Annotated in this window: 52 protein-coding genes and 1 tRNA gene (1 of these 53 running past the window's edge); 20 read left to right on the forward strand and 33 right to left on the reverse strand. The window is 61.1% G+C overall.

Annotated elements, in window-relative coordinates; translation table 11 throughout:
* The first annotated feature begins 1 nt into the window (after window position 1).
* A tRNA-Arg gene (locus HK22_RS15090) sits at window positions 2-70 on the forward strand.
* 33 nt (window positions 71-103) lie between these two features.
* On the opposite strand, the gene HK22_RS07195 is transcribed toward HK22_RS15090, so the two are convergent.
* The 3 genes from HK22_RS07195 to HK22_RS07205 all read right to left on the reverse strand — a co-directional run bounded on the left by HK22_RS07195 (window position 104) and on the right by HK22_RS07205 (window position 1764).
* Entirely contained in the window at window positions 104-538 is a 435-nt protein-coding gene (locus HK22_RS07195; RefSeq protein WP_062030866.1) for a response regulator, read from the reverse strand.
* A 144-nt stretch (window positions 539-682) separates the two neighbouring features.
* Window positions 683-1378 (reverse strand): serine protease, encoded by a 696-nt coding sequence (locus HK22_RS07200; protein WP_086648809.1) that lies wholly within the window; start codon window positions 1376-1378, stop codon window positions 683-685.
* Window positions 1375-1764, reverse strand: coding sequence for a cytidine deaminase (locus tag HK22_RS07205; protein WP_086648810.1), 390 nt, complete (start codon window positions 1762-1764; stop codon window positions 1375-1377). The genes HK22_RS07200 and HK22_RS07205 overlap by 4 nt, the downstream gene beginning before the upstream one ends.
* 68 nt (window positions 1765-1832) lie before the next feature.
* On the opposite strand from HK22_RS07205, the gene lysA reads away from it, so the two are divergent.
* Entirely contained in the window at window positions 1833-3191 is a 1359-nt protein-coding gene (lysA, locus tag HK22_RS07210) for a diaminopimelate decarboxylase (RefSeq protein WP_086648811.1), read from the forward strand.
* Window positions 3184-5859: a DUF4175 domain-containing protein gene (locus HK22_RS07215; protein WP_086648812.1), complete on the forward strand. Its 2676-nt coding sequence runs from the start codon at window positions 3184-3186 to the stop codon at window positions 5857-5859. The genes lysA and HK22_RS07215 overlap by 8 nt, the downstream gene beginning before the upstream one ends.
* 52 nt (window positions 5860-5911) lie before the next feature.
* On the opposite strand, the gene HK22_RS07220 is transcribed toward HK22_RS07215, so the two are convergent.
* From HK22_RS07220 to HK22_RS07250, 7 genes are all read right to left on the reverse strand, one after another.
* Window positions 5912-6829, reverse strand: coding sequence for a hypothetical protein (locus HK22_RS07220; protein ID WP_086648813.1), 918 nt, complete (start codon window positions 6827-6829; stop codon window positions 5912-5914).
* Between the two features lie 30 nt (window positions 6830-6859).
* The gene (locus HK22_RS07225; RefSeq protein ID WP_086648814.1) at window positions 6860-7534 is read right to left on the reverse strand and encodes an HAD family acid phosphatase; all 675 of its coding nucleotides are present in this window, start codon (window positions 7532-7534) and stop codon (window positions 6860-6862) included.
* Window positions 7531-8697 (reverse strand): MFS transporter, encoded by a 1167-nt coding sequence (locus tag HK22_RS07230; RefSeq protein WP_198945505.1) that lies wholly within the window; start codon window positions 8695-8697, stop codon window positions 7531-7533. The genes HK22_RS07225 and HK22_RS07230 overlap by 4 nt, the downstream gene beginning before the upstream one ends.
* 81 nt (window positions 8698-8778) lie before the next feature.
* Window positions 8779-9543: a CDP-diacylglycerol diphosphatase gene (locus HK22_RS07235; RefSeq protein WP_077802492.1), complete on the reverse strand. Its 765-nt coding sequence runs from the start codon at window positions 9541-9543 to the stop codon at window positions 8779-8781.
* Complete coding sequence (locus tag HK22_RS07240) at window positions 9540-11018, reverse strand: Ppx/GppA family phosphatase (protein WP_077802491.1); 1479 nt, start codon at window positions 11016-11018, stop codon at window positions 9540-9542. The genes HK22_RS07235 and HK22_RS07240 overlap by 4 nt, the downstream gene beginning before the upstream one ends.
* A gap of 5 nt (window positions 11019-11023) precedes the next feature.
* Window positions 11024-13315 (reverse strand): RNA degradosome polyphosphate kinase, encoded by a 2292-nt coding sequence (locus tag HK22_RS07245; RefSeq protein ID WP_086648815.1) that lies wholly within the window; start codon window positions 13313-13315, stop codon window positions 11024-11026.
* Between the two features lie 99 nt (window positions 13316-13414).
* Window positions 13415-14128 (reverse strand): DnaA ATPase domain-containing protein, encoded by a 714-nt coding sequence (locus HK22_RS07250; protein ID WP_077803825.1) that lies wholly within the window; start codon window positions 14126-14128, stop codon window positions 13415-13417.
* 102 nt (window positions 14129-14230) lie between these two features.
* Here HK22_RS07250 and purM point away from each other — a divergent pair, with 102 nt between their 5' ends.
* Both purM and purN read left to right on the forward strand, forming a co-directional pair.
* Window positions 14231-15328, forward strand: coding sequence for a phosphoribosylformylglycinamidine cyclo-ligase (purM, locus tag HK22_RS07255; RefSeq protein WP_086648816.1), 1098 nt, complete (start codon window positions 14231-14233; stop codon window positions 15326-15328).
* A complete protein-coding gene (purN, locus tag HK22_RS07260) occupies window positions 15325-15969 on the forward strand; it encodes a phosphoribosylglycinamide formyltransferase (protein ID WP_086648817.1) in 645 nt (214 codons plus the stop codon). The genes purM and purN overlap by 4 nt, the downstream gene beginning before the upstream one ends.
* Window positions 15970-16054: 85 nt before the next feature.
* Here the strand turns inward: purN and ndk are convergent, their stop codons facing one another.
* Window positions 16055-16477 carry a nucleoside-diphosphate kinase gene (gene ndk / locus HK22_RS07265; protein ID WP_062030848.1) on the reverse strand — a complete coding sequence of 141 codons (423 nt, stop codon included), beginning with the start codon at window positions 16475-16477 and terminating at the stop codon, window positions 16055-16057.
* 143 nt (window positions 16478-16620) lie between these two features.
* Between ndk and HK22_RS07270 the strand changes: the two genes are divergently transcribed.
* From HK22_RS07270 to HK22_RS07285, 4 genes are all read left to right on the forward strand, one after another.
* Complete coding sequence (locus tag HK22_RS07270) at window positions 16621-18528, forward strand: ABC-F family ATP-binding cassette domain-containing protein (RefSeq protein ID WP_086648818.1); 1908 nt, start codon at window positions 16621-16623, stop codon at window positions 18526-18528.
* 106 nt (window positions 18529-18634) lie between these two features.
* Window positions 18635-19780, forward strand: a complete 1146-nt coding sequence (locus HK22_RS07275) for an AI-2E family transporter (RefSeq protein ID WP_062030844.1) — start codon at window positions 18635-18637, stop codon at window positions 19778-19780.
* Between the two features lie 121 nt (window positions 19781-19901).
* Window positions 19902-20120 carry a MerR family transcriptional regulator gene (locus HK22_RS07280; protein WP_086648819.1) on the forward strand — a complete coding sequence of 73 codons (219 nt, stop codon included), beginning with the start codon at window positions 19902-19904 and terminating at the stop codon, window positions 20118-20120.
* A 108-nt stretch (window positions 20121-20228) separates the two neighbouring features.
* On the forward strand, window positions 20229-20615 hold the full coding sequence (locus tag HK22_RS07285) for a TipAS antibiotic-recognition domain-containing protein (RefSeq protein WP_158093546.1): 387 nt from the start codon (window positions 20229-20231) through the stop codon (window positions 20613-20615).
* Here HK22_RS07285 and HK22_RS07290 read toward each other — a convergent pair.
* The 3 genes from HK22_RS07290 to HK22_RS07300 are packed head-to-tail and all read right to left on the reverse strand — an operon-like array spanning window position 20578 to window position 24061.
* Window positions 20578-21000: a hypothetical protein gene (locus tag HK22_RS07290; RefSeq protein WP_086648821.1), complete on the reverse strand. Its 423-nt coding sequence runs from the start codon at window positions 20998-21000 to the stop codon at window positions 20578-20580. The two genes, HK22_RS07285 and HK22_RS07290, sit on opposite strands and share 38 nt — an antisense overlap.
* Window positions 20997-22139 carry a DegT/DnrJ/EryC1/StrS aminotransferase family protein gene (locus HK22_RS07295; RefSeq protein ID WP_086648822.1) on the reverse strand — a complete coding sequence of 381 codons (1143 nt, stop codon included), beginning with the start codon at window positions 22137-22139 and terminating at the stop codon, window positions 20997-20999. The genes HK22_RS07290 and HK22_RS07295 overlap by 4 nt, the downstream gene beginning before the upstream one ends.
* Complete coding sequence (locus HK22_RS07300) at window positions 22136-24061, reverse strand: nucleoside-diphosphate sugar epimerase/dehydratase (protein ID WP_233142472.1); 1926 nt, start codon at window positions 24059-24061, stop codon at window positions 22136-22138. Before HK22_RS07300 ends, HK22_RS07295 begins: the two co-directional genes overlap by 4 nt.
* A gap of 144 nt (window positions 24062-24205) precedes the next feature.
* Here HK22_RS07300 and HK22_RS07305 point away from each other — a divergent pair, with 144 nt between their 5' ends.
* Window positions 24206-25189, forward strand: a complete 984-nt coding sequence (locus HK22_RS07305) for a glycosyltransferase family 4 protein (protein ID WP_086648824.1) — start codon at window positions 24206-24208, stop codon at window positions 25187-25189.
* A gap of 13 nt (window positions 25190-25202) precedes the next feature.
* On the opposite strand, the gene HK22_RS07310 is transcribed toward HK22_RS07305, so the two are convergent.
* Together HK22_RS07310 and HK22_RS07315 are read right to left on the reverse strand one after the other, a co-directional pair.
* Entirely contained in the window at window positions 25203-25604 is a 402-nt protein-coding gene (locus HK22_RS07310; protein ID WP_062030832.1) for a MarR family transcriptional regulator, read from the reverse strand.
* 298 nt (window positions 25605-25902) lie between these two features.
* Complete coding sequence (locus tag HK22_RS07315) at window positions 25903-27294, reverse strand: leucyl aminopeptidase family protein (RefSeq protein WP_086649093.1); 1392 nt, start codon at window positions 27292-27294, stop codon at window positions 25903-25905.
* 59 nt (window positions 27295-27353) lie between these two features.
* Between HK22_RS07315 and HK22_RS07320 the strand changes: the two genes are divergently transcribed.
* From HK22_RS07320 to fdxA, 3 genes are all read left to right on the forward strand, one after another.
* A complete protein-coding gene (locus HK22_RS07320) occupies window positions 27354-29951 on the forward strand; it encodes a helicase-related protein (protein WP_086648825.1) in 2598 nt (865 codons plus the stop codon).
* Window positions 29948-30226: an RNA-binding S4 domain-containing protein gene (locus tag HK22_RS07325; RefSeq protein WP_062030830.1), complete on the forward strand. Its 279-nt coding sequence runs from the start codon at window positions 29948-29950 to the stop codon at window positions 30224-30226. The genes HK22_RS07320 and HK22_RS07325 overlap by 4 nt, the downstream gene beginning before the upstream one ends.
* Before the next feature lie 92 nt (window positions 30227-30318).
* Entirely contained in the window at window positions 30319-30651 is a 333-nt protein-coding gene (gene fdxA / locus HK22_RS07330) for a ferredoxin FdxA (RefSeq protein ID WP_062030828.1), read from the forward strand.
* A 166-nt stretch (window positions 30652-30817) separates the two neighbouring features.
* Here the strand turns inward: fdxA and cyoD are convergent, their stop codons facing one another.
* From cyoD to HK22_RS07355, 5 genes are all read right to left on the reverse strand, one after another.
* On the reverse strand, window positions 30818-31147 hold the full coding sequence (cyoD, locus tag HK22_RS07335; protein WP_062030826.1) for a cytochrome o ubiquinol oxidase subunit IV: 330 nt from the start codon (window positions 31145-31147) through the stop codon (window positions 30818-30820).
* Window positions 31147-31767: a cytochrome o ubiquinol oxidase subunit III gene (cyoC, locus tag HK22_RS07340; RefSeq protein ID WP_062030824.1), complete on the reverse strand. Its 621-nt coding sequence runs from the start codon at window positions 31765-31767 to the stop codon at window positions 31147-31149. The genes cyoD and cyoC overlap by 1 nt, the downstream gene beginning before the upstream one ends.
* An 18-nt stretch (window positions 31768-31785) precedes the next feature.
* Window positions 31786-33774, reverse strand: a complete 1989-nt coding sequence (cyoB, locus tag HK22_RS07345) for a cytochrome o ubiquinol oxidase subunit I (RefSeq protein WP_086648826.1) — start codon at window positions 33772-33774, stop codon at window positions 31786-31788.
* A 7-nt stretch (window positions 33775-33781) separates the two neighbouring features.
* Entirely contained in the window at window positions 33782-34720 is a 939-nt protein-coding gene (gene cyoA, locus HK22_RS07350) for a ubiquinol oxidase subunit II (protein ID WP_062030820.1), read from the reverse strand.
* A gap of 447 nt (window positions 34721-35167) precedes the next feature.
* On the reverse strand, window positions 35168-35938 hold the full coding sequence (locus HK22_RS07355) for a Bax inhibitor-1/YccA family protein (protein ID WP_062030818.1): 771 nt from the start codon (window positions 35936-35938) through the stop codon (window positions 35168-35170).
* Between the two features lie 151 nt (window positions 35939-36089).
* Here HK22_RS07355 and thpR point away from each other — a divergent pair, with 151 nt between their 5' ends.
* Window positions 36090-36653, forward strand: coding sequence for an RNA 2',3'-cyclic phosphodiesterase (thpR, locus tag HK22_RS07360; RefSeq protein WP_062030816.1), 564 nt, complete (start codon window positions 36090-36092; stop codon window positions 36651-36653).
* Window positions 36650-37255 (forward strand): uracil-DNA glycosylase family protein, encoded by a 606-nt coding sequence (locus tag HK22_RS07365; RefSeq protein ID WP_086648827.1) that lies wholly within the window; start codon window positions 36650-36652, stop codon window positions 37253-37255. The genes thpR and HK22_RS07365 overlap by 4 nt, the downstream gene beginning before the upstream one ends.
* A gap of 3 nt (window positions 37256-37258) precedes the next feature.
* Here HK22_RS07365 and HK22_RS07370 read toward each other — a convergent pair whose 3' ends face one another.
* The 3 genes from HK22_RS07370 to HK22_RS07380 all read right to left on the reverse strand — a co-directional run bounded on the left by HK22_RS07370 (window position 37259) and on the right by HK22_RS07380 (window position 41763).
* Window positions 37259-37960 (reverse strand): MarC family protein, encoded by a 702-nt coding sequence (locus HK22_RS07370; RefSeq protein WP_062030812.1) that lies wholly within the window; start codon window positions 37958-37960, stop codon window positions 37259-37261.
* Window positions 37957-39975 carry a lysylphosphatidylglycerol synthase domain-containing protein gene (locus HK22_RS07375; protein ID WP_369827238.1) on the reverse strand — a complete coding sequence of 673 codons (2019 nt, stop codon included), beginning with the start codon at window positions 39973-39975 and terminating at the stop codon, window positions 37957-37959. Before HK22_RS07375 ends, HK22_RS07370 begins: the two co-directional genes overlap by 4 nt.
* A gap of 144 nt (window positions 39976-40119) precedes the next feature.
* Complete coding sequence (locus HK22_RS07380) at window positions 40120-41763, reverse strand: lysine--tRNA ligase (RefSeq protein ID WP_086648828.1); 1644 nt, start codon at window positions 41761-41763, stop codon at window positions 40120-40122.
* Between the two features lie 210 nt (window positions 41764-41973).
* Here HK22_RS07380 and HK22_RS07385 point away from each other — a divergent pair, with 210 nt between their 5' ends.
* On the forward strand, window positions 41974-44907 hold the full coding sequence (locus HK22_RS07385; RefSeq protein WP_086648829.1) for an ATP-dependent DNA helicase: 2934 nt from the start codon (window positions 41974-41976) through the stop codon (window positions 44905-44907).
* On the opposite strand, the gene HK22_RS07390 is transcribed toward HK22_RS07385, so the two are convergent.
* From HK22_RS07390 to HK22_RS07425, 8 genes are all read right to left on the reverse strand, one after another.
* On the reverse strand, window positions 44898-46148 hold the full coding sequence (locus tag HK22_RS07390) for a toxic anion resistance protein (RefSeq protein ID WP_158093547.1): 1251 nt from the start codon (window positions 46146-46148) through the stop codon (window positions 44898-44900). The genes HK22_RS07385 and HK22_RS07390 overlap by 10 nt on opposite strands.
* Window position 46149: 1 nt before the next feature.
* Window positions 46150-47007, reverse strand: a complete 858-nt coding sequence (locus HK22_RS07395; RefSeq protein ID WP_086648831.1) for a heavy metal-binding domain-containing protein — start codon at window positions 47005-47007, stop codon at window positions 46150-46152.
* Window positions 47008-47058: 51 nt separating this feature from the next.
* On the reverse strand, window positions 47059-48015 hold the full coding sequence (locus tag HK22_RS07400; protein ID WP_086648832.1) for a hypothetical protein: 957 nt from the start codon (window positions 48013-48015) through the stop codon (window positions 47059-47061).
* Entirely contained in the window at window positions 48012-48398 is a 387-nt protein-coding gene (locus HK22_RS07405) for a hypothetical protein (RefSeq protein ID WP_086648833.1), read from the reverse strand. Before HK22_RS07405 ends, HK22_RS07400 begins: the two co-directional genes overlap by 4 nt.
* Before the next feature lie 158 nt (window positions 48399-48556).
* Window positions 48557-51538: a TonB-dependent receptor domain-containing protein gene (locus HK22_RS07410; RefSeq protein WP_198945506.1), complete on the reverse strand. Its 2982-nt coding sequence runs from the start codon at window positions 51536-51538 to the stop codon at window positions 48557-48559.
* Between the two features lie 279 nt (window positions 51539-51817).
* Complete coding sequence (groL, locus tag HK22_RS07415; RefSeq protein WP_086648835.1) at window positions 51818-53458, reverse strand: chaperonin GroEL; 1641 nt, start codon at window positions 53456-53458, stop codon at window positions 51818-51820.
* Window positions 53459-53508: 50 nt separating this feature from the next.
* A complete protein-coding gene (groES, locus tag HK22_RS07420) occupies window positions 53509-53799 on the reverse strand; it encodes a co-chaperone GroES (protein WP_062027127.1) in 291 nt (96 codons plus the stop codon).
* A gap of 129 nt (window positions 53800-53928) precedes the next feature.
* Window positions 53929-54135 carry a DUF4169 family protein gene (locus HK22_RS07425; RefSeq protein ID WP_086648836.1) on the reverse strand — a complete coding sequence of 69 codons (207 nt, stop codon included), beginning with the start codon at window positions 54133-54135 and terminating at the stop codon, window positions 53929-53931.
* Window positions 54136-54177: 42 nt separating this feature from the next.
* Between HK22_RS07425 and HK22_RS07430 the strand changes: the two genes are divergently transcribed.
* Together HK22_RS07430 and HK22_RS07435 are read left to right on the forward strand one after the other, a co-directional pair.
* On the forward strand, window positions 54178-54888 hold the full coding sequence (locus tag HK22_RS07430; RefSeq protein WP_233142476.1) for a dienelactone hydrolase family protein: 711 nt from the start codon (window positions 54178-54180) through the stop codon (window positions 54886-54888).
* A gap of 106 nt (window positions 54889-54994) precedes the next feature.
* The gene (locus HK22_RS07435; protein ID WP_233142478.1) at window positions 54995-55258 is read left to right on the forward strand and encodes a hypothetical protein; all 264 of its coding nucleotides are present in this window, start codon (window positions 54995-54997) and stop codon (window positions 55256-55258) included.
* Between the two features lie 52 nt (window positions 55259-55310).
* On the opposite strand, the gene HK22_RS07440 is transcribed toward HK22_RS07435, so the two are convergent.
* A complete protein-coding gene (locus tag HK22_RS07440) occupies window positions 55311-56201 on the reverse strand; it encodes an S-methyl-5'-thioadenosine phosphorylase (protein WP_062110497.1) in 891 nt (296 codons plus the stop codon).
* A 287-nt stretch (window positions 56202-56488) separates the two neighbouring features.
* Between HK22_RS07440 and hemF the strand changes: the two genes are divergently transcribed.
* Window positions 56489-57406 carry an oxygen-dependent coproporphyrinogen oxidase gene (gene hemF, locus HK22_RS07445; RefSeq protein ID WP_062033310.1) on the forward strand — a complete coding sequence of 306 codons (918 nt, stop codon included), beginning with the start codon at window positions 56489-56491 and terminating at the stop codon, window positions 57404-57406.
* Window positions 57403-57671, forward strand: the 5' end (the start) of a protein-coding gene (locus tag HK22_RS07450) for a hypothetical protein (protein ID WP_062033313.1). The gene runs 814 nt beyond the window's last position; the window shows 269 of its 1083 coding nt (coding positions 1-269); the start codon lies at window positions 57403-57405; its stop codon lies off the right edge, out of view. Before hemF ends, HK22_RS07450 begins: the two co-directional genes overlap by 4 nt.

Consider the following 57671-nt stretch of genomic DNA (forward strand, 5'->3'; position numbering starts at 1 on the left):
TAGCTCAACTGGATAGAGCACCAGACTACGAATCTGGGGGTTAGAGGTTCAAGTCCTTTCGGGTGCACCACATTGCTTTTCTCCACAACAATTCATTGATGCTTCAGTGGCGCACACGCTCAAGGCAGCGATAGACCTCGTCCCATTCATAGGGCTTGGCCAGAAACATCGTGCCGCCCGGCAGCTCTCCGAGTTCCTGAATCCGGGTTCCTGATGTCAGAACAAGGCCAATATCGGGGTGCTGCTCGCGAATCACGCGCGCAAGATCCACGCCATCCATGTCACCGGGCATATTAACGTCGGAAAAAATCGTGCAGATGTCCGGGCGCCGCTCGAGAACAGCCAGTGCTTCGTCAGCATCCGCCGCTAGCGATGTCTCGTAACCTGCCTCTTCCAGCATGTCCGCAGCGAGAAATCGCAGCAGCGCCTGATCTTCGACAACAAGAACATGCTTCCTGCCGTTTTTTTTACTTTCCCCCTGCGCGTTTCCCTGCGGAACGACACTGGATGATGCTCCCTTCATGGACATGACATACATGGCAATCACTTTCCGGGATTAAAAAACCTTTAACACCTTTATGGTGTCGTCTTCTGGTCAACGCGGCAATGGGGCCCATGTTTGCATCAGTGAATTTTTTCTGACATGCGCCCACGTCTCGCAACCCTTGAACTGCGCCAGACATCAATGCGGTAAAGGCGCAGCAAATCCACCCCGTTCCGGCGTCGCCAGAACATCAATTCCCACAATCCCCCACTCCCCGTCCGGCTGACGCGCCAGCAGGGGGCCGCCGCTGTCTCCGCGCGTTGCCGCACAGTCGTGATGAATCAGTCCATTCACTGCCAACCCGTTGATCTGACAGGCTATATCCCCGTACGGAACTTCCGGCCGATCCTGAGGATATCCGACCAGCATCGCAGCCGCCCCCGTCTGTGCTACGCCGTAAGGAACAAGGTCGGCAGGCGCGATCACCTTCCGGTCCAGCACCAGCGTGGCACGATCGTCGGACGCCGTACCGCCCTCATTTTCTGGGTCATAACCGGGCGCAATAACAAAATGTGTCACATGGGCATGAAGCCGGTATTGCCCAAGCAGATACCCCATCAGCACGTGAACATCTGCAGGCTGGATATAATGCCGCGTTGCAGACAGCCACAAACAATGCGCCGCTGTGACCATCACGGTCGGCGCCACGGCGAATCCCGTGCATCGCCCCCCCAGTGACGTCTGGACGCGCCCCAGAATCTTCCAGGGCGCCGTATTCACATCCACCACGCTGCGATGGCTGTCCGATCCGAGTCCCGGCAGGGCCACGGCCGGAGCCGCCAGTGCGCCTGTGCCGTACAGCCAGAACATCAGCAGCGCAGCGGCGCCTTTCATCCCAGATGATCCGGGCCAAACGCATCAGGCAGCAGCTCGGACAGCGTCCGGGTCAGAAGCACGTCTCCTTTCGGAGATATCATATGCACCCGCAGATCCGGCAGACCGAACTCCCGCAGTTTCTGACGGCACCCGCCACACGGCGTACACGGCGCATCGCCGCCCACGACCACGATTTCCTCAATACGCCGGCCCCCAGCCCTGACCATTGAGGCAATCGCACCGGCTTCCGCACATGTTCCCAGCGGATAGGCGGCGTTCTCGACATTACAACCGGAATGCACAACACCCTCACAGCGTAAGGCCGCGCCGACCTGAAAGCGCGAATAGGGTGCATAGGCACGCGAACGGGCCTCAAGGGCCTCGCGGATCAGTTCCTGTATCATGCCGGTGATACTATCCCCTGCGGGTTCAGCTTGGAACATGCTTCCAAGAGCGATACGGTATCACCATCATGAGTGCACCGCTTCCCTCCGATCCCGCTACTGACCCGTCCTTCCGCGACATGCTGGACACCCGCCCTTCCCTGACGATGGACGCACGGGACGGCCTCCTGTTCGAAGGCGTGCCCCTGCACGTCATTGCGGCGGCCGTCGGCACGCCGTGCTGGATCACGGGGGCAGAAACGCTCCGACGTCGCGCAAAGGCGCTCCGGGCTGCGTTTGAGGCCCGGAACCTTCCGGTCAACCTGCATTTCGCCATGAAGTCGCAGGACCATCAGGCGACTCTGACCATCCTGCGGCAGTGCGGCTATGGCGTGGATATCGTCAGCGGCGGAGAAATGCAGCGTGCGCTTCATGCCGGAATCCAGCCGCCCTCCGGGATCGTGTTCTCCGGCGTTGGAAAATCCGATGCTGAATTGCGGGCTGCCATCGAGCACGACATCGCACAGGTCAACGTCGAGAGCGTCGAGGAACTGTATCGCCTCGACGAGATCGCCCGGGCCTGCGGTCGCGTCGCCCGCGCGGCCCTCCGGGTCAATCCGGACGTGGACGCCGATACCCATGACAAGATTTCCACGGGCCGCGCCGGAGACAAGTTCGGCATCGAACACCGCCGCGCCGTGGCGTTGTATGGTGAAGCGGCCCGCCTGAAGAATGTCCGGCTCGTTGGCCTCGCTGTTCATCTGGGCAGCCAGATGCTCACCGCTGGACCTTTCCGGGAAGGCTATATGCGGCTTGCCGACATGGTCCGCGAAATCCGCGCTGCCGGTCACACCGTCGAAGCCGTGGACTGTGGCGGTGGCCTTGGTATCCGCTATCGTGACGAAATCGCTCCCTCGCCCGACATGCTCGCGGGCATTATTGCCGAGACGCTGGGGGATCTTGACGTCCGCCTCAGTATTGAACCTGGCCGCTGGCTTTCTGCACCGACAGGTCTCCTACTAACCCGCGTCATTGAAACCAAGGCTGGCAACCCCGACTTCGTCGTGCTCGATGCCGCCATGAACGATCTCGCACGGCCGTCCCTGTACGAATCCTGGCACGGCATCATGCCCGTCGCCCCGAATGGGCTGACCAGCCCAACAAAGCTCTGGGACATCGTCGGGCCGGTCTGCGAAAGCAGCGACATCTTCGCCCGCGACCGTGCGCTCCCGGCGGACACGAAGCGCGGCGATCTGATCGCCCTGCTCGATACCGGAGCTTACGGCGCAGTCATGAGTTCCACCTATAATTCCCGCCCCTTCGCGGCGCAGGTCCTGATCGACAATGGGAAATGGGCCATCATCCGCCAGCGCCAGAGTGTTGCGGAGCTGATCGCTGCTGAAACCGTCCCCGAATGGCTGACAGCAGCCAGGAATGACCATGGCTGAGCCAAACCCGGCCCTCCATCTCAAAACCCTGCGTCGCAGGGCCCAGCGTGTCCTGTGGTGGGAACGTGCCTGGGAGCCCCTGCGCTGGCCGCTGCTTCTGGTCGCATTCTACGGTCTGGCCTGCCTCGCACGCATCCCACAGTCCCTGCCTGACTGGTTGCATGCGCTGCTCGAAATCGGTGTGCTCGGCGCGGCTCTCTGGCTGACCGTCACCGGCCTGCGCCGTGTTGCCCCCGTGGGCATCCCGGCAGCAGACCGCAGGATCGAGCACGATTCCCGTCTCGCCCGCCAGCCACTGCTCAGCCTGACCGACCGCCCGGCTTTTGCCGGAAACGGCGAACAGTCCGCCATCTGGGCGCGCCATGTCGAGCGCGTTACAGCCTCGCTCGGAACACTCCGCGTCGGTCTTCCGCATCCCGAGACCAGCCTGCAGGACCGCATCGGCCTTATCGCCGTCCCTCTGGCCCTGATCGGTGCCGCGCTGCTGGCGAGTACACACACGCCGTCGCGTCTGTACGCCGGACTGGTCCCCGGCGTGGACGATGACAGCGTTCCGCTGCCGACCCTTCAGGCCTGGATCGACCGACCGTCTTATGCGCCTGGCGCGCCTATTTTCCTCTCTTCAACAGGCCGCACCACGCTTGATGTGCCGCAGGGTTCGATCCTGAACGCCACCATCACCGGCGCTCACGGCAAACCCGCGCTGTCCGGCATCGCCTCTCCCGCACAGAGCCGGCTGGATGCGGGAAGCTGGAACAGCCACGGCACGCTTCAACAATCTGGAACTGTCCGCATCGTCGTTCGCGGCCGTACTCTCGGCGCATGGCGTGTGACCGTGGAACCCGACCTGCCCCCGACCGTCACATGGGACGGCAAACCCGGCCCCCAGAAAGACGACTGGCGCACTGGCCTGCCCTGGCACATCCATCAGACCTACGGTGTCGAATCTCTGGAAGCCGAAATCCATCTGCCCGGTCTCTCCCGCGGCCGGATCCTGCGCGTTCCGATCCCCCTCGACGGTCATCCGAAAGACGCAAAAGGGATCGCCACGCCGGATCTCTCCTCCGATCCTTTTGCGGGAATGGACGTCGAAGGCCGTCTACATGCCAAAAGCGTTTCGGGTCGCGAAAGCCGCAGCGATCCCGTCAAATTCCAGATCGGAGCCCGCAAATTCACAGACCCGCTGGCCCGCGCGCTCGTGGCTTTGCGCCGCCGCCTCATGCTTGGGCAGGAACGCGCCTCAAAAGCCTCGGACGAACTCGCGCTCCTGACACAGACAACCGACGAACGCGCGATCCTCGCAGCGCTGGGGCTGGAAATCGCCTCTCTTCGCAAAGATGCCCCGCAAGGCTCTGCTGATCGCGTCCCGGGCGACCTCTGGGCACTTGCGCTCTATCTGGACGATCTGCGCCGTGACGGCCCCGAAATCGCAGATGCCGCAGCCGAAGTCCGCGCCGCACAACAGGGTGTACAGCAGCAGCTCGACCACATGCGCGATCTGGGAGAAAAGGGTCATACCCTTCCTGAACAGGAAGAACTCCAGCGCCGCACACAGGCCCTCAAAGATGCCCTGAACCGCCGGATGCAACTCCTGTTCTCGCGAGCCGCCCAGAGCGGGATCATGATGCCACAATCCGGCACCAGTTCGGCCGATCCGTTCTCAGACGAAATGCGTCGTCTCCAGTCCGAAGCCAATCAGGGACATGGCGACGAAGCCCTCCGGCGTCTCCAGCAGATGGAAGACATGGCCGAGCGCATGCGTCAGGCGCGCCCCGAGGACCTCAAGGCCCTTGCCGCCCAGATGAAGGCGCAGGCCGAGGCGCAGGCGCAGCGCGCCGCCCTGCATGATCTCGTCCATCGCGAGACCATGCTGCTCGACCACACGCAGTCCCGCCTTTCCGCCGCCCGTAAGGCCGCAGCACCGCCCGATGACGGCAATCCCCCCGATGTCAGCCAGATGTCAACGGCAGACCTGCTCCGCCAGCTTGGCATGCAGCCACCTGCCGGCATGGACCAGCCTGCCGACAAACCGCCCGCTCCGGTCGATCCGGCCACGGTCGCGGCCCAGTCCGACGGACGCCGTTCGGATCACGCCCTGCAACGTGCGCTACAGCGCGTGAACGATATCCTGAGCCATCGTGTCAAGGATCTGACCGGCAAGCCCGCCACAGCCTTCGACAAGGCGAAAACGGATATGCAAAGCGCGCGCGAAGCCCTCGCAGACCGCAAAGACGCCGACGCCCAGACAGCCGAACAGAAAGTTCTGGCCGACCTGTCCGAAGCCGGAAAGCAGATGCGCCAGAACCAGAAATCCGGCGGTTCCGGCAAGGGTGGACAGGGCGGCGGCAGCCTGAGCTTCATTCCCTCCGGTGGCGCAGGCGGTTCCGGAAAACCCCAGCACGGCGCAAAGGGCCAGCAGGGCGATGACGGCGACCAGCCGCAGGCGGGCGATGAAGACGGCGACGACGAGGACCAGAAGGATCAGGATCCTCTGGGCCGCAAACTCGGCGAAGGCGACAAGGGCAAGGATTCGGACGCTCATATCCCGGACAAAAGCGCCCGGGACCGCGCCCGCGACATCGAGCGCGAACTCCGCCGCCGCGCCTCCGACCGCACGCGACCACAAAGTGAACTGGACTATCTGGAACGGCTTCTCAAATCGTTCTGAGACAAAAAAAGCCCGGTGCCGTCATGGCACCGGGCTTTTTCAGATCCCGCTTTTACAGGTCGTGAACATAGGCCGATGTATCACGCAGCTTTTTTCCTGTCTGCGCCGCCGCCTCCACCTGTGCAGCACCGGGCAAAACCCCGTGCATTAAAATCTTCCAGTTGGGATCTGCCACCAGAATTGCGCACAGATCACTCCAGTAGAGGGATGCATCGAAATGCGGATTGGTACTGTTATGCACTAGTTCCTGCGCCTGGTCGGCATGCCCTTTGAAGATCAGATCCAGCATGATCTGTGTCGTGGTGGGCAGACCCTGCCCGGGAAAATGATGCCGGACCTCCCACAGGAATGCTCCGGTTTCATTCCCGATGGATGCCCCCTGGAACGCTTGGGAAACCATGGACAAGGCGTCCTGCTTCAGCCTTGCTTCATCCAGCGCGAATGTTCCATTGTGCCAGATCACGGGAGCCGGCGTGGATACGCTCTCGGAATTCGAAGCTCCAAACGGCATCATCACAGGAATCGACAGCCAGAAACCGAACGGCCCGGTCGCAGGCGCACCCTGTGGTGGATATTCAGGTTGCCGGCAGTCACTGAGCTTCTGGAAATGCGGAAGTTGCGCAAACCGCAACGCGACATATTCGCCGCACAGTCCCGATCCGTCCCAGTTCACATAAAACAGCAGATCCGGGATGGATTCCGGCTCCGGTGCCAGCGCCGTCCGCCGCCAGAGAGTCGCGATGGATCCGGGAGCCCCTTCAATGTTTTCAGAAACAGGAGCGGCCTTGCTGGTCCAGACGATACAGAACGACTGCGGTTTTCCCGCCGGGACCTGACAGGCCCGCGCGTCGATACGCCCTTCCGGACCCGACCACAACAGACGCGCTTTTTCAACAGGCGTGGGAGCCGCATAAGCCGCCCCGCTCCAGATTCCGGCAAGAAGGAGTGCAAGAACTGAATGAGGGCGCATACCGTCTTCCGTTTCCGAAATTACATAGTGTTACGGAATACGATAGAACGGATTCGGCAGCAGGAAAGTCTTTTTCGCAAAACCACCGCTCAGATCGGACGGCTGATCCCCGAGGCTTGCAATGATCGTATAGCCCTTGCGCTCGATTCTCTCACGGGTCGGCGCCTTGTACAGCGCAGCATATCCGTGGGACGTCATCGGCCGCAGATACAGACCATCCCAGTGCCGGATTCCCGCCAGATGCAGGTTCTGTTCGGTTGCATCCCGCTCATCTTCATGACGCCCCGTCACGAAAAACACCGCAACATGATGCGCCTGTGCATCTTCAATCAGCGCCCGCATGGACGCAAAGGCCGGCGCGCGGCCACTCTTTTCCCAGGCGATGGCCCCACACGGCCCTTTGGGCAGAGCGTCGCACGGGCCAGCCGAAATATATCCGAAATCATCGGCGCGGATCTCGTCCCAGTTGGACAACGTGGTCTCGTCGATATCCAGAACAATCGCGGGGTGGCGCGTCTTGGGCGCCGTCTCGTTGATCCACTGGCGCGCCTGGGAAACCACGGCGTCGAAGTCGCGCTGGTAATCGCCGCTGTCGTGATAGGCGCTGGCGGCCATAATGGCATCGCCAACATTCGCAGGCTGTGCGGCCAGCGCCGAGAGGGGCGCAACAAACAGGCTGGTGGCGAGCAGGAGGGAACGGATCATGGAGGAGCCACCTTTCGTGACAGAAGAACAAGCCCGACCCCGACCAGCGCCAGGGCCGTACCGATGACAGACACACCGCCATAGCCCAACCCCATAGACAGCGCGATCCCTCCCAGAGCCGCACCGATCGCATTGCCAAGGTTGAACGCCCCGATATTCATGGACGACGCCAGCGCAGGCGCATCATGCGCGGCCTGCATGACCCGCATCTGAAGCGCAGGCATGAGCGCGAAGGTCGCGGCGCCCCAGAGCAGTGACGCGAACAGCGCGCCTGGCACGCTCTGCGCCATCCACGGAAAGATCAGCATGATCACGCCGAGGATGGGGAAAAAGATCAGCAGACTCCCATCCAGAGAACGGTCTGCACTCCGACCGCCTATGGCGTTGCCGATGGAGAACCCCACCCCGGTCAGCATCAGCGCCAGAGTAATGATGGTCGGGCTGGCATGGGTGATGTGTTCAAGAATCGGCGCGATATAGGTGTAGAGCACGAACATTGCCCCGGCGCCGATCGCCGTCGTCAGAAGGGCCAGAAGCACATTGCCCTTTACGAGAACCCGCAGTTCACGCCCGACCTCCGGCGCCGGACCAATCTCACGCTGCGGCAGGGCGAACTGCACGGCCAGCATGGTCACCAGTCCCAGCATGGCCGTCACCCCAAACGCACTGTGCCAGCCGAAATTCAACCCGAGCCATGTCATCGCCGGAACGCCGATGATGTTCGCGATCGTGAGCCCCATGAACATGGACGCCACCGCACTCGCCCGGCGGGACGGCGCGACAGACAGAGACGCCTCCACGGCCCCAAGGCCGAAAAACGCCCCATGGGCCAGACTGGTCAGAACACGTGAGGCAAAAAGCAGTTCATAACTGCCGGAGACCGCGGAGAGCAGATTCCCGGCCACATACAGGCCCATCAGCAGGATCAGGGCCAGTTTACGCCGGAAACGCGCCATCAGGAGCGTAATGACCGGCGCCCCGAGCATCACACCCACCGCATAGGCCGTCACCAGCCCACCGGCCTTGGGCACACTGACCTGGAGACCATGCGCGATGACGGGCAGCAGGCCCATCGGTGTAAATTCTGTTGTGCCGATGGCGAAGGCGCCAACAGCGAGCGAAAGCAGTGGCCAGTTCGGGGGCGATTTCGCTGCCAGTTTCAAGACCGGTCTCCGGGAATGTCAATTGTTCGAGATTGGTCGAACCCTGCCACACCCGGAATCCCGGAACAACCCAAAGCTGTTTTACATCATGCCGTTGGGGTGCTGGCCCATGTCCATGCCATCCATGATCATGGCCTTGTGGTGCGGATCATCGAGATGACATTCATGATCCTGAAGCTCTTCGCCCGATCCATGATCAAGGACATGCGCCATGTCATCGAGCAGGATGAACCCGCCATGCTTTGCCGGCGTGATGACGAGCGTGTGGATGGACATGTCATCAGCGGCAATCACCCGGAACGGTGACGGATCCAGCGATGTTACGATCCGCGCACGGTAGGGATGCCCGTATAGCGAAACCGGAGACCAGGCCTCGGTAATCATGTTCTTGTCGAGCTCGGCACGGGCATAGGATGTCAGACAGTCCAGATGGATGTGCAACTGGTCCTGCGTGCGCCCCGGACGCGAATTGATGGCCATCGACAGATGCGAGTCAGGGATCTCGAACCCGTAGGACTGCGCCACATGGGCACGCTGCCCCCAGGCCTCCGCGAAATAATTCGGCGTTTCCGGCTTCAGCAGAACGGGATCTTCAACGCCGGGAACCTTCTGCGTCGGGATCACCAGATACTGGCCGCGCCCTGTCTGATCCTTGAGAAGGGCGTAGCCGTCCTTCTCGTCATAAACCGTGCAGGGTTTGTGATCCGCATCCACGGCACAGCGCCCGTGGACGACTTTCCAAAGCGCGCCCCGGTCATGGGATTTTCCGCAGCCCGACAGTCCGAAAACCACTGCCGCCGCAACAAGACCAAACCTGGCCGCCGTTCCGTAATCCCGCAAAATCATTCTTCCCTAACCTGACATTCAAGCTGCATTGCAGCCGCCAGCCTCTCGAAGCGACGACGGACCGCACTGCCCGCCGCCCGGACGCTGCGTGCGCCCAGAACCAGCACGAGTGTTCCGTCTTCCACGAGAAGCCTGCACTCATCCAGGAGGACTTTCGTCCCCGCGCAGAGTGTATAGGCCAGCCGAAGCGCAAGGCCCAGCCTCACCGCCCGTTCGATCTCCGAACGCGACAGAAGCTGCCGGGAGGGTTCAATAAGGGGTGAGTCCATCGAGACTTCATACCGCACGGCGAGCGTCAGCCCGATAAAGGCCCGCGCACTGTGGTCGAAACCCACGCCATGCCCATACATCACCCGTCGATAGGTCTGTTCGACCCGATATTCCGGGTGATCGTAAGAGCCGATGTCGGAGAGCATGCACGCCAGTTCGCGCAGACGCTTCTGGGTCCGCGTCTCGTCGCGGAACAGCGGCGCCGTCCAGCTCACCAGCGCTTCCGCGAGCGAGGCGCTGCGGGCCAGACGATTGGCCATCTCCGTCGCCAGATCCGTCATTGGATCGAGATCCGCAACCGACGACGCCACATGGCGCATGTACCAGCCTTCACGCAGCCCATCGACGCTGAAGACAACCTTGGACGGACGGACACGCTCCATCAGGCAGCGCAGCACGACCGCCGCAAACGGCGCATCCGCCAGACGCTTGCGGGGCGCACCCGGCATTTTCTCAAGGGTCCGGCGCGGGGACGTGATGACCCAGTCCGCCATTTCCCGCGCTTCCCCTTCCGAGAGGGTAAACAGATGCACGAGATTCAGCGGATACTGCGTCCGCGCGATCTGAAGCCGCGCCAGCGCACGGAACGCGCCCCCGACCAGATAAAGCGGCCGCCCCGTCATGCCTGGCAGCCAGTTCACCTCCGCCAGAAGTTCATTCGCGATTTCTGCTGCCCGCTCAATGCTGCCTTTGGCACGGTCATGCAGACGGATCACACCCAGCTTGGTCGTCACGGCCTCGAAATACTGGCCGTCCGCGACATGGATCAGTTCCAGCGACCCCCCGCCAATATCCGCAACCAGCCCGTTTGCTTCCGGCAGACCGCATAAAACGCCACGAGCCGCGTAATCGGCTTCTTCCGTTCCTTCCAGAACCCGGATCGGCACGCCCGGCATCCGCGCGCGGATGGCGTCAACGAAATCGGGCCCGTTGGTCGCATCCCGGACGGCAGCAGTTGCGAGAACCTGAAACGGCTCCGCCCCCATCGCGCGGGCGACGGTATGGAACCGTCCCAGCACGTCCATCGCCAGCGTCACACCTTCTTCGTTGAGGCGCCCCGTCGTATCCAGTCCACGCCCCAGCTTGAGCGTGACCTTCTCGTTGAAGATCGGAAGGGGGTTGCGCGTCACCCCCTCGAAAACGACCAGCCGGACCGAGTTGGACCCAAGATCGACAATGGCGGAACGCTGTGCAGATGAGGACATGAAGGTCAGTCTTCCAGAATCCTGTCGGGCCGCTCACGGGGGCGGTGTGCCTCCGGAAGGACCTTCTCCCGCGCGGCCGAGCCTCGGCCGGACAGGGACGGATTGTTCATGAAGTATTCGTGGGCGGAGAACGGATGTGCGCCCGGCGAAACCCGATGCCAGTAGCCGTCCCTCGTGAGCGTCCAGCTCTGAAGGTTGTCCTTGATGTTCATCGTCATGATCTGACCAAGAATCTGCGCATGGACCGTCGGGTTCGTGATGGGCACCATGGCTTCTACCCTCCAGTCCATGTTCCGCACCATCCAGTCTGCCGAAGAAATGAAAACTTTTGCCTTGGCGGATGGCATCCGGTGGCCGTTTCCGAATGCGAAAACCCGCGCATGCTCCAGAAAACGCCCGACAATCGACTTGATTTCGATATTGTCCGAAAGCCCCGGCACACCCGGCCGCAGACAGCAGATCCCGCGGATGATCCCGATGATCTTCACCCCGGCCTGCGAGGCTTCATAAAGCTTGTCGATCAGTTCGGCATCCACCAGGCTGTTCATCTTCAGCCAGATCCGCCCCGGACGCCCTTCCTTGACGTGGTCGATCTCGTCCTGGATGAGCTTTTCCAGCGTGGAGCGGATGGTGATGGGCGAGAAGGCCAGCGCATCCATTTTCGCCGGGATTGCATAGCCCGTCATATAGTTGAACAGACGCGCCGAATCCGAGGCCAGCTTCGGGTCACAGGTGAAGAACGATAGATCCGTATAAATCCGCGCCGTAATCGGATGGTAATTGCCCGTCCCGAAATGCGCATAGGACCGGAGCGAGCCGTTCTCGCGACGGACCACAAGGCTCAGCTTGGCATGCGTTTTGAGATGCGCGAAGCCGAACACGACCTGCACGCCCGCCGCTTCAAGCGCGCGAGACAGGCGGATATTGGCTTCCTCGTCAAACCGCGCCCGCAGTTCGACCATGGCCGTGACTGATTTTCCAGCCTCCGCCGCTTCGATCAGCGCATGCACGATCGGGCTGTCACGGGACGTCCGATAAAGTGTCTGCTTGATCGCCAACACGTTCGGGTCCAGCGCCGCCTGACGCAGGAACTGCACCACCACGTCGAAGCTCTCGAACGGATGGTGGACCAGCATGTCCTTCGCCCGGATCGCCGCGAAACAGTCGCCGTCATAGTCCAGAACCCGTTCGGGAAAGCGCGGCGTATAAGGCGGGAATACCAGATCCGGACGGTCATCCACGATCAGCTGCTTGAGGTCCGTCACGCCGACGAAACACGGCAGAACGACCACGTCCTCTTCGCCCACGCCAAGCTCTTCGCCCATCTCGCGGCCCAGCGTGTCCGGCAGCTTGCGATCGAGTGCGAGATGGATGCATACGCCGCGCCGACGCTGCTTCAGCGCCGTTTCATAAGACCGGACCAGATCCTCGGCCTCGTCTTCAAACTCCACATCCGTATCGCGGATCACACGCAGCACACCCGCCGCCCCGATCACCAGCCCCGGAAACAGACGCCCGGCGAACAGCGTGATGAGGTCTTCAAGCAGCACGAAGCGGATCTGGTCCGGCGTCTCCTGCCCTTCCTTCAGACGGGCCGGAAGGCGCAGGAAGCGCGGAACCTGCGCGGGAAGCAGGATCAGCCCGTCCATCACATGCGCCGAAGAGGCCGCATCCTTCAGACGCAGATGCAGCGCGAGGCCCATATTCGGAATGAAGGGCAGCGGATGGGACGGGTCGACCGCCATCGGCGTCAGCACCGGGAAGACCCGCTCGTCGAACAGCGTGGACAACTGCGCCAGATCCGTCTCATCCAGCGAGTCGGTTGGCAGGATGACGATCCCCGCGTCCTTCAGTTCCCCTTCCAGCACATGCCAGACGCGCTGCTGCTCTGCCAGGAGATGCCGCGCCTTCTGCCGCACCTGCGCAAGCTGCTGGATAGGCGTCAACCCGTCCGGGCTGCGCACGACCATGCCTTCACGCACCTGTCCCACAAGCCCGGCCACACGGACGGAATAGAACTCGTCCAGATTGCTGGAGCTGATCGACAGGAACCGCACCCGCTCCAGAAGCGGATTGCGGACGTTCTCAGCTTCGTCAATGACGCGCTCGTTGAAATCCAGCCACGACAGTTCCCGGTTCAGGAAGCGTTCAGGCGATGTCGACATGTGCGCGTAATCTTCCGCCCGGACAGCGGGGGTCTGTCGGCGACGGCTGCGGTTCTGGGCCGGGGTCACTGCACTGCGGGGCTTGCGGGGAGAGCGGCGGCGCGGCACGGGCCGGGAATCTTCAGTCGTCACAATGGGGCCTTCCGGAACACACGGATTTACAAATCGCCTCAAGGGTCATGCCACGGGATAGGCATGTCAAACGGAGTTTTTGTGTCACGTTCGTGACACCTATTCCTCAGGCGTCAGCAGATCCGGCAGCATCTCGAGCGCCAGCGCCCGCGTAATGGGCTGCTTGCGCACCAGCGCCGCCTCGTCCAGCCGCTCCACAGCCGAAACCAGCGCGTTTCCCGTCCGCGGGAGATGGCGCCACAGCCACTCCGTCACCGATTGCGACACGACAAGCTGCCGGTCCGCCAGCAGCGACAGCAGCAGCGTCGCCCGCAGATCGTCCTCGGGCTCACCCGTCGCAGTCGTAGCGGTCGCCCGCAGACGGCTGGCCAGATCGGGCAGCATGAAATGACTGCGAGACGGCGGCAGCCGCCCCGCCATCAGAACCCGGTCTCCCTGGGACAACGCATCATTGAGCAGGTGAAGCATGGTCGCCTCGTCTCCCGGCGAATCGGCATTGTCGATCGCAAGATTTCCCTGCACCCGGATCCGTCCTCCCGCAGAGGACCTGGAGAACAGCCGGGCATCCAGTACCGTAGCGTCATGTTCATGCGCCCAGGCCGTCAGGAGATGCGTCTTTCCCGTTCCTGAAGGCCCCCAGAGCCATAAACGCCCATCCGGCCACTGACTGCGCGCAAGCCATGCCCGTGCCGCCACATTCGAAGGACCATTGATGAAACGATCTGACGTCATCGCCGTCACCCGGCGCAACGGAAATGCCATCTGGGTGGCCGCGGGCCTTCCGGAAGCCCCGCCCACATCCCGTTTCGTCATCGCAGCCCCCTTTTTCATGCCGTATCGCCGTCAAACAGGCGTTCCGCCAGCGCGCAGGATGCTCTAGAACGGCGTCACGTCAACCAGCGGGAACCTTCGACCATGACCGATCAGCCTGACATCGCCCCCGGATCGAGCCAGGGCACGAGCCACAGCACAACTGGCGGCGCAAGCTACGCACAGGCCGGCGTGGACATTGCCGCAGGCGATGCGCTGGTCGATGCGATCAAGCCAGCAGCCAAGGCTACGAACCGTCCCGGCACCATGGGCGGTCTCGGCGGTTTCGGCGCCCTGTTCGATCTGAAGGCCGCAGGCTTCACCGATCCCGTCCTCGTCAGCTGCACCGATGGCGTCGGCACGAAGCTGATGGTCGCCATCGAGGCGGGCAAGCATGATGATGTGGGGATCGACCTCGTCGCCATGTGCGTCAACGACCTTGTCGTACAAGGCGCTACCCCGCTGTTCTTTCTGGACTATCTCGCCACCGGAAAGCTCTCTGTCGAGGCCGCTGCTACGGTCGTGAAGGGCATCGCCAAGGGCTGCGCCGAGTCCGGCTGCGCCCTGGTCGGCGGCGAAACGGCTGAAATGCCCGGCATGTACGCCCCCGGCCATTACGATCTCGCAGGCTTCAGCGTGGGGGCCGCAGAACGCAACAGCCTGCTCCCCGCCAACATCGCCGAAGGGGACACGCTGATCGGCCTGCCCTCTTCCGGCGTTCATTCCAACGGCTTCTCGCTGGTCCGCGAAGTCGTGCGTCGCTCCGGCCTCGGTTGGAACGACCCGGCCCCCTTCGCCGAAGGTCACACGCTGGCTGAAGCCCTGCTGACGCCCACGAAACTCTATGTCCGCACGGTTCTCGACCTGCACGCAAAGGGCCTGCTGAACGGCTGCGCCCACATCACCGGGGGTGGTCTACCCGGCAACCTTCCCCGCGTCCTGCCTGAAAACCTTGGCGTGCGCATCGACGGCTCCGCATGGATCGTTCCGCCCGTGTTCCGCTGGCTGGCCGAAACCGGCAACGTGGCCGCCGACGAGATGCTCCGCGTCTTCAACTGCGGTATCGGCATGGTGCTCGTCACCTCTGAGCCCGAGAAGGTCATGGCCGAACTGGATGCACGCGGCGAAACCGGCTTCCTCATGGGCCAGATCGTCCGCTCCGACGACGCCTACACCCTGACTACGCCGGTCTCCTTCGCATGAAGAAGCCGCACTCCCGCAACAAGTCTCGAGCTCCTGTCAAAACCCCGGCAAAGAAGGCCGAAAAAGTCCCCGTCGCGGTCCTCATCAGCGGTCGTGGCAGCAACATGCGCGCCCTGATCGAGGCTTGCGCCCGGCCGGACTACCCCGCCGAAATCGTGCTGGTTCTCAGCAACCGCCCCGATGCGCCCGGCCTTGAAGTCGCCGAAGAGGCGGGACTGAAAACCCTCGTCATCGATCACAAGCCTTTCGGCAAGGACCGCGAAGCCCACGAACGCGAAGTCGACGCAGCACTTCAAGCCTCCGGCGCCATGCTGGTCGTCCTCGCAGGTTATATGCGCGTCCTGACACCCTGGCTGGTCAATGCGTGGGAAGACAGGATGCTCAACATCCATCCGAGCCTCCTGCCCGCATTCCCCGGCCTGCACACCCATGAAGCCGCCATCAAGGCTGGCGCAAAAGAACATGGCTGCACCGTCCATCTGGTAACATCCGGCGTGGACGAAGGCCCCATTCTTGGTCAGGCCAGCGTACCCGTCCTCGAAACCGATACCCCCGAAACGCTCGCCGCGCGTGTGCTGGAACAGGAACACCTTCTTTATCCGGACGTGCTGGAAATGATCTGCGACGTTTTTGCAAAGTAAAAGACGTTCAGCTTCCCGGGACAAAAAAAGGCGCGGACCGAAGTCCGCGCCTTTTTCATGAAACAGGATGAGCCTGCCGTGACAATTACGGCAGGATTTCCGTCTCGGCGAAGAAGAAGGAGATCTCGTTCTTCGCGTTCTCGAGGCTGTCGGAGCCGTGCACGGAGTTAGCTTCGATGCTCTCGGCGAACAGCTTGCGAACGGTGCCTTCAGCAGCGTCGGCCGGGTTGGTGGCGCCCATGACTTCGCGGTTCTTGGCGACAGCGCCTTCACCCTGAAGAACCTGCACGACAACCGGCTCGGCAATCATGGAGGACACGAGGCTGCCGTAGAACGGACGCTCCTTGTGGACCGCATAGAAAGCACCAGCCTGCTTCTCGGTCAGGTGGATGCGCTTCTGGGCAACGATACGCAGGCCAGCGTCTTCGAACACGGCATTGATCTTGCCGGTCAGGTTACGCTTGGTGGCGTCGGGCTTGATGATGGAAAGCGTGCGCTCGAGAGCCATCTTTCTTCTCCTGTTAGGACCGGTCCTCGCTGGACCAGCGGGTCAATACCGCCGTTCCACTAGAGCAAATTCATCGTTCCTGATAGGTCTGTCGCAGTATTTTAACCGACCTGTTTCTTTTCTTCCGACTGATCGAGGCGCCCGTGAGCCTGCTCACCATCACCGACCTGACCCTCCGCATCGCGGGCCGCTCCCTGCTGGACAATGCGTCCCTGAGCGTGGACCCGGGACGCAAGATCGGTCTGATCGGCAGAAACGGCGCCGGAAAATCCACCCTTCTGGCGGCGATCGCCGGTGATTTCGCGCCTGATGGCGGCACAATCACTCTCGCCGCACGCGCCACGATGGGCCGCGTCAAACAGGAAACACCCTCCGGCAGCACGTCCATTCTCGATACAGTCCTCGAAGGCGACCTCGAACGCACACGCCTGCTCGCGGAAGCCGAAACCGCGACTGATCCAGTTCGCATCGCGGATGTCCACGAACGCCTCATTGCCATCAATGCCTACACCGCGCCCGCCCGCGCCGGTGCCATCCTGTCCGGCCTCGGCTTCGATCAGGACGCGCAGAATCGGGCAGTTTCGGACTTTTCGGGCGGCTGGCGGATGCGCGTTTCGCTGGCTACGGCGCTCTTCCTGAACCCCGACCTCCTGCTGCTCGACGAACCGACCAACCATCTCGATATTGAAGCCACGCTCTGGCTGGAATCCTGGCTCGCGAAGTTCTCCGGTGCGGCGGTCATCGTCAGCCATGACCGCTCCCTGCTCGACAACACCGTGGATGCCATCGCCCATCTCGATCATCAGAAAATCAGCGTCACCCCCGGTGGCTACGACAATTTCGTCCGCATCCGCACGGAACAGGCGCTTCAGCAGAACCGCGCGGCCGAACGCATCGCCGCCCAGCGCGCGCATATGCAATCCTTCGTGGACCGTTTCCGCGCCAAGGCTACCAAAGCCAAACAGGCACAAGCCCGTCTGAAGGCCCTCGAGCGTCTGCCGCAGATCGACAGCGTCGTGGAAGACACCCCCACTCGCTTTTCCTTCCCTGAGCCGCAGCCTTTACCGCCGCCGATGCTGAGCCTGAACAATGTCAGCCTCGGATATGACGGGCGCGTCGTGCTCAAGGGGTTAAACCAGCGTCTGGACATGGAAGACCGAATTGCCCTGCTCGGCCAGAACGGCCGCGGCAAATCCACATTCGCCAAACTTCTGGCTGGTCGGCTGGAGCCCATGTCGGGCACCTACAATCATTCGCCCAAACTGAAAATCGGCTATTTCGCCCAGCACCAGAGCGACGAACTCGTCCTGACTGACACGCCCATCGACCATATGAGCCGCGCCATGCCCGACTCGCTGCCCGCCGCCGTCCGCGCGCAACTCGCCCGGTTCGGCCTCGATGAAAACCGTGCCGAAACAAAGGTCGGGGAGCTGTCGGGCGGCGAAAAGGCGCGTCTGCTTCTCGCCCTTTCCACCCGCGAGGCCCCGCATCTGCTGATCCTCGATGAGCCGACCAACCATCTCGATCTCGACGCCCGCGACGCCCTGATCCGCGCGCTCTCTGCTTTCGAAGGCGCTGTCGTCCTTATCAGCCATGACAGCCATCTCGTGGAATCCGTCGCCGACCGTTTCTGGCTGGTCGAAGATGGTACGATCTCTCCTTTTGACGGCGACATGGCCGAATACCGTGCCTGGCTTCTCGAACGCGCCCGCAAGGCCCGCGCCGAGATGGCCGAACGCAGTAAAACCACCACAGCCTCTGCGGATGGCAACACACCCTCTGCCCAGAAACGCATCGACCGCAAGGAACAGACCCGCGCCCTCGCCCCACTGCGGCGGAAAATCCGCGATGCCGAAGCGAAAATGACCCAGCTCTCCGGCGAAAAGAAAAAGATCGAGGCCCGACTGGCTGATCCAGCTCTCTACCAGTCCGGCGACGCTGCGGAACTGACGTCCCTGAATGTACATCTGGCCGCGCTCAACGCCACACTCGAAACCGTTGAGGAAAGCTGGCTTGAAGCGCAGGCCGAACTGGAAGACGCAACCGCCTGAGCGTTTACGGGTCTCCCACACAGTACATGATCGGAAGGAGCCATTGACCCTCCTTCCCTCTCCCCATAAGCCAGTTGCCAACGACTGACCCCAGGACTGACACCCCATGCGCATCTCTTTTTCCGATCCGGCAGAACGCAGCGAAACGGAACCCCGCGCGCGGGAGCTGTCCAAAATTGCCGGGCTGATGCGGATCACACTGGCTCTGACCCTGATGCTGCTCGCCATCTGGCTGATCGGCGACGTTCTGGCTGTGATTTTTGCCTCCGCTCTCGTAGCCGTAGTTCTTCACGGGCTGGCTCGCATGCTCCGGCGGCACGTTCCCATCATTCCCTATCAGGGCGCGGTCGCTCTCGTGACCGTCGTAATCCTCATTGCGATGATCGGCCTTGGCTGGAGCAGCGGGCCGTCCATCAGCGACCAGTTCATCCGCCTCAAACAGGCGCTGATTACCCAGTCTGGTGAACTGCGCGCCCATCTTTCCGGCTCCACAATCGGACAGATGGTTCTTGATCACCTGCCAGCATCCCTCGGCGGAAACGCCCCCGGAACGGGAGGCCTCGGCTCTCTGGGATCAGGACTTGCGGGCTCGGTCACAGGTCTTCTCAGCAGTGTCTTCGGCATCATCGGAACGCTGCTGGTTATTTTGATCGCTGGCCTGTATTTCGCCCTCAGCCCGGCTGTCTATATCGACGGGATGATCCGCCTCGTCCCAACGCAGCACCGTCCTGCCGCGCGCGAACTGATGCTGACCGCCGGGGCCACCCTCTGGGCCTGGACTGCCGGACAGGCTCTGGACATGCTTGTAGTCGGCATGCTCTCGGGCATTGGCCTGTCACTGATCGGCGTGCCCCTCGCACTGGCGCTCGGCGTCGTGGCGGGTCTTTGCAATTTCATACCCTATATCGGCGCCATTCTTGGCGCTGTGCCCGCCATCCTGCTGGGCCTGTCGCTCGGCACGCATGAGGGCCTGTTCGTCGCCATTCTGTATTGTGTGATCCAGTTTTTCGAGGGCAACGTCCTTGCCCCGCTGATCCAGCGCCGCGCCGTGCATATGCCGCCTGCAATGGCCATCCTTTCGCAGACGGTTTTCGGCTCCATCCTTGGTGCTCCCGGCCTGATCCTCGCCTCCCCCATCACCGCGGCCCTTCTGGCGATGGGCGACAAGGCCACGGCCCCGCTGGAGGACGAAAACCAGACCCGTCGTGACGTCGGCGAAGTCACGGAAGAAGAAGAAAAACAGCAGAAGTAAATTTCTGCTTGCTCCTGACGTAACGTCATCATCCTTGATGTGACGTCAGGAGCATGATGATGAACGTACGAACCCTGACAATTGGTGAACTCGCGGCGGCGACTGGCGTCACCCCCGCGCTTTGCGGCACTTCGAGGCAGCCGGACTGCTTCGCCCGCAGCGCGCGGAAAATGGTCGCCGCGCCTATGAAGCAACCGATATCGGGACCCTGACGCACATCCTGCTCCTGAAACGGGCCGGTTACACGCTGAGGGAAATTGCGTCCCTTTCGCGTGGACCGCTCGATGCAGAGAGACTGCTACAGGCACAGCTCCGTGTTCTCGAAGCCCGGCGTACCTAACTCGACGCCGTTATCGGCCAGATGAAGGCCGCCTGCGCTACGATTTCAGGAGAGACTGTCCTGGATCTGAAGTCTTTCTGCGCCCTCATCAGCAAAGGACAGGATCATATGACACCCACCTCCATGAAAGACGTGTTGAACCAGTATTTCACGTCTGATGAACAGCAGCGCTGGCAGAGCATGGCCAACAGCCATTTCCCGCTGGAAAATCGTACGGAATACGCTGAACAGTGGGAGACGCTCATCGGTCAATGCGAAGACGCCCTGCGCCGGAATGTCTCTCCAGCGAGCGACGAAGCGGCGGCCCTGCTGGCAAACTGGAAGATTCTCCAGAAACCACTTCAGGATGCGACGGGCCCGGAACTCTGGGGCAAGGCAAACCGGATGTATCTGGAGCGGGGCAACTGGGAAACGTCCGAGCGAAAGCTGCCTTTCAGCCCGGACGTTCAGGCATTCATTATTGCGGCCGCGCGCCATCAGGCTGTAACGCCATAAGCTGCGCATCAGGGAAGGCATTCATCCGGTACGGACCGTTTTTCTCGAGCTGGACGCCGACGATATCGTCCTGCTTCTTCTGCTTCCAGATGGAAACAATCACGGGCTGCCCCTGTGCCGTAGCCATTTCAAGAATGACCTGTCCCGGCGCTGGCGGACGCTCGCCCGACGGGCCCCATGCCGTCTCATGGGACTGAAGCCACAGATTGACCTTCTGAACCTCATCGGCCGTCAGATTACGGCTGATGGGCGTAGTCATCTGGCCCGCAGTTACCTGTGGAAACTTCCAGGCATGCAGCAGCGGCCATGTCACGAACCAGACAATGCCCACAGGAATGAGGACCAGCGCCCCGAAAACCAGAAGAAGTTTCTGCTCGCGTCTCACGCCTGTTCTCCTGCCCAGTGATTGAGGGCTGCAATGATGTGGCGGACGTCATCGTCCGTCAGTTCGGGATGGATGGGAAGCGCCAGAACGCGTGCGCCAAGCCCTTCGGCCACTGGCAGCACGGCTCCGTCATGATGCGGTGCATAGGCCGGCTGATGATGTAGCGGCTTCGGATAATAAATGGCGGTCGGAACGCCTGCGTTCTTCAGAAACGCCTGGAGCGAATCCCGCTTTGCCGCATCCGGCAGCAGAATCGTATAGATCGCCCAGGCACTCTCGCTATCCGGCACCCGCACGGGCGATACAATCCCTGCAGGCATTCCGGCATCGTAGGCCGTGGCAATCGCGTCCCGGCGTTTCAGCTCCCCGTCAAACACATCAAGCTTTGCCAGAAGCACAGCCGCCTGAAGCGTATCCAGCCGCCCGTTGATCCCGATCCGCTCGACTTCATAACGCGTTCGGCCTTCGCCATGCGTGCGAAGGGAATGATACAGCGCCGCCAGATCGTCGTCGTCCGTCAGGATCGCACCACCGTCTCCATAACCGCCCAGCGGCTTGGACGGGAAGAAAGACAACGTGGTCGCCTTTGCCTCATGTCCCAGACGGCGACCATGATATGTCGCCCCAAAAGACTGCGCACAATCGGCCACCAGCGTCAGGCCCTCCTGCGCCGTCCAGGCTTTCAGGTCGTCCCACGGCGCAGGTTGCCCGAACAGGTCCACCCCGATCACAACACGCGGCTCCAGATCTTCTGCCTGACGGACCGCCTCAAGCCGGGCTTTCAGCGATTCAAGACTGATCTGGAAGGTCTGCGGATCGACATCCACGAAAACCGGCGTTCCCCCCAACAGCAGAACGACTTCCGCCGTCGCCGTATAGGTGAAGGCTGGCAGGAAAACCGCATCGCCCGGCCCGATTTCCTCGGCCATCAGCACCATCAGCAGCGCATCGGTCCCGGATGAGACACCGATCGCATGTTTCGCCCCGCCGAATTCCGCCAGACGCTGCTCCAGTTCCTGAACCTCCGGACCAAGCACAAAGCGGCAATGCGCCATGACGGCATCCATACGCTTCTGGATGCTGCCGCCGAGGCGCGCCTGCTGGGCGGGGAGGTCGAGAAAAGCAATCTGCCGTGTCATGGCGCTATCATCTCCGGATCGGGATGGGAGACCGCAACCGGCAATCCGCCGTCACGGTTATGAAGGAATTCGGGGACCAGCCTGTACAGGATCGTCATGATCGCGCCCAGATCGTTTGCGCGGCAGGCCATTTCCAACTCGTCCATCGCAAGTCTCGCCACCCTGAAATCGACCGTCCGCGGGGAGGCCATCCGCAGACCGGGCGCATCGGTCGGAACCGGGGCCTCGCGCCCGTGGAACAGTTCCTCGAACAATTTTTCACCCGGACGCAGCCCGGTGAAGCGGATCTCGATATCGGTTTCAGGGCGCAGGCCCGCCAGCCGGATCATCTGGAATGCCAGATCCATGATCCGTACCGGATCGCCCATATCGAGCACGAAAATCCCGCCCTGCTTGAGGCGCCGGTCCGTCGCGTCATGTTCCGCACGCTCATGCGTTCCACGCACGGCCGCCTGCAACACAAGCCCCACAGCCTCCGGCACCGTCATGAAATAGCGCGTCATGTCCGGATGCGTGACCGTCAGCGGCCCACCATGTTCAAGCTGCCGCCTGAACAGCGGGACAACCGATCCCGTGGACCCCAGCACATTGCCAAACCGCACGGTCACGCATCGCATGCCGCCCTGCCCGGCCCGCGCCCGCATATCGAGCGCCTGTCCGTAGACCTCCGCACAGCGTTTACTGGCTCCCATCAGACTGGACGGGTTGACCGCCTTGTCTGTGGAAATCATGACCATCGCCTGCGCGCCCGCCCGTTTGGCCTCGTCTGCAACAATCCGCGTGCCAATCACATTCGTCAGGATTCCCTCGACCGGATTGTCCTCGACGATAGGCACATGCTTGAGGGCCGCCGCATGAAACACGATCTGCGGTCGGTATTTTCCAAAAATCTCTGCCATGCGCCGCCGGTCGCGCACATCCGCCACGATCTGATGGCGTGTCACGTCACCAAAGCGCTCGGAAATATCCAGATTGATCTGCCACAGCGCATATTCGCTGCTCTCGATCAGCAAAAGCACAGCAGGCTGGAACGATGCAATCTGCCGTGCCAGTTCGGAGCCAATGCTGCCGCCAGCCCCGGTCACGGCAATGACGCGCCCGCAGATCAACCGCGCCATACCCTGCGAATCGAGCGCAACGGGCGGACGGTTCAGCAGATCCTCGATTGCGATGGGCCGAAGCTCTACCCGGTCCGCCGGCTGCAAGGCTGTCAGAGACGGCGTGCGCTGAACGTCGATGTCATAGACCCGCGCCGCTTCAAGAATGCGTGCCAGTTCACGCCCCTTGATTTCGCTCGCGGTCAGAACCAGTGCATCCGGCAGCTTTCCCGCAGCAAACAGCCGCTCCAGAATGGCGGGCGTTTCGCTGATTGTTCCAAGAATGGGGCAGTCATGGATACGCCGCCCGGCCTGTTGGGAACCGCCGGTCAGGATCCCCACCACACTGCGACTGTTCTCGCTGTCGCGCTCCATCGCCCTGATGAACAGATCGGCTTCATGATCCGCGCCCAGCAGCAGGATGCGCTGACTGGCCAGCGCCGTGCTTTTACGACGCGCCGCCAGACGCCACATCATGCGGACGGAGCCGAGAAACACCAGCAGGACCAGCGCATGGATGATCGGGAAAGTCGGCGTCGGCAGCGGATAGCCCGCCACGTGTAACAGCCCCGCAAACAGCAGCGCACTCAGAACCGAGGCACAGGCAATGTTGAACAGGTCCGCCACACCCGAGAAACGCCAGTACTGCTGCGGAACACGGAACGGCAACCCGCCCACCAGAAGGGTGATCCCACCACCGGCAATAAACCACAGCGGATGCAGCCATCCCCCGGCCGGATCCGCCAGCCAGCGCGCAACAGGCGCCGCCGCCGCAGAGACGACTCCGTCCAGCGCCACATTGAGCGCAATGCGCCGCGCCCGCATCGACGTATGCGAGGTCGATGCGGCAGGCGGCCTGAAAGAAGGCGCCGAGGGGGGCATTGAGGCCGGAGAGGCGGGGCCTGTAGGATCAGCAGATATCACCTGCTCCTTATAGCGCCAAAAGCCGCTCTCCCATAAAGTCGTTCGATGCCCTTTTCTTTCCACAACATTAACACCGGCCTTACGCTCCCCTGCGTCGCCGCGGTCGTCCTGTGCAATATCCTGATCCTGCTCATGATCCGCGCAGGCGTTCTGGACCATCCCGTAGAGCGGAGTTCCCATACGCGCCCGACGCCCAAAGGCGGCGGGATCGGCATTGTCGGAGCTTTCGTCCTTTGCCTGATCCCGGCCCTGCGCGCAGCCCATACGCCCGCATCCATCATTCCTGCCGTAACGGGACTGCTGATCGGCATGATCGTGCTCGGCGCCGTGTCATGGCTCGACGACATGCGGCCCTTCCCCGCCCGCTACAAACTCGCAGCACAGTTTCTGGCCGCAATCGCCGCAGCCTTCGGAGCAATTTACGGCACGCATACTCCGTTATGGACGCTGGTGCCCTTCGTGCTCGCCACCGTCTTCATTACGAATGCCCTGAATTTCATTGACGGAATCAACGGTCTCGCTTCCGGCGTCATGGCCATCTCGGCCCTGTTCCTGGCCGGTGCCGGCATTATGCCCGCCGCGTTCATGTTGCTCGCCATCTGCCTGCTGGGTTTTCTGCCCTATAATTTTCCAAAGGCCCGGATCTTCATGGGCGATGTCGGCAGCCAGCCTATCGGTCTCGCCATTGCCTGGGGGGGCATGACAGGCTTTCGCGCAGGTGGGGGTGTCCTCGTGATCGCTCTGCTTTCGGGCGTGCTGTGGGACGTGACATTCACGCTGCTGCGCCGCGCGCGCGACGGAGACAGACTGGCACAGGCCCATCGCGGCCATCTCTATCAGTTGGCCATTCGCTCGGGACTGCCCGTGCCGCTCGTTACTCTTTTATACTGGGGGTTTGCCCTTTGGGGCGCTGCGGCATTCGCCACAGGTCAGATCATCATAACCATCGTGATGATCGCCCTGCCACAGATCCTGTGGACAGGATATATCTGCACGCGGGCCAGAACCCGCGTGCAGGATCGCTGGTAATCAGCCAGATCGTTCAGCCGGCGCGGCGGCTGCTCAGGCGCTCGACGGAAGCCGAAGCGCGTTCCGTACGCGTCGAACGGGTGCCGGAGGCTTCCGTCATGACGGCACGCATTTCGCGCAGGAAGGTGGAGCCCTTCAGCGTGCGCTGCACGAGAACCGAACGACGGTCCAGCGGATCGACCTTGCGGCGGGCCAGATCCAGTTCGCCCAGACGGTCAAGGGCGCGGGTGATGGCGGGTTTGGAAACCTTGAGCTCAAGGGCCAGACCACGAACCGTGTGGGCGCCGTCCCGCAGATAGCAGGTCAGGAACACGGCAAGCTGGCGTGCCGACAGGTCGGGACCGTCGCGGCGGACCATGGAAACGATGGTGTCGCACAGAAGATTGAGCATCTGATCATTGGTAGCCTGGGGCATGATCTCTCTCCTAAACAGTTCGACCCCTGTTGTCCGATCCCATAACAGGGAGGGGCGGCACGGGGGCCAACATGAAATTGTCTATGTCTCTCCTTCCAGGGAGAGACGTCAGTTGCACTCAGATGGTGATTCGAAACGCATACGCAAGCATACGGGTTCCAAAACATTCCAGTAGACGATGACTCTGCATCGAAACGATAAGGGGCATATGCCTCATTGAAACGCATTTGACACCCTAATCTTTCAGCCGCGCTCCGCATCGCCACACTGTTCCCAGAGTGAAACGCTTCATGAAAGCTCAGGAATTATTATGAATTCGTGACAATGTTTCCAGAATCGCCCGAAGACCGAGCACTTCTCCCCCTTCAGGACGGCCCGGGCGCCCTCCGTCATTCCACGCATAAGTGTCGATATGCGCCCATTTCTGGCCCTCCGGCACGAATTTCTGAAGATAAAGTGCCGCTGTGATCGCCCCGGCCATGGGTTTTGACGTCACGTTTCCAAAGTCAGCAATTTTACTATCGAGCCATGCATCATAACCATGCCAGAGCGGCATTCTCCACATTACATCGGCCGTCGTTTTTCCCGATTCGAGAATGAGTGAGGCCAGTTCATCGTCATTACTGAACAATGCCGGCACATCCGGACCGAGTGCTACGCGCGCAGCACCCGTCAGGGTTGCAGCATCCAGAATGACATCCGGACGGTTTTCGGACGCTTCCGTTATGAGATCACACAACACCAGCCGCCCCTCCGCATCCGTGTTGCCAATTTCGACCGTTTTGCCGCTGCGCGTCTTTAGAACATCTCCCGGCCGCATGGCATGACCGGACACGCTGTTCTCCACACACCCCAGACGCAGCTCCAGATCCACATCCAGCCCCACGTCGATCGCCGCGCACATCACGGCCAGCATCAGCGCCGCGCCGCCCATGTCCTTCTTCATCCGAAGCATGCCCGCCGCTCCCTTGAGATCGTATCCCCCGGTGTCGAAACAGACGCCTTTGCCGATAAGGGAAATCCGTGGCGCGCCCTCACGCGCTTTCCACCGTGCCACGGCCACAACAGGCTTGCGCTCGGACCCCTCGCCCACCTCTGCCAGACACGGATATGCACGGCGCAGATCGTCTCCTTCGAGCAGGCTGACACTTGCCCCCCGATGCACCAGCGCCTTGCCCGCCATCTCGGCAAGCTCGCGCGGCCCCAGAAGATTCGCTGGCATGTTGATCAGATCGCGCCCGAACCACACGGCTTTCGACAACGCCACAAGCCGCGTTGCATCGTCCGGAACAACCATCCGCGTCGCGCGTGGCTTTGCCTCACCAAGACCGAACCGATAAGCCCCCATGCAGAACCCGAGCAGCGCGCTCTCCAGCGCTCCGTCCTGCAGCCCGTGCAGCACGACCGTCCAGTCTCCTTCCGGCAGTGCTGTTCCCAGCACACCGAAAGCATCCGGATCGTTCGACCGCACGGACGCCACACACAGAAGCGCAGCACCGACACCGCCCTCACCCGGGAGCAGCGTGAAAGCACCGTCTTTCGCCGAAAATCCCTGCCCCTGCAGAAACGCAGCATGCTCTCCGAGAAGAGTCATGACCGCTGCATGGTCTTCACAGGCCACCAGATGAACCAGACGCGCCGAAGGTGCTTCGGCAGAGGTCACGAAGGGAAGCTGGGAATGCGGATTCATGAGATTTTCTTCCTCAAAGACCTGCCCCACCCGAGAAAGATCCGTCGGGAGGGCTTCAGATGCTTGCTTTTGCCCCGCAGGCACCCGACCATTCAGACATGAAGGGTGCATTCCACGGAACCTCGTCCAGCGACCATACCATGCCAGCCAGCATCCGTGCTGCCCTCGGCCCCACCAATACCGGCAAGACCCATTATGCCTTAACGCGCATGATGGCCCATGCGTCCGGCATCATTGGCTTTCCCCTGCGCCTTCTGGCCCGGGAAAACTATGAACGCCTCGTCAAAATCAAGGGCGAGCGTCACGTCGCCCTCATCACGGGCGAGGAAAAAATCGTGCCTCCCGGCGCGCGCTGGTTTTCCTGCACCGTCGAGGCCATGCCGCTGGATCGCAAGGCCGAGTTCATCGCCATTGACGAAATCCAGCTCGCCTCCGACCCCGATCGCGGACACGTCTTCACGGACCGCCTGCTCCACGCGCGTGGCACGGTCGAGACGCTGTTCCTCGGCGCTGAGACCATCCGTCCGCTGCTTCAGAGGCTCGTGCCCGGCATTGAAATCGACATCCGCGCCCGCCTCTCGAGTCTGGCCAGCACCGGACACACGAAACTCTCCCGCCTGCCCCCACGTTCGGCCATCGTCGCCTTCTCCATGAGCGAAGTCTATGCGCTGGCTGAAGTGATCCGCAGACGCCGTGGCGGCTGTGCGGTTATCATGGGCCAACTTAGCCCCCGCACCCGCAACGCTCAGGTCGAACTCTATCAGAACCGCGATGTGGACTATCTCGTCGCAACCGATGCCATCGGCATGGGTCTGAACATGGACGTCGATCACGTCGCCCTGGCGCAACTCAGCAAATTCGACGGCACTGTGCCGCGCCCGCTGTTCCCGCAGGAAATTGCCCAGATCGCCGGGCGCGCCGGACGCGGCATGAAAGACGGCACCTTCGGTACCACAGCCGACTGTCCGCCGATGTCCAGCGCCCTCGTCGAAGCTGTCGAACAGCACCGCTTCGATCCGATCCAGCGCCTCTACTGGCGCAACCACGAACTCGACTTCACTAACCCGGCCAACCTGCTCAAAAGCCTGACCCGGCCGCCACCGCTGCGCGGCCTGACCGCAGGCCGCGTGGCCTCGGACGTCACCACACTCGAATCTCTGATGCTTGACCCGGATGTCCGCGAGATCGCCCGAGGCAAGCGCGCCACAACCCTGCTCTGGGACGTCTGTCAGATCCCCGACTTCCGCAAGCTCGGCGATGACAGCCACACCCGGCTCTGCGCGCGCCTCTATATCCATCTGGTCAAGGAAGGGTCCATTCCCGCCAACTGGATGGAAGGCCATATCCGTGGGCTGGCCAAAACCGAAGGCGATATCGACACCCTCATGCACCGCCTGACCGGTGTGCGGGTCTGCTCCTATGTCGCCGCCCGTACAGAATGGAGCCGCCATTCCGCGATGTGGCAGGAACGCGCCCGTGAAGTCGAAGACCAGCTTTCCGACGCTCTGCACGAACGCCTTACCGCCCGCTTTGTAGACCGTCGCGCCACCACGCTTCTGCGCCGCCTCGACAGCGACGGCGACCGCACGCTGCTGTCTGCCGTGAAACCCGATGGCGAAGTTCTCGTCGAAGGTCACAGTATCGGACATATCAGGGGCTTCATGCTGGACACGGATGTGGCCTCGGGCCCGGACCGTCAGATGATCCTGCGAGCCGGTCGCAAAGCCCTCATCCACGAAATCCCCCGCCGCATCCGCCTTCTGCAGGACGCACCGGACACCGCTCTCAGACTGGACGCCACGACGGGACATATTTTCTGGGACGAAACCCCTCTGGGCCGACTCAGCGCAGGTTCCTCCCTGCTCCGTCCCGCCATCCAGCTTTTCCCCGCCGAGTTCACTGATACTGTCCAGAAAGGTCACGTCGAAACCCGCCTGCTGGCTTTCGTGATGCATCTCATCCAGACAGACCTTAAAGCTCTTTATCGCGCCCATGCCCTCGCTGAACGCGAACCCGGACTGCGCGCCATCCTCCACCGCCTCATGGATGATGGCGGCATCACCGAGACCCTGCCTGAAGACCATGCGCTTTCCCCCGCCCTGCGCGGGAAACTGCGTAAAGGCGGGGTCGAGATCGGACGCTTCTCGATCTTCTGCCCCGCCCTGTTCCGGACGCGCCCTCTGGACCTTCTTGGACTGCTACATGCGCTGCACCAGCAGACTCCACACCGCCCGGCAGCCCCCGGTCGCGTTTCTCTTCCCTGGGCTGACATCAGGGGTCAATTCGGCTGGATCCGCGCCGGGGATACAGGCCTGCGTCTCGACATCGCAGAACGCTGCATCGCGGAACTGCACCAGCTTGCACTCCGCCGAGACCATACGGCGCCATCCGATCTGGCCTCGCGGCTTGGCGTAAAGACCGACACCCTGCCGGCCGTCCTGAAAGGTCTGGGAATCGCACATCAACCGGCAGAAACCCCGTCTCCAAGCCATTCCGGTCCGCCGCGCCCTCTCATGATCCTCCACGACCGCAAGACCCGCGCCTCACGCCGCCCCAGATCCGCACAACATGGCTTTGCTCCCAGACGCCCCTCCCCACCGAGGACTGACAGCCCCTTCGCAGCCCTTGCCATCCTCAGGGAAAAAGTCCGTCCATGAGCGAGCCTTATCAGCGGCTGGACCAGTGGCTCTATTATGCCCGCATCGCCAAGACACGGCCGCTTTGCGCGGCCATCGTCGGAAAAGGCCGCATCCGCATCAACCGGCAGCCTACCAGCAAGCCCCATGCCAGGCTTCACATCGGGGACATATTGACTTTTCCCGCAGTTTCTGGCGGAGAAGTGCGCGTGTGGCGCGTCTTGGATCTTGGTGAACGCCGCGGTCCGGCAAAAGAAGCCGCACTTCTTTATGAAGTCATCACAGAAGACGGCTGAGGATGCTTGCGTCTGACGCCAAACCTTCGCATATCATCCCGCTCGGATGAAACCGGCCGGATGCCGGACCAGCAAGACGATCGGAGACGTCAATGACCTATGTGGTCACAGAAAACTGCATTCGCTGCAAGTTCACGGATTGCGTGGAAGTCTGCCCCGTAGACTGCTTCTACGCAGGTGAGAACTTCCTTGTCATCAATCCGGACGAATGCATCGACTGCGGCGTATGTGAGCCGGAATGCCCGGCCGAAGCCATCTTCCCCGACAGCGACAACCGCGCCGCACCGTGGATCGAAGTCAATGCGAAATATTCGACGCAATGGCCGAACATGACCCGCAAGATCGACGCCATGCCAGACGCGGAAGACTGGAAAGACAAGCCGGGCAAAGCTGCGATGCTGTCCGAGGCACCGCATCAGAGCTGATTTTCCTCCGACACAACCGACGTACCCCACCCGGTCTTTCACGAGACCGGGTTTTTTTATGCCTGCTGCCCGGATGGAAGCCACGCCCCCGGAGCGACACAAAGCACAAAAAAGGGCTGGCAGGATTTCTCCCGCCAGCCCTTCCCACAAGATTTCGAAAGAAACCTTAGCGGGACATCATGTTGATCGCAGTATCATGCATGATGAAGATCGTGCCGCCGATGATGACGATCACCGATGCCGCAGCAAAGATGAAGCACATCAGGTTCCAGCTCTGCTCGCTGCTGGTGTTCAGGTGAAGGAAGAACACCAGGTGGACGACGATCTGCACGACGGCAAGAACCGTCAGTGCGGCCAGCGCCATCCCCGGAGACAGGGCGTGGGTCATGACGGCGGCAAAAGATGCCACCGTCAGGATCACGGCCAGAACGAAGCCGATCAGATAAGCCGAATAGGAGCCGTGGCTACCATCGTGGGCTGTATGTGCCTGAGCCATTACATCACTCCTGCGAGATAGACGAACGAGAAGACACAGATCCAGACGATGTCGAGGAAGTGCCAGAACAGGCTGAGGCAGGCCAGCTTGTTCATCATACGCTCGGACAGATCCTGCGGACCCATCATCTGCACCATCAGGACGACCATCCAGATCAGGCCGCAAGTGACGTGCAGACCATGCGTTCCCACCAGCGTGAAGAAAGCGGAGAGGAATGCAGAACGGTCAGGACCATTGCCTTCTGCGATCATGGAGGTGAACTCGTTCACCTCCAGACCGACGAAGGAAGCGCCGAGCACAAACGTGACGGCAAGCCAGACCAGAACCATCGTCTTGTTCTTCGCCAGCGCGTTCAGCGAGGCAAAGCCGTACGTGATGGACGAGAACAGCAGGATAGCCGTCTCGATCCCCACGTTCGTCAGGTCGAACAGTTCCTTGCCCGACGGGCCACCGGCATACTGGTTCCGGAGGACCGCAAAGGCAGCGAAGATCGACCCGAACAGGACGCAGTCCGTCATCAGGTAGAGCCAGAAGCCGAACACGTTGGGGGTCTCGTGATGATGTTCCCCGCCGTGATCGTCGGCATGTGCCAGAGGCGACATTGTTGCTTCGTGAGCCATAAGTCTTATGCCCCCCTCTTACTCTGCTGCCTGCGCTGCAGCGATACGACGAGAATAGACTTCCTCGTTGTGCTCGATTTCGCTCACCGGGACGTAGTAGTCGACGTCGCGGTTTGCGCTGCGCAGGATCATGGTTGCAACGATACCGATCAGGCCGATGGCAGCAAGCCACCAGATGTACCAGATCGAAGCGAAACCGAAGATGAAGCTGAACAGACCGATGAAGACACCAGCAGATGTGTTCTTCGGCATGTGGATCGGAGCCAGCGGCTTGCCGTGAGCCTTCAGACCCAGCTGCTTCTCGGTGTGGAACGTATCGAGACCATGAATGTCAGGAATGACCGCGAAGTTGTAAGCCGGCGGCGGAGAGGAAATGGACCACTCCAGCGTACGGCCGTTCCACGGATCACCCGTCAGATCAAGGTTCTCGGGCAGGTTACGGTCACGGATGGACACGTAGAGCTGCGTCAGCTGGCAGACGATACCGCAGGCGATAACGATTGCACCGGCTTCAGCAACCAGCATCCACGGATACCAGTCGGGATTGTCGTAGTGGTTCATACGACGCGTCATGCCCTCGAGACCGAGGATATAGAGCGGGACGAAGGCCAGATAGAAGCCGACGAACCAGCACCAGAAAGCGCGCTTGCCCCAGGCTTCGTTCAGCTTGAAGCCGAAAGCCTTCGGGAACCAGAAGCCCATGCCCGCGATGTAACCGAAATACACGCCGCCGATGATGACGTTGTGGAAGTGGGCGATCAGGAACAGGGAGTTGTGCAGGATCCAGTCAGCAGCCGGCATGGCCATCATGACACCGGTCATACCACCGATGGAGAAGGTGATCATGAAGCCCAGCGTCCAGTACATCGGAGCCGTGAATTCCACGCGACCCTTATACATCGTGAACAGCCAGTTGAAGATCTTCACACCCGTCGGGACGGCGATGATCATCGTCATGATACCGAAGAAGGTATTGACGTTGGCGCCGGCACCCATGGTGAAGAAGTGATGCACCCACACGACGAAGGAGAGCACCATGATGGAGCACGTGGCGTACACCATCGTCTTGTAGCCGAAGAGCGGCTTCTGGGAGAACGTTGCCGTGACCTCGGAGAACACACCGAACGCCGGAATGACGAGGATGTAAACTTCCGGATGGCCCCAGGTCCAGATCATGCTGAGGTAAAGCATGACGTTGCCGCCGGCATCATTCGTGAAGAAGTGCATGCCGAGGTAACGGTCAAGGCTGAGCAGAGCCAGCGTTACCGTCAGAACCGGGAAGGACACCATGATCAGCACGGTCGTGCAGAACGCAGTCCAGGTGAACACCGGCATCTGCATCCAGCCCATGCCAGGCGCACGCATTTTGACGATGGTCGTGAAGAAGTTCACGCCCGTCAGCAGCGTACCGACACCGGAGATCTGAACAGCCCAGATATAGTAATCAACGCCGACACCCGGGCTGAACTGCATCTCGGACAGAGGCGGATAAACCAGCCAGCCGCACTGTGCAAACTCACCGATGAACAGCGAGATGTTGATCAGCAGGGCTCCGACCAGCGTCATATAGAAGCTGAGCGAGTTCAGGAACGGGAACGCCACGTCACGTGCACCGATCTGAAGGGGAACCACCAGGTTCATCAGGCCCGTCATGAACGCCATCGCCATGAAGAAGATCATGATGGTGCCGTGAGCGGAGAAGATCTGGTCGTAGTGATGCGGCGGCAGATAACCGGGGTTACCATTATAAGCCAGCGCAAGCTGGGTCCGCATCATGATGGCGTCCGCAAAACCACGGAACAGCATGACGATCGCCAGAATGACGTACATCACAGCAAGACGCTTGTGGTCGACAGTCGTCAGCCATTCACGCCAGAGATAGCCCCATTTGCCATAATAGGTGACAGCACCCAGTACGGCGAGACCGATAACAGCAACACCAAGGAATGTACCGACAAGAATCGGCACATCCAACGGTATGGCTGAAAAGGAGAGTTTTCCGAGCATCTGTCGGTTATTCCTTCATGCCAGTGTCGGACGGTGCAGCGTTAAGAACGGACTGCATGTGCATGACCTTGCCCGTCGTCTTGTCCACCACCATGCCATTGTTATACTTGGCTACGATGCCGTCGAAGAGATCCGGCTGGACATGCGCGAAATACTGTACCGGTGCGGCTTCCTGCGGTGCAGCATATTTCGGGTATGTGGTATCGTCGAGATTTTCGCTTCCGCTCTTCACTTTCTCGACCCAGTCGTTGAACTGAGCGGGATCCATGGCGAGAGTACGGAACTTCATATCCGAGAAACCGCGACCGCTGAACTGCGATGCTTCACCAAGGTAATCCCCCGGTGCGCTTGCAATCAGATGCAGCTGCGTCTGCTGACCCGGCATGGCGTAGATCATCGAGCCCAGACGGGGGATGAAGAACGACGTCATGACGGAATCAGACGTAATCTGGAAGTCGAGCGGCGTGTTCGTCGGCACATCCAGCTGGTTGATCGTTGCGATCCCCAGGTCCGGATAGATGAACAGCCACTTCCAGTCGAGAGAAACCACCTGAACGTTCAGCGGCTTGACATTGTCATCCGTCTGAAGCGGGCGGTACGGGTCATAGGCATGCGTACTCCACCAGCTGATGGCGCCAAGGAAGGCGATCAGAATGGCGGGAACACCCCAGATGACATATTCAATTGCGGTCGAATGATCCCAGGTCGGGAGGTATTCGGCCTCTTTGTTGGAAGCACGATACTTCCACGCAAAATAAAGCGTCGCGACGCAGGTGGGAACCACAACGAGCATCATGATGACGAATTCCGCCACCATGACATCGCGGTTCATTTCTGCGACCGGGCCGCGCGGCTGAAGCAGATCAACCGTACAACCCGATAGCATCAGCGCCGGCAACGCTGGGAGATATCGCCAGAGTTTTTTCATCGGTCCTGCTTTCATCATCCGTTCCGGCTTGCAGTAGTCGCCGGGAAACGGTTTGACACGATAAGGTCCGCATCAGTGCCGCCGAACGCTGCCATAGTCTGCTACCTTTCTCGTTCGTATCCTGACGTCAGGAACCGGATCAAAGATCCGATCCTGAAGTTCATTCAGCATGGGACACGGCTGTCCCGGTTCCTCAGGTTTTTTCTGCCTGAATCGCCTCAAAGACAAGGCTTATCACGGATTTCGTGAGCCTTTCCTCCACATGACTCTCAGGTTGAAATGGCTGTTTTTCGCCACATTTGATCTAATTAAGACTTTCATTAATCCATAAAATTACAGATTTTTAATGTAAGTCACTTTAGAATTCGCGAAAATAATTCAAGACTTTATTGGTCCAAAAAGCAGAAAGGGGCGGCATCAACTGCCGCCCCTTTCCCGATGCCCAGTATCGTCCTGACAGTACTGTCAGTCACTGTTACCTGAACGAACACCCATGAACTGGATAAGAAACTGAAACAGGTTCACGAAATTGAGATACATCGTTAGCGCATCATAAACGCTCAGCTTCGCTACTTCGTCTGGACCAGCATAGGCCATGTACTGCTGGTACGTGATCTTGATCCGCTGCGTATCATAGGCCGCAAGCAGGGTGAAAAGACCCACACCTATTACTGAAACCAGCATGGCCAGCGGCGAACTGTGCAGGAAAATGTTCACCACCGAGGCCAGAACGATACCGATCAGCCCCATGAACAGGAACGAACCGAGTCGAGCGAGATTGGCGCCGGTCGTGTATCCCCACAGCGACATTCCGGCGAATGTAATGGCCGTCACAAAGAACGTCCGGGCTACGGAAACACCCGTATAGCTCAGCAGAATGCTGGCCATGCTGGCGCCCATTGCGGCACTGAACAGCAGGAAAATTCCCTGCACGGCAGGACGGGACAGACGGTTGACGCCAAAAGATAGAACCATCACGAAAACAAGCGGCGCAAAGATGCTGATGCCACCCAGAAGGGTCGGCCGCAGGACAAGCGCGCCGTTCGGCGTTTCTGCCAGATGGAAAAACAGGGCGCGAAGGGAAGTCTGTGCGACGCCATAGGCGACCACTCCCGTGATCACCAGACCAAGCGCCATCCAGTTGAAGACCCGGCACATATAAGCGCGAAGTCCGGCATCAAGGCTGCCGGCTCCGGCCTGCACACCGGCTCTGCTGAAGTTGGAATTAAAAGCCATGACACCTTTTCCAATGAGATGCCCTTCTGAAAAGGGCGCTTGACGAACCAGGGAGGGCCGTCCGTACACTCCATCTGAATGTGGGAGTTTTGCCGGAGGGGTCAAGAATACTCCGCCATCCCTTACTTATTTTTCATGGGAAACGCACCTCTTGAGACTTTTTGTCGCACTCGACCTTCCTGTCGACATCCGGGAAACGCTTGCGCTGATGCGCGGTTCCATGCCTGGCGTGCAATGGGTTCCTGCACAAAACCATCACATCACCCTCCGCTTCATCGGAGAAATCACGGACAGGCACCGATTGGAGGAGATTGACCTGGCTCTCTCCCGCCTGGCCTGGAAGCCATTCGATCTGTCGCTCGCACAGGCCGACATCCGCGAGGGGCTCAATGCCGACAGCCTTTTGATCGGGGTCGAACGCACTCCACAACTTGAGACGCTCCAGTCCCAGGTCGAAAGCGTCCTTCGCCGGGCCGGATGCCCTCCCGCGAAACGGCGCTTTCAGCCAGCTGTCACGCTGGGGCATTTCTCATCCAGCCAGCGGGCGGACGCCATTCAGTGGGTGCAGCGACACAATCTCTTCCGCAGCAAACCAATGTCCGTAGAACACGTTACGCTTTTTGAAAGCCTGCGCAGCCTTGGAGAGCATGTCTATATTCCGAGAGCTGAATATGCCTGGCAGCCGGAAATGCCTCTGATCCCCGAGGAAGAATGACCCGACCCGCTCCCTCCCCAGAGGAGCGCCTTGACGCGCTTCTTGGGGAAGTCCGTGCCTGCCGTGTCTGTGAGGCTCACCTCCCTCTGGGCGCACGCCCTCTGATCCACGCCTCCGCAACGTCCAGAATCCTGATCGCAAGTCAGGCACCGGGCACCAAGGCCCATATCGCCGGCAAATCGTTTTTCGACCCCTCCGGAAATCGCCTCAGAAGCTGGCTCGATATCCCGGAAGACATTTTTTACGACACCCGGCACGTCGCGATTTTGCCAATGGGCCTCTGCTATCCCGGGCGCCTGCCTCAGGGCGGCGACAAACCTCCGCGCCCCGAATGTGCTCCCCTGTGGCGCCAGCGTATTCTGTCGCTCCTGCCTGATGTTCGCCTGACCCTTCTTGTGGGCAGCTATTCCCAGAACCATGTTGTGGGACGTGGTTCGGTCACGGAACGTGTCAGGAATTTCAGGAATTATCTGCCCGAATATTTCCCCCTGCCCCATCCGTCATGGCGAACCGGCGTGTGGGAAAAGAAAGCGCCGTGGTTTCAGGAGGAGGTCATCCCCGCCCTGCGAGAACGAGTCCATGCCGTCCTTGCGGAGCGCTGACCCTCAGGCCGCTTTCGCCTGCTTCAGCGCCTCGATCAGAAAACCTTCGACGCCGGATGCGAGGATCTGCACCCCGATCGCGAGCAGGATCAGGGCAGCGAGACGGCTGACAATCCGCGCGCCCGTCACACCCAGCATCGCCACAACACGTTCGGCGTAGGCATAAACGATGGCCACCACGACAGCCATGGTCGTGGCCGCAGCGGACACACCGAGATAATAGTCCGCCGTCGGCATATGGGGCGGCGTTGACGAACTCAGGGCAATGGCGACGGAAATGCTGCCCGGCCCCACCGTAAACGGCATTGCCAGCGGAAAAAACGCCCGCTCCCGCAGATCCGGCGTCGTTACGGTCCGGCCGCCCTGAAGCGCCTGTTTCTCCTTGCGGGCTTCGGACGTTTCGGGCTGCAACAGCATCACCCAGGCACGGGACGCCACCACAAGGCCGCCGGTGATTCGCAGGGCATTGATCGAAATGCCGAAAAACCCGAGAATCCAGCTTCCGAACCAGATGGACACCAGCATGATGCCCAGAGAATTCAGCGCCACCTGACGCGCGAGTTCAACGACTTCGCGGCGCTCACGCCCTTCCGTGGCCTGCGCGAAAATCAGCGAGGCTCCAAGCGGATTGATGATCGAGAACAGCGCCGGAAAAGCAATCAGCCAGCTGCTGAGCGTATTCCCCAGCCCGGGCGTCATGCTCATGAGCCTGTCAGCCCCGATACAGCCTGAGGCTGGCGCTTGCGTGCCAGCCGTTCCTCACCCTTCAGAAAAGCCCGCAGCATCCGATAATCCTCGGAAAAACAGCATACCGTCCCGGCTGTCCTGTCTGGACAGACCGTCAGTCCCAGATCGTTATAAACGGCCATCAAAGACTGGCCAACCTGTATGAAAGCGAGCTTGCAGCCTTCCTGCAACGCCAGATCCCGCAGTCGCCAGATGGCAGCCACACAGTTCCGTTCGGAGCCCGCGGGATCGCCCAGCCCGATAATGAACTGCCCCGTCCGCAGGAACGGGATGGCCGCACGCCCAGCTTCATCCAACAGCAACCCTGTCGGACGGCGTGCGCCCAGTTGAGGGAGCGCATGGGCCAGGCTGTGGTAGCGGCAGGCGTTTTCGGCCGTCCAGGCTTCGAAGCGGATCCGCGTCCGGCGCATTCCGCGCCACAGAACGTAGAATCCGCACAAGGCCGAAAAACCCAGAAACCAGCGCCCGACAGCCGTATGGGCATCATAGATCATGGAGCGCCACCAGATCGGCCCCAGATGCCGCTGCACCGCAACCCAGCCCACCCCCATGAGCCCCAGTCCCCACAGCGAGAGTGGCGCTAGCGTAGCTGGCGTCAGCGGGGCAGTCAGAAGATGTGCCCGGCGATAATAGCAGTTCCGGAACGGCAACAGCAGCAGCATCACGAGCGCCATGACAACCGGTCCTTCCCACGGTGCATGACGCAGGATCAGCAGCAGAACCGCCGCCCCCAGCATCCCGAGGGAAAATTTCCAGGCCAATGCCACGCGCTGTGACAGCCCCCAGGAAAGCGCCGCAAGCCCGACGCCAACCACCGTCAGCAGAAGATCTGCAATCTGTGACACTGCTGCCCAGAAGGACGTCTGCAGAGGCGGCAGGTCCGCCACCAGCGCATACAGCAGCAGCAGAAGTCCGACGACAGCCTGCACGCTTGTCGCCACCGCCACCGAAAAATCCGCTTCCGATTCCCGAATGACCTGACTGGGCCTGACCCTGCGCGGCGTCTGTCCGGCCGAGACCAGAGCCTGCTCTCCCCGCAGGAACAGTTCATGCCCCGCGAACATCAACCCCGCAATCAGAAGGGGGATGATGTAATAGAAAAGCCGGAACACGAGGATCGCGCCCATGATCTGCGACGTTGGCAGATAAGCCTGCAACGCCAGCAACATGGCCCCATCAAAAACGCCCAGCCCCCCCGGAACGCTCGCCATCAGGCCGGCCGTGTAAGACGCAAGATAGATCGCCAGAAAGGTCCCGAACCCGAAATGGGCTTCCGGCGGTAGAGGCGGCAGCACGCAATACGCAATGAGCGCCGTTGCCGCCATGTCCGCTGCACTGACCGCGATCTGAGCAATTGCAATCCCTGGTCCCGGAAGCTCGATCTCGTATTTCCAGACACGGACATGCCGCCGAACGCGTGACACCAGCACATAGGCCAGAAGTACGCCCCACAGCCCGAGCCCGACAAATCTCAGCAGAAACGTCGGCAGATGCATCAGAACTGGCACCGCGTGCGGCTCGATAATCAGGATTCCCCCAATTAACGCCATCGTGCCGAGCAGATAGGTCGCGGAGCAGAAAGCAATGATCTGCGCGATTGCACCCGGCGCCACACCCCAGCTCCGGTAGAGCCGGAAGCGCACCGCCGCCCCTGAAATCGCCGCACAACCCAGATTGTGGGACAGCACATAGGAGCAAAACGCCGCAAAGGCGGAGCGCTGATACGACACGTCTGCCCGAACATGCAGACACGCCAGCCGGTCATAGAAGGACAGGATGAAATACGACAGAACCGTCGCCGCCCCACCGGCCAGCAGAGCGGAATCCGGAATGGCGCTCAGGCTCGTGGTGATGTCATGCAGCGAAAGATGTCGCAGTTCCCGCCAGATGACGACCACAGCCGCCACCAGCAAAACCAGCCCCACAAGAGCCGGCGCGCGCGACAGGAGAACCTGCCAGCGTCGTTTCGACAGGCTGGCGTCCTCACACCCGCAGTCTACGGGATCTGTCTCTACCGCTGCGCATACCGCGTCTTTCACGGACGGGGGCTGAGCGTCCGGCGACCGGAGTTCCAGCCTCTTGTCCCCCGGTCTTTTATCTTTGGGCGCGCCCACGGCTCAGCCCTGTACAGGCTCTTCAACAGGCCGCGCGAGAGCTTCCCTAATCAGGGCCACCGTTTCCGGCAGCCCGAACAGGGAGGCGAAAATCCCGAAACGCGGCCCTTCGGTCTGCCCCAGCAGAACCTCATACAGGCACCCGAACCACGACCGCAGCTCGGATTTCTCGAAATAGCGCTTTCCGACTTCAAACACGACATCCTGCACGTCGCCCGGCGGCGTTTCCGGCGCGAGCTTTGCCAGTTCGTCCGCAAGATCCACGAGCCCCTTGCGCTCGGTCTCGGTCGGCGCGCGATAGGTCTTGTTCGGGTAAACCTGCTCCTGGAAATACGTCAGCGCACAGCGCACGAGACGGTCCACATACGGATGCGTCTCGGGCGACAGCGTCGGATCATAGCGGCGCAGGAACTTCCACAGCGTCTCGGGCTTGTCGGCATTGGCGACGTTCGCAAGGTTCAGCAGCGCCGTGTACGATACCGGGCTGGTGTCTTCCGGACGGATCGTCCCACCGTGAATGAACCAGACAGGATTGGCCAGCAGATCCGGCCCTTCCTGCGTCTCGGCTTTCTGCACGAGCGTCAGGTAATCATCCGTCGCGCGCGGAATGACATCGAAGAACAGGCGCTTGGCCCGCGTCGGCTGTTGGAACATGTACTGCCCCAGACTTTCCGGCGTGCCGTAACGCAGCCATTCCTCAACCGACAGGCCATTGCCCTTGGACTTGCTGATCTTCTGTCCCTGCGCATCGAGGAACAGCTCATAGGTCAGACCCGCAGGCGGTTCCTTGCCCAAAATACGGCAGATCTTCGAGGACAGCTTCACACTGTCGATCAGATCCTTGCCGGACATTTCATAATCCACGCCCAGAGCATACCAGCGCATGGCCCAGTCGGCCTTCCACTGCATCTTGGCATGACCGCCCAGAACGGACGTCTCGAACGTCTTGCCGGTCTCGTCTTTCCAGACAACCGTGCCGGCATCCGGATCAACCTTGATGATCGGCACCTGCATGACCTGCCCGGTTTCGGGATGGATCGGCAGAACCGGCGAATAGGTAGCCCGGCGCTCCGGACCAAGCGTCGGAATAATGGTCGCCACGACTTCATCATGGACTTCAAGCATACGGCGCAGCGCCGCATCGAACGTACCGTTCGTGTAGTACTGCGTGGCGGAAGCGAACTCGTATTCGAAACCGAAACTGTCGAGGAACTGGCGAAGACGCGCGTTATTATGCGCGGCAAAGCTGTCATATTCGCCAAACGGATCGGGAACCCGCGTCAGCGGCAGGCCAATATGCTTCGTCAGAAGCTCCTGCTGCGGCACATTGGTCGGCACCTTGCGCAGAGCATCCATGTCGTCAGAAAATGCCAGCAGACGCGTCGGACGGCCTGTCAGTGCCTCATAGGCCTGACGGACCCAGGTCGTACGGGCCACTTCGCCGAACGTGCCGATATGCGGCAGGCCCGACGGGCCATAGCCCGTTTCCAGAAGGGCCGGAGCCTGTTCCGAGGCCGCTCCGGCAGCGTCAGACGCGCGCGTATCCAGGCGCGCAGTGATTTTTCGCGCCTCTTCGAACGGCCATGCTTTCGGAAGCGGCGCGTCAGGAGAGAGGGACGGGGCGATAGGTGTCTTGGATTTCTGCATGATTACAGGAAAAGGTAGGGAGACACCTCTTCCCGGTCAAGCAATACGACACATTGCGGTTTCACTCAGAGGCGTCCATTGTATTACGAAATATTTCAATAACTTTTCCGCGCGTTCCAACCCCTTGCAGACAGCCAGCTTTCACGTTCCGTTCGCAAAACCCGCAAAACATCCTCGCCGGATTTTTCCCTACCCGCTACACTAGCCCCAATGCCCCGCGCCCCCACCTTCCTGTCGCCATTCGACGCTCCGGCCCTCATCGCCCGTCGTGGCCTGTCGTCCCTTCTGACGCCGGATGGCGAGTTGCTGGACCTGACGGCAGAAGAAACGCGCGAACGCCTCACACAGCTTCCCCCGCCTCTTCTTGTTCACGGCCCCGCTGCGCTTCGCGCGCTGGACCTCTCCCCGCTGTCCCAGCCCGTACCGTGGTTCGACCTGCTGGACCTGTTCCTGTTCGTCCGCCCTGCCACGACCGTCGCCCCTACCCCGCGCGGACTGGCCCTTGCCCTCGGAATTGAACCGCCCGAAACCATCGGCGCGGACCTCCTCCCCATCCTGTGCGAAACCCTGCTCGACGAACTGCGCCACAAGTCCGAAACGCCCGAAGGCATCCGCCTGCGCGCCCTGATGGTCCCTCTCACCCGCGCCGGATGGGCCTGGAGCGGCGAGGTCACGGACATTCTCGGAACACCGCGGGACACCACGGGCGCCCACCCTTACGAAGCCATCCGCATCTGGAAGCGCCTGCCGCGCTGGGAAGAAACCGCCCCGCGTCCCGCGCCCGGAAGCCAGTCCGTCTCACCCAACGCCGCCCGCCAGCGCCTGCGTGAGATCCTTGGAGAAAACGCCGAAATCCGCCCCGGTCAGGCCGATTTCGCCTCTGTCGCCACGGCCGCTTTCGAGCCGCGCGAAAGCATCGGCTCCCCCAATGTCGTCCTCGCTGAAGCCGGAACCGGCACGGGCAAGACACTCGGCTATATCGCGCCCGCCAGCCTCTGGGCCGAGCAGAATGACGGCGCCGTCTGGATCAGCACCTATACCCGCCATCTCCAGCGCCAGATCGAACAGGAACTCCGCCGTCTCTATCCGGGTGAAAAGATTCTTCGGGAGAAAGTCGTCGTCCGCAAAGGCCGGGAAAACTATCTGTGCCTGCTGAACATGGAAGACCTGCTCAACGTCGCCAGTTCCCGAGGCCCTGACGGTTACTCAGCGCTCCTGCCGATGGCCCTGCTCGCCCGCTGGGCGGAGGCCAGCCGCGACGGGGATCTCATGGGCGGAGACCTTCCCGGCTGGTTCGGCGAACTCTTCGGGCATGGCACGCTTTTTGGCATCGCCGATCGACGCGGCGAATGCATCCACGCCGCCTGCCCGCATTATCAGACCTGCTTCGTTGAACACGGAATCCGCCGCGCCCGTCAGGCCGATCTGGTCGTCGCCAACCACGCCCTCGTCCTTTCACAGGCCGCCTGGGCCGCACTCGCCCCGCCCGGCCTGCCTGACGAGGACACGACGCCCACGCGCTACGTCTTCGACGAAGGTCACCATATCCCCGACGCAGCAGACAGCGCCTTCGCCACGGCTCTTTCGGGGCTTGAAGCCGCCGAACTCCGGCGCTGGCTGCTCGGTGCCGAGGGCAGCCGCTCCCGCGCCCGTGGCCTGCAACGCCGGCTCGATGATCTGGTCGAACGCCTCCCCATGATCGACACCCCGCTTCACGCAGCGCTTCAGGCCGCAAGAAGCCTGCCCGCTCCTGGCTGGAGCACGCGCCTGCGCCCCGAAGCGCCGCCTGAAGAAGATCCGGATTTTATTCCGCCGCCCAGCGCACCTGCCCTGCTGATCCCCGAGGAACCCGCGCCGGAAAATCCGTCCGAAGCCTTTCTCCGGGCGCTGGACCACCAGCTCCGTGCACGCCAGACCAAGGATAGCCGCGACGGCTATATTTCGGCGGAATGCGACCTGCATCCCGTCAATAATGAGGTCGCCGCAGCCTCCGAAACCCTCAGCCGCGCCCTGACGCGCCTGCGTGATCCGCTGAAACTGCTGACCGACCGTCTCGCCGCGCAGGTCGAGGATGATTCAGAAATGGACGCACCGACCCGACAGCGCATCGAGGCCATGATCCGCACCCTGCACCGCCGCGCCATCAGCCGCCTGTCCGGCTGGATCGGCATGCTGGACGCGCTGCAAACGCCCCCCGAACCGGACGTCACCCCCACCTTCGTGGATTTCATCCGCACCGAACGCCTGCCCCGCACCCGCGCAACACAGCGCGATCATGACATCGGCCTGTACCGTCACTGGCTGGACCCAACCATTCCCTTCGTCTCAACGATCCAGACACCCGCCCACGGCCTGCTCATGACGTCCGCCACCCTGCGCGACCAGACCGGCCATGGAGATGCACAGAACGAAGCAAGCTGGCACGCGGCCGAACTGCATCTGGGCGCCACGCATTTCCTCAAGCCGCCTATCCGTGCCTCGGTCATGAGTCCGTTCGACTACGCCACGCAGACGCGCGCCTATGTCATCACGGATGTTTCGGTCGAAATCCCGTCACTCGCCCACGCCTTCCGCGCCCTGTTTGAAACAGCGGGTGGCGGTGCGCTTGGCCTCTTCACGGCCATCCGTCGCCTGCGCGAAGTCCATCGCCGCATTCATGAAGTGCTGGAAACGCAGGGCTTCCCGCTCTACGCCCAGCATGTCGATGCGATGGACAACGCCACCCTCGTGGACGTCTTCCGCACCGAAACCCATAGCTGCCTGCTGGGAACGGACGCGATGCGCGATGGCGTGGACGTCCCCGGCGAGGCCCTGCGCATGGTCGTGTTTGAGAAGACCCCCTGGCCTCGCCCCGATATCCTGCACCGCGAACGCCGCCGCCTGCTCTCCGAAGGCCGCCCGGGCGATTACGACGACCGTATCACCCGCATGCGTCTGCGGCAGGCGTTCGGCCGCCTGATCCGTCAGGGGACCGATCGCGGTGTCTTCGTCATGCTGGACCGCCGGATGCCCTCACGTCTCCTCTCGGCTTTTCCCGACGGCGTGGACGTCCGCCGCATGTCCCTGGCCGATGCTCTGGAAGACATCACCCGCTTCCTGCACCCAGAGGAGCAGGAAAACGAACCGCCCCTCCTTCAGGGCTGACCCAGGGGCTGCACCGACTGCTGTGCCAGGCTCCGCATGCTGATTGCCAAGCGGTCCCGAAGCTGGTGCAGTTCCTTTTCCTGCTCCTGCGCCCGCTCGGTCGCGAGTCTGTCGTTCTGCGCCATTTCGCCCAGAGCCTGCGTCACCTTATCCGCCGCCTGCGCCAGCGCCTCCATCTGCCGCGGGTCCACACCCCGACTGGAGGCCGTCGTCCGCGCCGCATCCAGCGCGCCATCCGCCACAAGCCCAAGGATTTTGCGATCCGCCTCGTTCAGTGCATCGCGCGCCGTGGCGGCATTACGGTTATCCACCTGCCCCACCGCCACCGCACAGGCTGCCTTCAGATTGGGAATGGTCTTCGTCAGCGCCGAATGCAGCGCCATGATCCGTGCTTCCGCGGCCTCACGCGTGCTCTTGATCATCGGAATGGTCAGGGCAGCCCGCATCAGCCCTTCACGCTGCTCGCTCAGATGCCCTGAGAAATTCGCCAGACGCCCGCGCAGTTCCATGACCTCGGCAGCATCCACAGGGTCCTGCGTTTCCATTGCGTGCTGCCGCAATGCCTCGACTTTCCGCTCGCCCTCTTCCAGCGCAAGCTGGCCGGCCGCGATGTCGATATTCAGCTCCCGCACGCCATGCCGGAGCGCCTGATACATATCCTCGAACGACGTGATGTTCCGTTTGAGATCCGCAATCGTGACCCGTGCCTTGGCTTCCTGCTGATCCATCAGAGCATTGAACTTCTTGCGGTTCTCGGCAAAACCGCCGAGCGCATCTTTTGCGCCACCCAGCAGTCCACCCATTTTCGCCAGAAACCCACCCGGAGCCCCACCTTCGCCCCGCGCCAGCTTCTGCAGATCGCCGATCCGCAGGATTTTCACACCATCCAGAACGCCTGCCGCGATTTCTCCGACCGCATCGCTTTCACCCAGCGTCCGCCCCGCAAGCATCCGGTCCGAAACCTTCGCCAGCTCCCCCAGCGCACCCATGCCATGCGACAGAAGTGTATTCAGATCCGCAAAATCAATCGTCCCGGCTCGTCGATGCGCCTCTTCAACCATATCCGTCGGCAGACGGCTGATCTCCACCAGCCGCGGAAAAGCTGGCATCGGCTCCAGCACCGCAGGCACAGCCCCAGTGGCCCCAGTGGCAGCCGGAGCCTCAACCTTCACAGGAGCGGGCGCAGGCTCGTCGGCATAGAGGTCGCTCAGATCCAGAGGTCTGGTCTCGTCAGCACTCATGTCAGTCATCCAGCGTCAGGGTGAAGGTGGGGTCGATACGGAAATTCGGGTCCGGCTTTCCAGTGTCATACATGGCCGTTCCGATGGCCAGAAACTCCACGATATGGTCGCCCCAGACATGCGATTCCTCACGCAACGTCGTCCCGATGATCTCATTGGCCCCGACTTCCGCTGCATGGGCCGACATCCGCTCCATCGCGTGCTCGCGAGCCGTGTAATAGGCCTGCGTAAACAGATCGAGCTCCACGCATTGCATAGCCTGCTTGAGCGTCGTCATCAGGCTCCGGCGCGGAATATGCTGCACGCAACAGCCCAGAACCAGATCCAGCGGCCGCCGTCCGGACCGCAGCGCCAACGCAAAATCCTGCCCTGACAGATCAGACGTGAACGGTCGTCCGTCCGGACGCCGATATCCCGGATGTCCCTCGGCATGCACGATGGCTGTTCCGAACGCCCGGAACTCCAGCATCCCGCTATCCGCAAGCTGCGAAATCTCCAGCCGCGTCCCCACGATCCCGTCCGCGCCAAGCTGCTCGGCCTCTTCGCGCATGATTTCGACCGCTTTCTCACGCGCGCCATACATGGCCCCCGTCAGATCCGTCAGTTCATAGGACGTGTTGCGGAACTGCGTATTGGCCTGCACCTTCCAGATGCTGTTCCCCAGACACAATCCCAGCGCCCGGAACCCGGCCCGCTCGACAACCAGCAGTTCGCGCACGCTGAAATCCGACGTCGCAACCCGCCCGCCAGCAGCCCTCACAGGCGGCATCTCACCACCATGCACGGGTTCGGAAGCACCGCTCCCACCCCAACCCGGAGGAAGACTGTCAAAACCCGGAACCTGATCAAAGATGCCCATGGGAATCCCGCTGCAAAATCCAAAAGAACACGAGACCGCTAAAAAAGCGCCTCAGAAAAGATCATTTAATCCGTCAAACAGGCCACCAAGCCCCTCGGCTACTTCGCTGACGACTTCACCGCCGACCTCAAGCCCGAGAACGGCCGCTTCAACGCGCCCTTCCCCCGCTTCGTCCTCAACTTCAATCCGGTTGGAGACTCCAGCGAACAGGGGGCGGTGCTGCATGCCGGTCCGCACAATATCCTCCAGCCCGCAGACCATGGCGGGCGAAACCGCACCGTGCCCACCAATCCGCCGATACCCGAGGATACTCACAGCCGCGCGGATCTGGATCGACCGCACAACACCCCTCTCCGACCGAACAACCAGTCCAACCGTCTCATCATGCCCCAGTGCGCCATCCCAGTTCTGACACATCGGATCGTTCCGCAGGCTCTGTGTCGCCGCATCCCGCGCGTCCCGCTTCGCCTGCGTCAGAAGCGTGCTCTCTCCAATGCTCATCGCATCGAAAAAACCTTCCAGAAGCCCCGTATACCGGACCTCTTCCCACGTCCCGACGCCATAGCTCACCGGCACGATCCCCGCCGAGAGCGCCACATCCAGCGTCGCCGCATTCCACGGCATACAGGGCAGCACACCCAGGCGTTCAAGCTGTGGCACCCGTACGGCCTCGCCATGCAGCATGAACCCCAGCGCGCCGCCATGATGCTCAAGCCGGTACCGCAGGTTTAGAACCGCATCCGCACCAAGCGCCCGCGCCTGTTCGCGAATCCTGTCCGTCGCCGTCCGCCACCCGGCTTCATGCACGCCCTGCCAGCCCATCCCGGACTTCCACCAGGTTTCGGCATGAACATTCCCCAGCGGCGCAATGGTCATGGACGGCGTCAGAAGTGCCTGCCGCACCGATCCCAGACGCACCAGGGGGCGCACCCGGCCATCAAGTTCGTGAAACGCCCGCGCCTCAGTCTCTTTTTTTGAACTGGAAGACCACGGAAACAGGCGCATCATGGCCGGAAATCCGTCAACTCCGCAGCTGCATGCCCTTCGCCGGAAACGGCCAGCCCGGCCTCATGGATTTTCTGACGCAACTGCGTAATCCAGTCCCGGACCGGAACCGCCTTGCGGCTGATGATCACGCCCCGCACCTCGTGGGCAATTTCGGCTACCACCCCGGCCCCGTCTCGCCGGAGCACGAAAACCCACGCTTCAAACCTGAGGGAAAGATCCTCGATCTCGACCGTTCGCTTCAGCCATCCTCGTGCCCTGCGCGTCACGGTTGCCTGCCGTGGAAAGGCCTGCTCACAAAACGCGGCGAACTTCTCCAAAAACCGCTCCCGGCCGCCTTCCGCTTCCCGGATCAGTGCCGCAAGGTCATCGATCGTCCCGGTCATGAGCCCCTCTTCGACATCCCTGTTACACTTCGACAGGTTTCATGCCGCGTCAATCAGGAAATTCCGCTTTCGAAAAGTTCACATAAAAAAGCCCCCGGTCGCAATGACCGGGGGCCTTTTAGGACCAGAGGTCCTGGGCGTCACTTAGACTGACAGGATCAGAAGTTCATGCCTGCCTGCAGGAAGAAATAACGTCCCTGATAGAAGCTGCCATAGGTCGCACCGGCGCTGTTATCCACACCGCTGGCTACGAAAGGGGGCTTCTTGTTGGTGATGTTGTTGATGCCGCTCTCGAAGTTCCACTTCTTCCAGCGGTATGCCAGCGTCAGATCCTGTTCGATCATCATCGGCGTCTTGTAACGACCCGCTGTGGCGGAGGTCAGGAACTCGGACTGGTCGTTCCAGCGCATGCCGCCGATGAACTGCATCATGTATGTCGCCGTGAACGCACCATGCGTCCAGCCGAACGTCGCATAGTCACGAACACGCGGAATGCCATAGGATGCGTTGGGGTTGTTCGGCCCACCCGCATACAGCAGCGCACCAGTATAGTTGGTGAACGGACCGCCCGGAACGAGTTGCTGTGTGTAGTTCAGCAGGTACTGGAAGTTGTTGGATACCGAGAGGACATCATGACGTGCCACGCGGATACGGTAGTCGAAATCAAAATCCACACCGCTTTCATGCAGAGCGCCTGTGTTCTGATCTGTCGCCGACACCGTATTAATCTGACCATTCGATAGACGGTTTATCGAATTGCAAAGCGACGGGCTGGTACCCTTGTAGCATCCGTCCAGAATATACTGTGTCGGAAGCGCGCTGATCGTGTGGTTGACCGAATAGTGCCAGAACTCACCGGAGATGGAGAGGTTCGGAATCCAGCGTGGCGTGATGATCGTGCCGAACGTGTAAGTCCGTCCGATCTCAGGCGACAGATGCGCATTGCCACCACCCAGCGTCGGAACCTGGCCCGTACCGGACTGATGGAACGTAGAGGTGTTGATGCCCTGCTTTGCACAGGTCGCCGCAACCGTCGCCGAAGCAGCACCATAGTTGCCGACCTGACCCGCATCACACGGATCGTTGGCAAGGTTGTAGCTGAGCGACTGGCCGCCATACAGCTCATAGACGTTCGGCTGGCGATAGGACGTGCCGATCGTGCCGCGGAAACGGATGTCCTGCGTCGGAGCCCAGTTGATGGACGCCTTCCAGTTCTTCGCCGTATCCGACGTCGTGCTGTAACCAGACGCACGCCCCTGCACGTCAACCGTCAGATCCTTCGCAAGAAAAACGTTCTTCAGCAGTGTCGCCTTGGCTTCCGCATAACCTTCCGTCACGTCGAAGCCACCGCTGGTCGGCAGAACCGTGTTCGTCAGGCTCTGACCACTGCTGATCAGTTCGTCAGGCGTGTTGGTCAGCTGCTCGCCACGATGCTCGAAGCCCACCGCAATACCCAGATCGCCGCCGCCCTTCCAGGGCATCGTCGTCACGTGGTTGTTGTTGATGCGCAGGTTCCAGTCACGAAGCTGGTAATGCGAATGCGTGTTCGTGTTGTAGTTGACGTAAGATGCAGCCTGGCTGCCCATCATCCCGAACGGATTGCTGCACCCGAAAGACGGGCAGACCGACGGGTTGTAGACCAGAGCACTCGTCGCGCTGGACGGGTCAACCTGCTGCAGGCCATAAGCGTTCAGCAGGTTCGTGTACGAGCCCACGTTCTCCAGGTGATCCGTCGACATGTTGGAACCGTATGTATACGACAGATCGTAGTCCCAGCCGTAGGCGATCGCACCATTGACGCCGACCTTGGCAGTAACCGTGTCAGTCGCATTCTCGTCACGGCGATCGCCGAGTTCCGTCAGGCGCTTCGTGATGTCAACGTCCTGTCCGAACGGATTGTTCGGATCATTTGCCGGTACCGTCAGAACGGACGGCAGCGTGCTGGGAGGAACAGAACCGTCGAACGGCTCGGCTGCCATGTAGCTGGAACTGGTCCGATGTGAATACATCACATTGGAATACAGGTTGGCATGCCGGTTGAACTCGTAGTGGAAATCACCCGAGAGGCTGGAATTCTGAAGCTGGTTGATCAGGCTCTGGTGCTGGCCATACGGATAGCGGTTGCTGGAACCCCAGTTGCTTACTGTCTTGCCATCTGGCGCAACCGCAGCGTCTATGCCCGCTGCATCGTTCTTGACATGTGTATAGTTCGAATAACCTGAACCAAAGGTTTCCGGTCCGGAGCCAACGGGGTTGTCGGACAGTTGCACCGGGTTGGCCCAGCTACGGTTACGCTGCAGAACACCGCCCTGCGTCATATACTGACCGAACAGCGTCAGGTTACCCTTGTCATGATCGAAGTTCCAGCCCTTATAGGCCGAGATCATACCCGTGTCGTTATCACCATGACCGGTGATGCCACCGCGGATGGTGATGTTACCGTCCGACAAGTCATGACGCATCTTGATGTTGATGACGCCCGAGACGGCATCGGCGCCGTAAAGCTCGGAACCACCATCTTTCAGGATTTCGACACTGGCGATCTGCTGGACCGGCAGGGCGTTCAGATCGATACAGTTCGTCTGACCGTTCAGCGTCGCACGCTTGCCGTCGATCAGGACAAGTACGCGGTTCGAACCAAGGTTACGGATATCGGTGCAGGAGGCGCCGCCCGTACCGTTGGTTTCAGAGTTGTTCGTACCCGTTCCACCAATGGACGGAATACGCGCGAAGAAGTCGCTAAGCGTCGTCGCACCAGTCTGCTGGATCTGCTTTGCAGTCACGATCTGGACAGGGTTGGCGTTCTGGTTGTTGGAAGAGGCCAGAGCCGATCCCGTAACAACCATGCGCTCGCTGCCACCCGAGACACCCTGCGCTTCAAGAACTTCAGCGCGACGACGGCTGGAGAAAGCCGGGGCCGTCGTGGCAACCGGCACGGCGACGGACGAGGCAGCAACCGGAGCGGCAACAACAGGCTTTGCAGTCTTGGCCGCAGCCGTCGAAGTGGTGGCCTTGTGATGCACAGCCTTGTGGGAACGGTGCTCCGGCTGCGTCGTGGAAGCGGCGAAAGCCGTCCCGGACAGGGTCCCAACTCCGAGAATTGATGCACACAGCAACAGGTGGCGACGAGATGTGCTCATCAAAGAACAAGATCCTTCAAAAGAATGTTGTCCCCTCTCTAAAGATCTCGGAGCGTTACTGTCACGAAAAATACATACCTGCCATGCTTGCAGAGGGCACTTGAATGCAACACGTGTGATAAATGCAACAGTTATACCCAGCCCGGGTTTTTCGTTTGGATTCAGCAACTAAATAGTTATTTAAAAAGCCCCTGACCCGCAGGCCAGAGGCTTTTTTGCAACATGTCAGGACACTCCCGCCTCCTCCGTGGAAGAGACAGGAGACGGACCGGACTTCGATCAGAAGTCCATGTCACCCATGCCGCCCATGCCACCCGGAGCGCCGGCCGGAGCCTTCTTCTCAGGGCGTTCAGCAACCATGGCTTCCGTCGTGATCAGCAGACCACCAACCGAAGCGGCATCCTGCAGGGCCGTACGCACAACCTTCGTCGGGTCGATGATGCCGGCTGCAACCAGGTCCTTGTACTCACCCTTCTGGGCATCGAAACCGAACACATAGCTGTCGTTCTCGAGCACCTTGCCAGCGATGACAGCGCCGTCTTCACCGGCGTTGAAAGCGATCTGGCGCAGCGGAGACTGCAGAGCCTTGCGAACGATCTCGCCACCGACGCGCTGGTCATCGTTGTCGAAGGTCAGACCCTTCAGAGCGGACGATGCGCGGGCCAGAGCCGTGCCACCACCCGGAACGATGCCTTCTTCAACGGCAGCACGGGTTGCGTGCAGGGCATCGTCAACGCGATCCTTGCGCTCCTTCACCTCGACCTCGGTGCTGCCACCGACGCGGATGACAGCAACGCCACCAGCCAGCTTTGCCAGACGCTCCTGGAGCTTTTCGCGATCGTAGTCAGACGTCGTTTCCTCGACCTGCGCACGGATCTGGTTGCAACGGCCCTTGATGTCGTCGCTGTTGCCAGCACCCTCGACGATCGTGGTGTTTTCCTTCTCGATGTGGATCTTCTTGGCGCGACCCAGCATTTCGAGCGTGACGGATTCCAGCTTGATTCCGATGTCTTCGGAAATTACCTGGCCGCCCGTCAGGATGGCAATGTCTTCCAGCATGGCCTTGCGACGGTCACCGAAGCCCGGAGCCTTGACGGCAGCGATCTTCAGGCCACCACGCAGCTTGTTCACGACCAGCGTGGCAAGGGCTTCACCATCGACGTCTTCGGCGATGATCACCAGCGGACGGCCGGACTGCACAACGCTTTCGAGAAGCGGAAGCATCGGCTGAAGCGAGGACAGCTTCTTTTCGTGGATGAGGATGTACGGGCTGTCGAGATCAGCCGTCATCTTCTCCGGGTTCGTCACGAAGTACGGGGAGATGTAGCCACGATCGAACTGCATACCCTCGACAACGTCGAGTTCGGTGTGCAGGCCCTTGGCCTCTTCCACCGTGATGACGCCTTCAGAACCAACCTTCTGCATGGCAGAAGCGATCATCTCGCCGATTTCGGTCTCGCCGTTGGCGGAAATCGTTCCGACCTGGGCGATCTCTTCCGGAGATGTGATCTTCTTGGTGTTGTTCTTGAGCTCTTCAACAACAACGCCGACAGCCTTGTCGATGCCGCGCTTCAGATCCATCGGGTTCATGCCAGCGGCAACAGCCTTGGCGCCCTCACGGATGATGGCCTGGGCCAGCACGGTTGCGGTCGTGGTGCCGTCGCCTGCGATGTCGTTCGTCTTGGACGCGACTTCACGGACCATCTGGGCGCCCATGTTCTCGAACTTGTCAGCCAGTTCGATTTCCTTGGCAACCGACACACCGTCCTTGGTGATGCGCGGTGCGCCAAAGCTCTTGTCGAGAACAACGTTACGACCCTTCGGGCCCAGCGTTACCTTGACGGCATTTGCGAGGATATCAACGCCACGCAGCATACGCTCGCGGGCATCAGCGCCGAACTTTACGTCCTTGGCAGCCATAATTCTTACTCCTGAATGAGGTTTTTACGAGAGGAAACGGGGACGGCTGTTCAGCCGATCACACCCATGATGTCGCTCTCTTTCATGATCAGCAGCTCTTCGCCGTCGATCTTGACCTCGGTGCCGGACCACTTGCCGAACAGCACCTTGTCACCAGCCTTGACGTCCAGAGCCACGATCTGGCCCTGCTCGTTGCGGGCACCCGGGCCGACAGAAACGACTTCGCCTTCGGTCGGCTTGTCCTTGGCGGTGTCAGGAATGATGATGCCGCCGGCGGTCTTCTCTTCGCCCGTCAGGCGACGGACCACCACGCGGTCATGAAGGGGACGAAACTTCGTCATGGATCGCTCCATTTTAGGCCATACCCTTGTACAAAGCAGCATGGCCGGGTTGCTGCACTCAATGACTGCAGTGCATTTGGCACTCTCACATGGAGAGTGCCAATGACATAAGCGCCCAACCCGTTTCCGTCAAGGTTTCTCGCTGTGGTTCCCCGACAGGCCAGAAGAAATTTTTCGCCCGTCGAGCAGGTTTTTCAACCGTTGTTTTTCCATGTTTTCCGTCATTTTCTGTCCCTTGGTCCGCCCATGCAGACGGCGGTTCGCATCCGCGGCCTTTGCATCCTCGGCACCCTTGCGGCGTTTGCGTTCCCGGCGGAGATTGATGACGTCGCTCATGGCTCATGGCCTTTCGGGCATGACAGGACTGGATATACAGACATGAAACACAGCCCAACGGACAAGAAAACCCCCGTGACAGGCCAGATGGTCAAGCTGACGGCTACGGACGGCCACAGCTTCGGTGCCTGGGAATCCGGCTCGGCGGAGTCGCCCCTCGCCCTTATTGTCTTACAGGAGATTTTCGGCCTCACCGACCATATCCGCAATGTCTGCAACGACTTCGCGGCCGAGGGTTTCCACGTCATCGCTCCAGCGGTTTTCGACCGGGCAAAATCCAACGTCGTTCTGCCTTACTCACAGGCCGGCGTGACGGAAGGTCTTGAACTCCGCAGCCAGATCCCGTCCGAAAAGACGCTCGCCGACATCGCCGCCTGCGCGAAAGCCCTGCACGACGCAGGGCACGAAAAAGTCGGCATCATCGGCTTCTGCTGGGGTGGCCTGCTCGCCTGGCTGACGGCGACCCAGACCCATGACGTGGACGCTGCTGTAAGCTGGTATGGGGGCAGCATCGGCAACCATGTCGAAACCGCACCGTATTGTCCGGTCGAACTGCATTTCGGCGGCGAAGATTCCTCCATCCCGCATACCGAAATCCAGAAGATCCGCGATGCCCGTCCCGAGATCGAGGAATATGTCTACGACGACGCTGGTCACGGTTTCGGCTGCCCCGAGCGCCCGAGCTTCAACCGCGACGCCCGTGATCTCGCCTGGTCCCGCAGCGTCGAATTTCTGAAAACACATCTCTCATGAATCGCACCCCCGACACGATGACACAGACTGTCGCAAAACCGTGGAAGGGGCCTATAATGACGACAGGCCCGGCGAATACCGCACCGGATCAGACAGGAGTTTCAAGATGAGCATCAACCCGCTCAAAGACGCCCCCAAGCACGATGCCGCGATTCGTCACGAAGCGCGCCTTCTGTGGGAAGCCGATGGCAAACCGGACTGCGGCCCCGAAGGCTATCTCGAAAAAGCCGCCGACCTGATAGCCATCAAAGGCGTGCCGCAGGGCACCCCAGTCAAGGATCTGCCGCCGGTGGAACTGGACGGCGTTGAAATCGACGATGCCCGTGCAGGCATCGACCTGAACGCAGACCCGAACCATAATTTCGACTGATCCATGACATCCGCCGCGCCCGCTTCACGCAGGCGCGGCGTTCAGCAGAGCCTCAGCCCTGCTTCAGAACACGCCCGGCCACGGCATCGAGCTTGGCCACAAGCTTCGGATCGCGTGCAGCCGGAGCCGTAATGATCGCATGATCCAGCGCCCGCTCGGCCGTCAGATCCACAGCGCGCTTCTTGCCCAGCACCGGAATGACCGCCTTCACAAGACGGCGCGCATTTTCGGCATTCCCCGTCATGACCTTCACGACAGCCTCAACCGTCACGCTGTCATGTTCGGTGTGCCAGCAGTCGAAATCCGTGACCATTGCAACGGTCGCGTAGTTCATCTCCGCTTCGCGTGCGAGCTTGGCTTCCGGCATGTTCGTCATGCCCACAACCGAACAGCCCCAGGACCGGTACAGCTCGCTCTCGGCACGCGTGGAGAACTGTGGCCCCTCCATCACCAGATACGTCCCGCCCCGTGTGAACGGAATACCAAGCGTAGCTGCTTCATCTTGCACCACATCCAGCACGCGTGCCGAAACCGGGTCCGCCATGCCGACATGCGCCACGCAGCCCGTGTCGAAGAAGCTCTTCTCACGTGCGAAGCTGCGGTCAATGAACTGGTCCACCAGCACGAAATGTCCCGGCGGCAGCTCTTCCTTGAGCGAACCCACAGCCGAAAGTGACAGAATATCCGTCACGCCAGCGCGCTTGAGCGCATCGATATTGGCGCGGAAATTCAGGCGTGACGGCGGAATGGGATGACCCCGCCCGTGACGCGGCAGGAATACGCACTGCACGCCCTCGAACGTCCCGAACAGCAGTTCGTCGGACGGCTCGCCCCAGGGCGTTTCAACCCGGCGCCATTCCTTGTTTTCGAGTCCGTCGATGTCATACAGCCCCGAACCACCGATCACACCGATGACGGGCTGGATTTCCTGTTCCGAAGACATGTCTGTTCCTGACTGTTGGTTAATCCGCTCTGCCCGTTCTGGACCACGAGAACGCCCCGCGCGCAAGCCTTGCCCGCAACGCACGTCCCCTCCTGCCTCCGGAGAAACATTTTCATAAAAACCCGACGTTTTTACGAAATGAAAATGTCTTTGCGCCATCGTCCCGCCACGGATGGCCGCCACCAATGAGCGTCCGTCATGCAACAGCCAACTGTTCGGCGACGGCGCGATTTGCTAGGACACTGCGCGTAACGAAGTTTTGTCCTGTATAGACGGGGGAAGAAAAAATGGACCAGATCAGCCCCGGTTTCGCCGAAACCGTTCGTCCAGACGTACCTCACGACGCCCTCAAGCAGGACGCCAAAGCCTGGTTCGAAACCCTCCGTGACCGCATCTGCGCGTCATACGAAAAACTCGAAGACGAAGCAGCCGAAGGCGGTTCGCAGGTCCTGCGCGACCGCACCGCCCCCGGCCGCTTTGAACGCACCGTCTGGAACCGCCCCGAAGGCGGCGGCGGCGTCATGTCCGTCATGCGTGGTCGCGTGTTCGAGAAAGTCGGCGTCAACGTTTCAACCGTCTGGGGCGAATTCTCCCCCGAGTTCCGCAAGAACATTCCTGGCGCCGATGAAGACCCGCGTTTTTTCGCAACCGGCGTCTCCCTCGTCGCCCATCCCTGCAACCCGCATGTGAGCGCCGCGCATTTCAACACGCGCATGATCATCACGACGAAGGGCTGGTTCGGCGGTGGTGGCGACATCACGCCCATGTTCCCCGACAGTGCGGAAGCCCGGTCTGACGCGGATTATTTTCACAAATCCTTCGAAGACGCTTGCAACCGCCACGATCCGGAGCACTATCCCCGCTTCAAAGAGTGGTGTGACCGCTACTTCCACCTGCACCACCGCAACGAACCACGCGGTCTGGGCGGAATCTTCTACGACCAGTTCTTCACTGGCGATGAAACTCTCGACTTCGCCTTCACGAAGGACGTCGGCATGGCGTTTCACGACGCGTACCCCGCTGTCGTACGCCGCCGCATGTTCACTCCCTGGACCGAAGCCGACCGTGACGCCCAGCTCATCCGGCGCGGCCGCTATGTGGAGTTCAACCTCCTTCACGACCGCGGCACGCTGTTCGGCCTCAAGACGGGCGGCAACACCGAATCCATTCTCATGAGCATGCCGCCGGAAGTGCGCTGGCCGTGAGACTGACCCGACGTGCAGCGCTGAAGGGGCTGGCGGCCCTTGGTGGAGCCGCTCCCTTCCTGACCCTTCCGGCCCGCGCCGGGACCCTGACGGATGTCCAGCTCCTTCTGGGCGGCACGCTCGCCTCCATCCCCGGTCAGTTCGCAGAACTCGCAAGTGGTGCCATCTCTCACGCACTGGATCTGGCGACGCCTCTCGAACTGACCCCCGATATCGGGCAGGATGGCGTTCGCGCCGCAAACCTGTTCGACGCCAACAGTGCGCC

It is taken from the genome of Gluconobacter sp. DsW_056, from assembly GCF_002153595.1.
Lineage (GTDB): Bacteria > Pseudomonadota > Alphaproteobacteria > Acetobacterales > Acetobacteraceae > Gluconobacter > Gluconobacter albidus.

Excerpts from the sequence above, each read along its gene's own strand:
- HK22_RS07195 (WP_062030866.1), bottom strand. The coding sequence starts at position 538 with ATGTATGTCATGTCCATGAAGGGAGCATCATCCAGTGTCGTTCCGCAG.
- HK22_RS07200 (WP_086648809.1), bottom strand. The coding sequence starts at position 1,378 with ATGAAAGGCGCCGCTGCGCTGCTGATGTTCTGGCTGTACGGCACAGGC.
- HK22_RS07205 (WP_086648810.1), bottom strand. The coding sequence starts at position 1,764 with ATGATACAGGAACTGATCCGCGAGGCCCTTGAGGCCCGTTCGCGTGCC.
- lysA (WP_086648811.1), top strand. The coding sequence starts at position 1,833 with ATGAGTGCACCGCTTCCCTCCGATCCCGCTACTGACCCGTCCTTCCGC.
- HK22_RS07215 (WP_086648812.1), top strand. The coding sequence starts at position 3,184 with ATGGCTGAGCCAAACCCGGCCCTCCATCTCAAAACCCTGCGTCGCAGG.
- HK22_RS07220 (WP_086648813.1), bottom strand. The coding sequence starts at position 6,829 with ATGCGCCCTCATTCAGTTCTTGCACTCCTTCTTGCCGGAATCTGGAGC.
- HK22_RS07225 (WP_086648814.1), bottom strand. The coding sequence starts at position 7,534 with ATGATCCGTTCCCTCCTGCTCGCCACCAGCCTGTTTGTTGCGCCCCTC.
- HK22_RS07235 (WP_077802492.1), bottom strand. The coding sequence starts at position 9,543 with ATGATTTTGCGGGATTACGGAACGGCGGCCAGGTTTGGTCTTGTTGCG.
- HK22_RS07240 (WP_077802491.1), bottom strand. The coding sequence starts at position 11,018 with ATGTCCTCATCTGCACAGCGTTCCGCCATTGTCGATCTTGGGTCCAAC.
- HK22_RS07250 (WP_077803825.1), bottom strand. The coding sequence starts at position 14,128 with ATGACGAAACGGGATGTGGGCGGGGCTTCCGGAAGGCCCGCGGCCACC.
- purM (WP_086648816.1), top strand. The coding sequence starts at position 14,231 with ATGACCGATCAGCCTGACATCGCCCCCGGATCGAGCCAGGGCACGAGC.
- purN (WP_086648817.1), top strand. The coding sequence starts at position 15,325 with ATGAAGAAGCCGCACTCCCGCAACAAGTCTCGAGCTCCTGTCAAAACC.
- ndk (WP_062030848.1), bottom strand. The coding sequence starts at position 16,477 with ATGGCTCTCGAGCGCACGCTTTCCATCATCAAGCCCGACGCCACCAAG.
- HK22_RS07275 (WP_062030844.1), top strand. The coding sequence starts at position 18,635 with ATGCGCATCTCTTTTTCCGATCCGGCAGAACGCAGCGAAACGGAACCC.
- HK22_RS07285 (WP_158093546.1), top strand. The coding sequence starts at position 20,229 with ATGACACCCACCTCCATGAAAGACGTGTTGAACCAGTATTTCACGTCT.
- HK22_RS07295 (WP_086648822.1), bottom strand. The coding sequence starts at position 22,139 with ATGACACGGCAGATTGCTTTTCTCGACCTCCCCGCCCAGCAGGCGCGC.
- HK22_RS07300 (WP_233142472.1), bottom strand. The coding sequence starts at position 24,061 with ATGCGGGCGCGGCGCATTGCGCTCAATGTGGCGCTGGACGGAGTCGTC.
- HK22_RS07305 (WP_086648824.1), top strand. The coding sequence starts at position 24,206 with ATGCCCTTTTCTTTCCACAACATTAACACCGGCCTTACGCTCCCCTGC.
- HK22_RS07310 (WP_062030832.1), bottom strand. The coding sequence starts at position 25,604 with ATGCCCCAGGCTACCAATGATCAGATGCTCAATCTTCTGTGCGACACC.
- HK22_RS07315 (WP_086649093.1), bottom strand. The coding sequence starts at position 27,294 with ATGAATCCGCATTCCCAGCTTCCCTTCGTGACCTCTGCCGAAGCACCT.
- HK22_RS07320 (WP_086648825.1), top strand. The coding sequence starts at position 27,354 with ATGCTTGCTTTTGCCCCGCAGGCACCCGACCATTCAGACATGAAGGGT.
- HK22_RS07325 (WP_062030830.1), top strand. The coding sequence starts at position 29,948 with ATGAGCGAGCCTTATCAGCGGCTGGACCAGTGGCTCTATTATGCCCGC.
- fdxA (WP_062030828.1), top strand. The coding sequence starts at position 30,319 with ATGACCTATGTGGTCACAGAAAACTGCATTCGCTGCAAGTTCACGGAT.
- cyoD (WP_062030826.1), bottom strand. The coding sequence starts at position 31,147 with ATGGCTCAGGCACATACAGCCCACGATGGTAGCCACGGCTCCTATTCG.
- cyoC (WP_062030824.1), bottom strand. The coding sequence starts at position 31,767 with ATGGCTCACGAAGCAACAATGTCGCCTCTGGCACATGCCGACGATCAC.
- cyoB (WP_086648826.1), bottom strand. The coding sequence starts at position 33,774 with ATGCTCGGAAAACTCTCCTTTTCAGCCATACCGTTGGATGTGCCGATT.
- cyoA (WP_062030820.1), bottom strand. The coding sequence starts at position 34,720 with ATGATGAAAGCAGGACCGATGAAAAAACTCTGGCGATATCTCCCAGCG.
- HK22_RS07355 (WP_062030818.1), bottom strand. The coding sequence starts at position 35,938 with ATGGCTTTTAATTCCAACTTCAGCAGAGCCGGTGTGCAGGCCGGAGCC.
- HK22_RS07365 (WP_086648827.1), top strand. The coding sequence starts at position 36,650 with ATGACCCGACCCGCTCCCTCCCCAGAGGAGCGCCTTGACGCGCTTCTT.
- HK22_RS07370 (WP_062030812.1), bottom strand. The coding sequence starts at position 37,960 with ATGAGCATGACGCCCGGGCTGGGGAATACGCTCAGCAGCTGGCTGATT.
- HK22_RS07380 (WP_086648828.1), bottom strand. The coding sequence starts at position 41,763 with ATGCAGAAATCCAAGACACCTATCGCCCCGTCCCTCTCTCCTGACGCG.
- HK22_RS07385 (WP_086648829.1), top strand. The coding sequence starts at position 41,974 with ATGCCCCGCGCCCCCACCTTCCTGTCGCCATTCGACGCTCCGGCCCTC.
- HK22_RS07390 (WP_158093547.1), bottom strand. The coding sequence starts at position 46,148 with ATGAGTGCTGACGAGACCAGACCTCTGGATCTGAGCGACCTCTATGCC.
- HK22_RS07395 (WP_086648831.1), bottom strand. The coding sequence starts at position 47,007 with ATGGGCATCTTTGATCAGGTTCCGGGTTTTGACAGTCTTCCTCCGGGT.
- HK22_RS07400 (WP_086648832.1), bottom strand. The coding sequence starts at position 48,015 with ATGATGCGCCTGTTTCCGTGGTCTTCCAGTTCAAAAAAAGAGACTGAG.
- HK22_RS07405 (WP_086648833.1), bottom strand. The coding sequence starts at position 48,398 with ATGACCGGGACGATCGATGACCTTGCGGCACTGATCCGGGAAGCGGAA.
- HK22_RS07410 (WP_198945506.1), bottom strand. The coding sequence starts at position 51,538 with ATGAGCACATCTCGTCGCCACCTGTTGCTGTGTGCATCAATTCTCGGA.
- groL (WP_086648835.1), bottom strand. The coding sequence starts at position 53,458 with ATGGCTGCCAAGGACGTAAAGTTCGGCGCTGATGCCCGCGAGCGTATG.
- groES (WP_062027127.1), bottom strand. The coding sequence starts at position 53,799 with ATGACGAAGTTTCGTCCCCTTCATGACCGCGTGGTGGTCCGTCGCCTG.
- HK22_RS07425 (WP_086648836.1), bottom strand. The coding sequence starts at position 54,135 with ATGAGCGACGTCATCAATCTCCGCCGGGAACGCAAACGCCGCAAGGGT.
- HK22_RS07430 (WP_233142476.1), top strand. The coding sequence starts at position 54,178 with ATGAAACACAGCCCAACGGACAAGAAAACCCCCGTGACAGGCCAGATG.
- HK22_RS07435 (WP_233142478.1), top strand. The coding sequence starts at position 54,995 with ATGAGCATCAACCCGCTCAAAGACGCCCCCAAGCACGATGCCGCGATT.
- HK22_RS07440 (WP_062110497.1), bottom strand. The coding sequence starts at position 56,201 with ATGTCTTCGGAACAGGAAATCCAGCCCGTCATCGGTGTGATCGGTGGT.
- hemF (WP_062033310.1), top strand. The coding sequence starts at position 56,489 with ATGGACCAGATCAGCCCCGGTTTCGCCGAAACCGTTCGTCCAGACGTA.